At 71.4% G+C, this 41317-nt stretch carries 37 protein-coding genes and 1 pseudogene; 19 read left to right on the top strand and 19 right to left on the bottom strand.

The window, feature by feature from the left end; translation table 11 throughout:
• From ABT063_RS46325 to solA, 5 genes are all read right to left on the bottom strand, one after another.
• On the bottom strand, positions 1 to 713 hold a 713-nt coding region (locus ABT063_RS46325; RefSeq protein ID WP_351067216.1), incomplete at its 3' end, for an ABC transporter permease.
• A 44-nt stretch (positions 714 to 757) separates the two neighbouring features.
• Positions 758 to 1903: an ABC transporter ATP-binding protein gene (locus tag ABT063_RS46320; protein ID WP_351067215.1), complete on the bottom strand. Its 1146-nt coding sequence runs from the start codon at positions 1901 to 1903 to the stop codon at positions 758 to 760.
• Positions 1896 to 2969 (bottom strand): ABC transporter substrate-binding protein, encoded by a 1074-nt coding sequence (locus ABT063_RS46315; protein ID WP_351067213.1) that lies wholly within the window; start codon positions 2967 to 2969, stop codon positions 1896 to 1898. Before ABT063_RS46315 ends, ABT063_RS46320 begins: the two co-directional genes overlap by 8 nt.
• A gap of 137 nt (positions 2970 to 3106) precedes the next feature.
• Positions 3107 to 4096 carry a succinylglutamate desuccinylase/aspartoacylase family protein gene (locus tag ABT063_RS46310; protein WP_351067212.1) on the bottom strand — a complete coding sequence of 330 codons (990 nt, stop codon included), beginning with the start codon at positions 4094 to 4096 and terminating at the stop codon, positions 3107 to 3109.
• 5 nt (positions 4097 to 4101) lie between these two features.
• Positions 4102 to 5238, bottom strand: a complete 1137-nt coding sequence (solA, locus tag ABT063_RS46305) for an N-methyl-L-tryptophan oxidase (RefSeq protein ID WP_351067211.1) — start codon at positions 5236 to 5238, stop codon at positions 4102 to 4104.
• A gap of 282 nt (positions 5239 to 5520) precedes the next feature.
• Here solA and ABT063_RS46300 point away from each other — a divergent pair, with 282 nt between their 5' ends.
• Both ABT063_RS46300 and ABT063_RS46295 read left to right on the top strand, forming a co-directional pair.
• Positions 5521 to 6267 (top strand): IclR family transcriptional regulator, encoded by a 747-nt coding sequence (locus ABT063_RS46300; RefSeq protein ID WP_351067209.1) that lies wholly within the window; start codon positions 5521 to 5523, stop codon positions 6265 to 6267.
• A 372-nt stretch (positions 6268 to 6639) separates the two neighbouring features.
• Positions 6640 to 7383 (top strand): IclR family transcriptional regulator, encoded by a 744-nt coding sequence (locus tag ABT063_RS46295; protein WP_351067221.1) that lies wholly within the window; start codon positions 6640 to 6642, stop codon positions 7381 to 7383.
• A 128-nt stretch (positions 7384 to 7511) separates the two neighbouring features.
• Here ABT063_RS46295 and ABT063_RS46290 read toward each other — a convergent pair whose 3' ends face one another.
• The 5 genes from ABT063_RS46290 to ABT063_RS46270 form a co-directional block, all read right to left on the bottom strand.
• On the bottom strand, positions 7512 to 8315 hold the full coding sequence (locus tag ABT063_RS46290) for an aminotransferase class V-fold PLP-dependent enzyme (RefSeq protein WP_351067220.1): 804 nt from the start codon (positions 8313 to 8315) through the stop codon (positions 7512 to 7514).
• Entirely contained in the window at positions 8216 to 8707 is a 492-nt protein-coding gene (locus tag ABT063_RS46285; protein ID WP_351067222.1) for an aminotransferase class V-fold PLP-dependent enzyme, read from the bottom strand. The genes ABT063_RS46290 and ABT063_RS46285 overlap by 100 nt, the downstream gene beginning before the upstream one ends.
• 122 nt (positions 8708 to 8829) lie before the next feature.
• The gene (locus ABT063_RS46280) at positions 8830 to 10269 is read right to left on the bottom strand and encodes an NAD-dependent succinate-semialdehyde dehydrogenase (protein ID WP_351067208.1); all 1440 of its coding nucleotides are present in this window, start codon (positions 10267 to 10269) and stop codon (positions 8830 to 8832) included.
• Positions 10266 to 13151 (bottom strand): FAD-binding and (Fe-S)-binding domain-containing protein, encoded by a 2886-nt coding sequence (locus ABT063_RS46275; protein WP_351067207.1) that lies wholly within the window; start codon positions 13149 to 13151, stop codon positions 10266 to 10268. The genes ABT063_RS46280 and ABT063_RS46275 overlap by 4 nt, the downstream gene beginning before the upstream one ends.
• Complete coding sequence (locus ABT063_RS46270) at positions 13148 to 14416, bottom strand: aspartate aminotransferase family protein (protein WP_351067205.1); 1269 nt, start codon at positions 14414 to 14416, stop codon at positions 13148 to 13150. The genes ABT063_RS46275 and ABT063_RS46270 overlap by 4 nt, the downstream gene beginning before the upstream one ends.
• Before the next feature lie 226 nt (positions 14417 to 14642).
• Here ABT063_RS46270 and ABT063_RS46265 point away from each other — a divergent pair, with 226 nt between their 5' ends.
• The gene (locus tag ABT063_RS46265; RefSeq protein ID WP_351067204.1) at positions 14643 to 16286 is read left to right on the top strand and encodes a PucR family transcriptional regulator; all 1644 of its coding nucleotides are present in this window, start codon (positions 14643 to 14645) and stop codon (positions 16284 to 16286) included.
• Between the two features lie 42 nt (positions 16287 to 16328).
• Here ABT063_RS46265 and ABT063_RS46260 read toward each other — a convergent pair whose 3' ends face one another.
• Both ABT063_RS46260 and ABT063_RS46255 read right to left on the bottom strand, forming a co-directional pair.
• A complete protein-coding gene (locus ABT063_RS46260; protein ID WP_351067203.1) occupies positions 16329 to 16865 on the bottom strand; it encodes a DUF2269 domain-containing protein in 537 nt (178 codons plus the stop codon).
• A gap of 115 nt (positions 16866 to 16980) precedes the next feature.
• Complete coding sequence (locus tag ABT063_RS46255; protein ID WP_351067202.1) at positions 16981 to 17181, bottom strand: hypothetical protein; 201 nt, start codon at positions 17179 to 17181, stop codon at positions 16981 to 16983.
• 331 nt (positions 17182 to 17512) lie between these two features.
• Here ABT063_RS46255 and ABT063_RS46250 point away from each other — a divergent pair, with 331 nt between their 5' ends.
• Positions 17513 to 17977, top strand: a complete 465-nt coding sequence (locus tag ABT063_RS46250) for an SRPBCC family protein (protein ID WP_351067201.1) — start codon at positions 17513 to 17515, stop codon at positions 17975 to 17977.
• A gap of 27 nt (positions 17978 to 18004) precedes the next feature.
• Here the strand turns inward: ABT063_RS46250 and ABT063_RS46245 are convergent, their stop codons facing one another.
• Positions 18005 to 18604 carry a DM13 domain-containing protein gene (locus tag ABT063_RS46245; RefSeq protein ID WP_351067199.1) on the bottom strand — a complete coding sequence of 200 codons (600 nt, stop codon included), beginning with the start codon at positions 18602 to 18604 and terminating at the stop codon, positions 18005 to 18007.
• Positions 18605 to 18792: 188 nt separating this feature from the next.
• Here ABT063_RS46245 and ABT063_RS46240 point away from each other — a divergent pair, with 188 nt between their 5' ends.
• From ABT063_RS46240 to ABT063_RS46220, 5 genes and pseudogenes are all read left to right on the top strand, one after another.
• The gene (locus ABT063_RS46240) at positions 18793 to 19206 is read left to right on the top strand and encodes a VOC family protein (RefSeq protein ID WP_351067198.1); all 414 of its coding nucleotides are present in this window, start codon (positions 18793 to 18795) and stop codon (positions 19204 to 19206) included.
• Positions 19207 to 19414: 208 nt separating this feature from the next.
• Complete coding sequence (locus ABT063_RS46235) at positions 19415 to 20347, top strand: metal ABC transporter solute-binding protein, Zn/Mn family (RefSeq protein ID WP_351067196.1); 933 nt, start codon at positions 19415 to 19417, stop codon at positions 20345 to 20347.
• Between the two features lie 11 nt (positions 20348 to 20358).
• Positions 20359 to 21186: a metal ABC transporter ATP-binding protein gene (locus ABT063_RS46230; RefSeq protein WP_502991028.1), complete on the top strand. Its 828-nt coding sequence runs from the start codon at positions 20359 to 20361 to the stop codon at positions 21184 to 21186.
• The gene (locus ABT063_RS46225) at positions 21183 to 22064 is read left to right on the top strand and encodes a metal ABC transporter permease (RefSeq protein WP_351067195.1); all 882 of its coding nucleotides are present in this window, start codon (positions 21183 to 21185) and stop codon (positions 22062 to 22064) included. Before ABT063_RS46230 ends, ABT063_RS46225 begins: the two co-directional genes overlap by 4 nt.
• Before the next feature lie 287 nt (positions 22065 to 22351).
• A pseudogene (locus ABT063_RS46220) lies at positions 22352 to 22582 on the top strand (DNA-binding response regulator); the annotation flags it as partial.
• An 8-nt stretch (positions 22583 to 22590) separates the two neighbouring features.
• Here the strand turns inward: ABT063_RS46220 and ABT063_RS46215 are convergent.
• Both ABT063_RS46215 and ABT063_RS46210 read right to left on the bottom strand, forming a co-directional pair.
• A complete protein-coding gene (locus ABT063_RS46215) occupies positions 22591 to 22908 on the bottom strand; it encodes a hypothetical protein (RefSeq protein WP_351067193.1) in 318 nt (105 codons plus the stop codon).
• Positions 22905 to 23324 (bottom strand): hypothetical protein, encoded by a 420-nt coding sequence (locus ABT063_RS46210; RefSeq protein ID WP_351067192.1) that lies wholly within the window; start codon positions 23322 to 23324, stop codon positions 22905 to 22907. Before ABT063_RS46210 ends, ABT063_RS46215 begins: the two co-directional genes overlap by 4 nt.
• A gap of 192 nt (positions 23325 to 23516) precedes the next feature.
• Between ABT063_RS46210 and ABT063_RS46205 the strand changes: the two genes are divergently transcribed.
• Positions 23517 to 24536, top strand: a complete 1020-nt coding sequence (locus ABT063_RS46205) for a LacI family DNA-binding transcriptional regulator (RefSeq protein ID WP_351067191.1) — start codon at positions 23517 to 23519, stop codon at positions 24534 to 24536.
• Positions 24537 to 24539: 3 nt separating this feature from the next.
• Here the strand turns inward: ABT063_RS46205 and ABT063_RS46200 are convergent, their stop codons facing one another.
• On the bottom strand, positions 24540 to 28493 hold the full coding sequence (locus tag ABT063_RS46200; RefSeq protein WP_351067190.1) for a glycosyl hydrolase: 3954 nt from the start codon (positions 28491 to 28493) through the stop codon (positions 24540 to 24542).
• 233 nt (positions 28494 to 28726) lie between these two features.
• On the opposite strand from ABT063_RS46200, the gene ABT063_RS46195 reads away from it, so the two are divergent.
• Together ABT063_RS46195 and ABT063_RS46190 are read left to right on the top strand one after the other, a co-directional pair.
• Complete coding sequence (locus tag ABT063_RS46195; protein WP_351067188.1) at positions 28727 to 30025, top strand: MFS transporter; 1299 nt, start codon at positions 28727 to 28729, stop codon at positions 30023 to 30025.
• Positions 30026 to 30057: 32 nt separating this feature from the next.
• Positions 30058 to 31527 (top strand): L-fucose/L-arabinose isomerase family protein, encoded by a 1470-nt coding sequence (locus ABT063_RS46190; protein WP_351067187.1) that lies wholly within the window; start codon positions 30058 to 30060, stop codon positions 31525 to 31527.
• A gap of 108 nt (positions 31528 to 31635) precedes the next feature.
• On the opposite strand, the gene ABT063_RS46185 is transcribed toward ABT063_RS46190, so the two are convergent.
• Entirely contained in the window at positions 31636 to 32691 is a 1056-nt protein-coding gene (locus tag ABT063_RS46185; RefSeq protein ID WP_351067185.1) for a glycoside hydrolase family 5 protein, read from the bottom strand.
• Positions 32692 to 33109: 418 nt separating this feature from the next.
• Here ABT063_RS46185 and ABT063_RS46180 point away from each other — a divergent pair, with 418 nt between their 5' ends.
• On the top strand, positions 33110 to 34201 hold the full coding sequence (locus ABT063_RS46180) for a LacI family DNA-binding transcriptional regulator (protein WP_502991027.1): 1092 nt from the start codon (positions 33110 to 33112) through the stop codon (positions 34199 to 34201).
• 75 nt (positions 34202 to 34276) lie between these two features.
• Here ABT063_RS46180 and ABT063_RS46175 read toward each other — a convergent pair whose 3' ends face one another.
• Positions 34277 to 35089, bottom strand: coding sequence for an SAM-dependent methyltransferase (locus ABT063_RS46175; RefSeq protein WP_351067184.1), 813 nt, complete (start codon positions 35087 to 35089; stop codon positions 34277 to 34279).
• A 249-nt stretch (positions 35090 to 35338) separates the two neighbouring features.
• Here ABT063_RS46175 and ABT063_RS46170 point away from each other — a divergent pair, with 249 nt between their 5' ends.
• Positions 35339 to 36580, top strand: a complete 1242-nt coding sequence (locus tag ABT063_RS46170; protein ID WP_351067182.1) for a PP2C family protein-serine/threonine phosphatase — start codon at positions 35339 to 35341, stop codon at positions 36578 to 36580.
• A 35-nt stretch (positions 36581 to 36615) separates the two neighbouring features.
• On the opposite strand, the gene ABT063_RS46165 is transcribed toward ABT063_RS46170, so the two are convergent.
• On the bottom strand, positions 36616 to 37056 hold the full coding sequence (locus ABT063_RS46165) for an ATP-binding protein (protein ID WP_351067181.1): 441 nt from the start codon (positions 37054 to 37056) through the stop codon (positions 36616 to 36618).
• Positions 37057 to 37369: 313 nt separating this feature from the next.
• On the opposite strand from ABT063_RS46165, the gene ABT063_RS46160 reads away from it, so the two are divergent.
• The 5 genes from ABT063_RS46160 to ABT063_RS46140 all read left to right on the top strand — a co-directional run bounded on the left by ABT063_RS46160 (position 37370) and on the right by ABT063_RS46140 (position 41213).
• A complete protein-coding gene (locus ABT063_RS46160) occupies positions 37370 to 38245 on the top strand; it encodes a Sco1979 family transcriptional regulator (protein ID WP_351067179.1) in 876 nt (291 codons plus the stop codon).
• A complete protein-coding gene (locus ABT063_RS46155; RefSeq protein ID WP_351067178.1) occupies positions 38242 to 38493 on the top strand; it encodes a DUF397 domain-containing protein in 252 nt (83 codons plus the stop codon). Before ABT063_RS46160 ends, ABT063_RS46155 begins: the two co-directional genes overlap by 4 nt.
• Before the next feature lie 82 nt (positions 38494 to 38575).
• Positions 38576 to 39382, top strand: coding sequence for an SAM-dependent methyltransferase (locus ABT063_RS46150; RefSeq protein WP_351067177.1), 807 nt, complete (start codon positions 38576 to 38578; stop codon positions 39380 to 39382).
• A 52-nt stretch (positions 39383 to 39434) separates the two neighbouring features.
• Positions 39435 to 40559: a CapA family protein gene (locus ABT063_RS46145; RefSeq protein WP_351067176.1), complete on the top strand. Its 1125-nt coding sequence runs from the start codon at positions 39435 to 39437 to the stop codon at positions 40557 to 40559.
• A gap of 93 nt (positions 40560 to 40652) precedes the next feature.
• Positions 40653 to 41213 carry an MBL fold metallo-hydrolase gene (locus ABT063_RS46140; protein ID WP_351067174.1) on the top strand — a complete coding sequence of 187 codons (561 nt, stop codon included), beginning with the start codon at positions 40653 to 40655 and terminating at the stop codon, positions 41211 to 41213.
• The last annotated feature ends 104 nt before the right edge of the window (positions 41214 to 41317 follow it).

The raw sequence follows: 41317 nt of genomic DNA, 5'->3' as shown, positions 1-41317 counted from the left end.
TTCTCGCCGCCCATCAGGGCGGGCGTGAGGTAGTAGCCGAGGCAGAGGATGAAGCACAGCACGCCGGCGTTGACCAGGCCGGGGGCCACCAGGGGGACGTAGACGCGACGGAAAATGGTGATCCGTCCGGCACCCATGCTGGCCGCGGCGGCGAGCAGCCGTCGGTCGATGCCCTTCATCACGGCGTACAGCAGCAGGACGGTGTACGGCAGCATCACGGCGGTGGTGCCGATGACGACGCCGATCTCGTTGTAGAGCAACTGGAAGGGGGTGCCGGGGAAGTGAAGGTCCGTCAGAGCGTTGTTCACTACGCCGTGTTCACCGAGCAGGATGATCCAGCCGTAGGTGCGCACGAGCGCGCTGATGAAGTGCGGGACGACCACCACCAGCATCGCCAGTCCCGCCCACAGCGGCTTGAGCCGGGAGATCGCGGAGGCCAGCGCGAAGCCGACGACCAGGCTGAGCAGGGAGGTCTCGGCGGAGATCCGCAGGGTGGTGAGCAGGATCTCCAGGTTGGCGCCGCGGAAGGCGTCGGCGTACCAGTGGAGGGTGAAGCCGCCGCTCTCGCCCTTGAGGCTCAGCATCAGGGTGCTGAAGATCGGATAGACGAAGAGGATCAGGAGGTAGACGATGACGGGGGTGGCGTTGAGCAGTCCGAAGCGGGTGCGCCGGTCGGACAGCGAAACGCGGTTCCGTCGCTTCTTGTGGGGCACTGGAGCGGCGGAGCTCGGTACCGGAGCAAGTACGGCCACGGTTCTCACCCCCGGTGTTCCGGGTCGGGGAGCACGTCAGGGAAAACACTGACGTTGGCGGGGTCCGCGGTGAGACCGACGCGTTCGCCGAGTGCGGGGGCGCGTCCGGCGGGCAGCTCCAGGCGTACGAGTTCGGCGGCCGCACCGCCGACGGGGCGAACCGTGACGCGTACCAGCGTGCCGACGTAGGTGACGGTCTCGACGGTCCCGGTACAGAACCCGTCGTCGGGCGGACACAACGCGAGCCGGCCGGGCTGGACCGCGGCCCGTACCCGCGCACCGTCCGCCACGGCCTGCGGGCGAGCGGTGAGCAGACCACCCGTGTCGAGCCGCACGAGGGTGTGGTCCGCCGTCTGCTCCTCCAGGCGGCCCGGGAGGAAGTTGGCGGCGCCGAGGAAGTCGGCGACGAACGGGGTACGGGGACGCTCGAAGAGTTCCTGCGGGGTGTCGAACTGGTCGATCAGCCCCTCCCGCATGACCGCGATCCGGTCGGACAGGACGAGGGCCTCCTCCTGATCGTGCGTCACATAGATGACAGTCAGGCCGAGTTCCTGCTGGATGCGCTTGATCTCGGTCTGGAGCTGGTCGCGCAGCTTCTTGTCGAGGGCGCCGAGCGGCTCGTCCATGAGGATGACCGGCGGCCGGTAGACCAATGCCCGGCACAGGGCCACGCGCTGCTGCTGGCCGCCGGACAACTCGCGCGGACGGCGGCGGGCCATGCCGGACAGGCCGGCCATCTCCAGCGTCTCGCCGACCCGGCGGCGCAGCTCCGCCTTCGGTACGCCGCGCAGTTGCAGCGGGAAGGCGACGTTCTCCCACACCGTCATGTGCGGGAAGAGCAGGTACTGCTGGAAGACGAAGCCCAGGCCGCGCTTCTGCGGGGCCAGGCGGGTCACGTCGTTGCCGCCCACGACGATGCTGCCGGAGTCGGGCTCGCAGAACCCGGCGATCATCATCAGGGTGGTGGTCTTGCCGGAGCCGGATGACCCCAGGAAGGTGACGAACTCGCCAGCGGCGATCTCCATGGAGACCTCGTCGACGGCGGTGACGCCGCCGTAGGTCTTGCGAAGCCGCGTCACGGACAAGGGCTTTCCGGTGCCGGTCGCCGGCGCCGGCGCGGTCCGCGAGGGCATCAGGTCGATCTCAGGCATGCGTCCACTCCTGCCAGCGCTTGGACACGGCGTCCTGGTTCTTGATCCACCACTCGACGTCCAGGTCGAAGCCGGACTCCAGGTGCTCGGGGGAGCTGACCAGGTTCCCGGCGACGGTTGGGGAGAGCTTCTTGTAGGCGGCGGGCACGACGGGGGCCATGGGGTAGAGCTCGGCGTAGGCCGCCTGGACGTCGGGCCGCAGCGAGAAGTCGATGAGCTGGTAGGCGGCATCCAGGTTGGAGGTGCCCTTGGGGATGCCCCACCCGTTGCTCTGCCGGCGGGCGCCGTTCCACTGGTAGGCGAGCGGGGCGCCACCCTTGATCAGCGCATCGAGGCGGCCGTGCCACACGCTGGAGGCGACGACCTCCTTACGGCCCAGGAGCACGCCGGGCAGCGCGCCGGTGTCCCAGAACTTCCGGACGGAGCCCTTGATCTCGTCGAGGACCTTGAAGGCCCGGTCCACGTCGAGCGGGTAGAGCTTGTCCAGCGGCACGCCGTCGGCGAGGAGGGCGAACTCCAGCTCCGGGTAGTCGGCGTCCAGCGCCTGGAGGGCACGGTTGCCCTTGAACGATCCGGTGTCCCAGAAGTCGGCCCAGGAGGAAGGTTTCTTCCCCCCAAACGCATCCGTTCGGTACGCCATCACGCTGGCCCAGTAGTTCTTGCCCACCGCGTTGGAGGTCACGAGGCTCTTGGCGATGCCGGAGTTCTTGAAGTTCTTCAGCCGGTCGAAGTCCAGCTCCTCGGTGGCACCCTCCTTCTTGAAGAGGATGTAGTCGGCCATCGAGTCGTCGATCACGTCGAACTGCGGGCGGCCCTGCTTGATCTGGGCGAGCATCTGGGCGTACCCGATGTTCAGCACCTTGACCTGGATGCCGGTCTCCTTGGTGAACGGCTCGTAGATGGCCTTCTGGTTGGCCTCGCCGTAGGTGCCGCCGCTGTCGCGGACGACGAGCGTCTTGGAACTCTTGCCGCCGCTGTCGACGGACCGGCTGCTGCCGGTGCCGCAGGCGGTGAGCGACGTTGCGGCGATGCCTGCCGCGACGCCACCGACTCCGCGAAGGAACACTCTGCGGTCTATCCGGACATCTTTCACCGGGGCCTCCTGGGGATGCGGTACGAGGAGAGAGGGGAGGGGATCTGCGTGGGGGTGCTGGGGTGCGGTATCTCGTTCTTGTCGTGCGGGGGGCTTTGGGGGTTGGGGGCTCAGTGGCCGGGGTCCCGCGGCGCGGGGGCGGCGATGGCGGCCAGTTCGGCGCCGGGGGCGACGGTCAGGCCGCGCATGCCGTAGAAGATCCGCCCGGTGGCCGGGGCGTGGACCTTGTGCTCGGTGCTGTCGGCCGGGTCGATGACGCGGCCGAGGACCTGGCCCTCCGTCACGTCGTCGCCGACGCTGAACTCCGGGTACCACAGGCCGGTCGCCTCGGCGGTGACACCGGCGGCCCAGACCCATGCGCGGACGGCTGTGTCGTGCTGGGGCTTGGTGTCCAGGACGCCGAGCCGACCCAGGACCCCACGCAAACCCTCGACGAGACGACGGGCGGTGGCCGCGTCGCGTTCGCCGAGTTGGCCGGTCTCCACGAGGATCGCCGGGACGCCCTGACGGGCGGCTGCCGCGTGGCTGTTTCCGCCCTCGGCGTTCATTCCGAAGATGACGTCCTCGATGCCGAGGGCACCGGCCATGTCCGCGGTCTTCGCGTCCAGTTCGGGATCGCCGGTGAGGCGGTAGCCGACGAAGTCCTTCAGGACCTCGTCGATGCCGCCGGAGTGCAGGTCGAGGTAGGCGTCGGCACCGGCGAGCAGGTTCTCGAACAGCCAGGCGGCCATCCGCTCGGTGGGGCTGCCGTCCGGATCGCCGGGGAACACCCGGTTGATGTTCACCCCGTCGAGCGGGGAGACACCGAGGCGTCCCTGGTAGACGGCCGGGGGGTTCGCGACGGGGCAGACGACGACCTGCCCGTGCACCTCGCCCGGCTCCAGCAGGGCCGCGAGCCGGGTGGCCGCGTCGATGCCGGTGAACTCGCCGCCGTGCACACCGGCCGTGATGAGAACGCGGGGACCGGGGCGGGTGCCGTTGACGAGGGTGAGCGGGATGTCGACGGTGAGAGTGCCCAGGTCTGCGGGCAGGGTGCCGCGGGTCTTGCTGCCGGGCTCGGCGCTCAGCGTGCCGACGGAGAGGGGGGCGTTCGTGATCATCGTCGTCACGCTTCCGTCCGGTCGAGGGTCGAGACGAAGTCGATGGGCTGGGGCGAGGTGCCGTCGAGCGCCAGGTCGGCCGCTATGTCGCCGAAGGCGGGCGAGAGCTTGAAGCCGTGGCCGGAGAAGCCGGCGAGCAGTACGACGTTGTCGGCGCCCGGCAGCGGGCCGACCAGGGGGCGGCTGCTCTCGGTGTAGCCCTCCATGTAGACGGAGAGCCGGGTCGGGTCGGGGTTCAGGTCCGGCATGTACCTGCCGATCAGCTCGGTGAAGATCTCCAGCTCTTCCGGCGCGACGGTCCGGTCCAGCTGGTTCGGGTCGCCGGCCGGGCGGTGCAGGGCGCGGGAGAGGCCGAGCTTGACGGAGACGCCGTCCGGGGAGGGCAGGCCGTAGCAGTGGGTCGGGGCGGTACGGATGAACGCCGGGCGCTCCTCGCCGAACCAGGCGTCCGTGGTGGGCACGTACCAGGCGCTGATGAGGCGGCGGATGTCCACCTCCCACGGCAGGTCCGGGAGCAGGTCGTTCACCCACGGGCCGGGGGTGACGACGGCGGTGTCGAAGTGCTCGCTGCCCGCGTCGGTGCGGATCTCGACACCGTTCGCAGCGGGCACGATCTCGCGGACCGTGGTGTAGCGGTGGATGCGGGCGCCGAGCTCCTCGGCGCGGCGGGCGGCGGTCTGGATCGTCAGCTCGGGACGGATGAAGCCCGCGCGGCGGTCGAGCACGGCCGCGTCGCCGTCCTCGATGCGGAACTGCGGGAAGCGCTTGGCGAGCGCCTCGGCGTCGAGGACCTCGTGGTCCAGGCCGTGCTCGGCGATCGACTCGAGCACGGTGGCCATCTGGTGGTGCTCGGTCGGCCCCATCAGCAGGCACCCGGTCAGCCGACGCAGCTCGCGGCCGGTGTCCTGCTGGAGCTGCTCCCACAGGGCGTCGGCGTGCTGGAGCAGCGGCACGTACCGGGAGTCCTCGAAGTGCGCGCTGCGGAAGATCCGGGTCTCGCCGCCGGCGGCGCTGCGGTCGTGGCCCGGGGCGAAGCGGTCGTACCCGACCACCTCGGCTCCACGGGCCGCCAGGCGCCAGGCGGCCTGGCTGCCCATCGTTCCGACGCCGACGACGGCGACGCGCTTCCTGGCAGCTGACACAGGGCTTTCCTTTCGTATCGCCGGGGCGCATGCTGGGCCCCGACGCGAGGCTGTTCGATTCGAGAGGGTCTGGGCGGGGGCCTGGGTTCTGGGGGACCCACTGCTCGCATCCGTCCGGGGTCTCGGGGTTCCGGCTCACTTCTTCGTGCTCTTCCGTGGAGCCGTGCCACATTGTGGAATGCTGTGCTAGAATCTGGCACAGAGAATGACAGTGGCACGGAGGGGAGTCAAGAGGGTGTCTGCAGGGAATTCCGAGGATTAACAGGGGGAAATCGGATGGAAATGAAGAGCGTCACGAGATCGCTGCGCATCCTGGAAGCGGTCGCCCAGCATCAGCCGGTGACCGTCGGGGAGCTGACGAAGCTCTTCGGACTGCCCAAGTCGACCGTGCAGCGCACCCTGGTCACGCTCAACCAGGCGGGCTGGCTGCGGGCCAACCGCAGGGACACCACCCGCTGGGAGATCGGCGCGCGCGTCCTGGCCGTACGACCCGCCGCCCTGCAGGGATCCAGCCTGTTCGCCGCCGCCCGCGAGCCCATGGTGCGGCTGAGGGACAAGGTGAACGAGACCATCCACCTGTCGGTGCCGGACGCCCTGCAGTGCATGGTCGTGGTGGACCGCGTCGACTGCGACCACGCCGTACGGACCTTCCACGCCATCGGCGACACCTCCCCCCTGCACGCCACCGCCACCGGGCGCGCCGTTCTCGCCCATCTGCCGAAGCAGGACGTCGAGGAGCTCATCGCGCAGGGCCTGGAGCGCTACAGCGCGACGACACCGGCCGAGCCCGAGGAACTGCGCGCCGAGCTGCACCGGATCCGCACCGACGGCTACGCGGTCAACCGCAACCAGTACCGGCCGGACGTCTGCGCCATCGCCGCACCCGTCCTCGACGAGGACGGCACGCCGCTGGCCACGGTGGCCATCTCCATGCCCGATTCCCGGTACGACGCGGACAAGCTGCCCGCGTGGGGCCGCCTCGTCGCCGACACGGCCGCGGAGATCACGGGGCGCCGCCTGGGCGCCTGAGTACGAAGCGGCGGCCCGAACTCGGCCCCGCATCAGCAAGGGCCGGTTCCCACGCAAGGGAGCCGGCCCTTGGCGCGTTCCACGGCAGGCCCAGCCGGCCCTGTGCCCGGCCGGGGGAGGTACCGGGCACAGGGTGACGCCTCACAGAGCACGGCACGGCGCGTTCAGGGCGCGACCACCGTCAGGCGCTGGCTGCGGGGCATCGGATCCGCACCACTCTTCGACGCCGGCCCGACTGCCGGACCATCAGGGTCGTGCCGCATTGTGGAACGTCATGCTAGAATCCGGCACGACATGAGCATGCCTGCGACTCCGGAAGCGAGTCAGAAGGTGAGCAGGACGAATCCGTGGAAGTGAGGGGGCCCGATGGAGATGAAGAGCGTGACCAGGTCGCTGCGCATCCTGGAGGCTGTGGCGCAGCATCAGCCGGTGACCGTGGGCGAACTGACGAAGATTTTCGGGCTGCCCAAGTCGACCGTGCAGCGCACCCTGGTCACGCTCAACCAGGCGGGCTGGCTGCGGGCCAACCGCAGGGACACCACCCGCTGGGAGATCGGCGCGCGCGTCCTGGCCGTACGACCCGCCGCCCTACAGGGATCCAGCCTGTTCGCCGCCGCCCGCGAGCCCATGGTCCTGCTCCGCGACGCGCTGAACGAGACCATCCACCTGTCGGTGCCGGACGCCCTGCAGTGCATGGTCGTGGTGGACCGCGTCGACTGCGACCACGCCGTACGGACCTTCCACACCATCGGCGACACCTCCCCCCTGCACGCCACCGCCACGGGGCACGCGGTCCTCGCTCATCTGCCGAAGTCCGAGGTCGACGAGTTGGCGGCGGGCACACTCGAGGGCTACGGCGAGGAGACCATCACCGACCCGGTGGAGCTGCGCGCGGAGCTGCGTCGCGTCAGAGACCGCGGATACGCCGTCAACCACAACCAGTACCGCCCGGGTGTCTGCGCCATCGCGGCACCCGTCCTGGACGGCGACGGCATGCCACTTGCCGCCGTGGCAGTCTCCCTGCCCGACTCCCGTTTCGACCCCGTCCGGCTGGCGGAGCTGGGGCGGCTGGTGACCGATACCGCGGCGGGAATCACCGCCCGCCACCTGGGCTGAAGGCTGCCCCGGGCCGGACAACAGCCGCGTTTTCCGCCGGGCAGCGACAGCGCGCCTGCCGGATCCGCAGCCGCCTTCGCCCTACGACCACACTTCCAGGCGGCGGACTGAGCGCAGGACCGAAGAATTCAGCGGCCGGTGGCGCACATTTTTTCGACCACTTCCGCGAGGGCCTCCACAAAGCGGTCGAGCTCGCTCTTGCGCAGGGAGATGTGCGGTGACACCCGAAGCCCGCTCAGATGGCGAACTTCCCGGTACTTCACGTGGACGCGATGGTTCTCCCGGAGCTCGTGTTCCACGGTCCTGGCGTCCAGGCCGTCGATCGAGAAGAGGCTCACCGCGCCCAGGCTCTCGGTGTCCAGCGGCGTGTGCAACCCGGGGATCTCGCAGGCGCGGTCCACCCAGTACCGGGTGAGCTCCCGCAGCCGCGCGTGGACGGCTCGGACGCCGATCTCCCGGTGGAGACGCGCGGCCGGCAGGATGCCCGCCTGCAGGGCCGAGTTGTACGTGCCGGGATTCCAGTGGTCGAACTTGTCGACGCGCAAGGGCGGCGGATCGAAGGGGGCGAGCAGCGGCCACGTACGGTCGATGACTGCCTCCCGGACCACCAGCATGCCGTTGCCCACCGGCGCGCCCATCTTGTGCAGGCTGGTCACGAAGAAGTCGCAGTCCAGGTCACGGAAGCTCACCGGCATCTGCGCGAACGTCTGGGCGCCGTCCAGCACGGTGAGGGTGCCGTTGTCCTTGGCCAGACGGCACAGCCGCTCGGCCGGCAGGACGCGTCCCGTCCAGTGGGACATGTGGGTCAGCTGCAGCACGCGGGTGCGCGGGGTCAGGACCGCCGCGTACGCCTCGAAGATGTCGTCGTCGCTGTCCATGAGGTCGAAGTCGGCGGTGACCACCTCGATGCCCTCGCGTTCCTGGCGCTGCAGCCAGGCGGCGCGGACGCTCGGGTAGTGCAGGCGTCCCAGTGCGAGATCACGACCCGGTCGCCCGCGGTCAGCGGGATGCCGAAGATCGCCGTGCACAGGCCTTCGGTGGAGTTCCGGTTCAGCGCGATCTCACCGGGGTCGCAGTCGATCAGCTCCGCCAGTTCCGCCTTGATCTCGGGCAAGGCCGTATCGAGCTTGCTCCACATGTTGCGGTCGGGGTTCTGGCTGACCAGCCGAAAGGCGTCGATCGCCGCCTGCTCGACGACTCGCGGCGGCGGGCTCACGGCCGCGTTGTTCAGGTTCAGCAGCGGCTGCTGCTCCACGTAGGCCGCGCGGACGCGCTCCCACGCCTCTTCCTCGGCAGGGGTCTCGCCATCGTGTTCTACCTCCAAAGTGTCGGAACTGCACTCCCCGGCCGCGACAACCGTGACCCCGTGCCCGGCCGGGGAAGGCCGGGCACGGGGTCGCCCGCGCGGTGCGCGATGGGGCGTATGTCAGGGCAGGACCGCCGCCGTCATCGCACGGGCACCGCGAGGTACTGATACTCCAGGAACTCGTCGATCCCGACCCGGCCGCCCTCGCGGCCGAGCCCGGACTGCTTGACGCCGCCGAAGGGTGCGGCCGGGTTGGAGACGAGCCCCGTGTTCAGGCCGACCATCCCGACCTCCAACCGTTCGCTGATGCGAAGGGCGCGGTCCAGGCCCTCGGTGAACAGGTAGCCGACCAGGCCCCACGGGGTGTCGTTGGCACGGTGGACGACCTCGTCCTCGTCGTCGAAGGTGAGGATCGCGGCCACGGGTCCGAAGATCTCCGTGTCCATCAGGCGGCTGTCCGGGGCGACGTCGGTGAGCACGGTGGGCGGGTAGAAGCAGCCCGGGCCCTCTGGGGTACGGCCGCCGACGAGCACCCGGGCGCCGCGCTCCACCGCGTCGGCGACCAGTTCCTCGACCTTGGCACGCCCGGCCGCGTCGATCAGCGGGCCGACGTCGACCCCGCCCCGGGTGCCGGGGCCCACGACGAGCGCACCCATCCGCTCGGCGAGCCGCCGCCCGAACTCCTCCGCCACCGACCGGTGGACGAAGAAGCGGTTGGCGGCGGTGCACGCCTCACCCATGTTGCGCATCTTGGCCACCATCGCCCCGTCCACGGCCGTGTCCAGGTCGGCGTCGTCGAAGACGATGAAAGGCGCGTTGCCACCCAGCTCCAGGGAGGTGCGTACGACCGTGTCGGCGCACTGGGCGAGCAGCAGCCGCCCGACCTGCGTGGAGCCGGTGAACGACAGCTTGCGGATCCGGCCGCCGCGCAACAGCGGTTCGCACACCTCCCCCGCCCGGGAGGTGGTCACGACGTTCAGTACGCCGTCCGGCAGCCCGGCCTCCTTCAGGATTCCGGCCAGCGCGAGGCTGGAGAGGGGGGTCTGCGGGGCCGGCTTGAGGATCACCGTGCAGCCCGCCGCGATCGCGGGGCCGATCTTGCGGGTGCCCATGGCCAGCGGGAAGTTCCACGGGGTGATCAGCAGGCAGGGGCCGACCGGGCGGCGGGAGAGCAGCATGCGGTTGCGTCCGTCGGGCAGGGTGCCGTAGCCGCCGTCGATGCGGACGGCCTCCTCGGAGAACCAGCGGAAGAACTCGGCCGCGTACGCCACCTCTCCCCTGGCCTCGGCGAGCGGCTTGCCCATCTCGGACGTCATCAGGTGGGCGAGCTCGTCGGTGCGGTCGAGGATGATCTCGTGCGCGCGGCGCAGGATCTCGCTGCGCGCCCGGGGCGCCGTACGGGCCCACTCCGCCTGCGCCTCGACGGCCGCGTCCTCCGCGAGCCGGGCGTCCTTCGGGCCCGCGTCGGCGACGCGGCAGAGGATCTCGCCGGTCGCGGGGTCGTCGACGGGCATGGTGGCGCCGTCCACGGCGTCCACCCAGGCACCGCCGATGAACAACTGGTTCAGTACCTCGGTCATGATGTCTCTCCTGGTCGATCGGCGGCGGGGTCGAGAAGTTCGGCGAGATGCAGGGCGCGGATGTCCCGGTCACCGGTGAGGTGGTCGATCTGGGTGGCACAGCTGAAGCCGTCGGCCACGACGGCGGTCCGCGCGGTCTCGTCGATGCCTTCGAGGCGGGGTTTGAGGGCCAGGTCGGCGACGGCCATCGAGGTGTCGTAGTGCTGCTCCTCGAATCCGAAGTTCCCGGCGAGTCCGCAGCAGCCCTCGGCCTCGTCGACCTTGCGTACGCCGAGCCGGCGCAGCAGGTCTGCGGGGCGACGGCCCTTGAAGGTGGCGTACTCGTGGCAGTGCGTCTGCAGCACCACGTTCTCGGGCAGCGGCGGCGGGGTCCAGCCCGGTTCGGCGAGGTCGGTCAGGGCCCCGGTGAAGGTGTGGACGCGGGCCGCGACGCGAGCGGCGGCCTCGGTGCCGAGCAGTTCGGGTACGTCGCGTTTGAGGGCGGCGGCGCAGCTGGGCTCGGCCACGATGATCGGCCGGTCGTCGCCGTTGTCGAGGTGGGCGACCGTGCGCGCCATCACGCGGCGGGCGACCGACAGCTGACCGGTGCTGACCCAGGTCAGACCGCAGCACAGCCCGTCCTGCGCGGTGGTGGGGATACCGGCGTCGGCGAGCACGCGGCCGACGGCACCCGCCACCCGGGGGCGGAAGGCGCGGGTGAAACTGTCGACGAAGAACAGCGCCTTCGACGGTTCCCCCGTCTTCGACGCGCGCAGGACCTTGCGCAGGGCGCGCCGGGAGGCGAAGGCCGGGATCGTGCGCTGGGTGGTCACGCCCCCGAGCCGCGCGAGGAGTCTGCCGACCGGTCCGCGCAGCAGCGTGTTCAGCGGGCGGGCGGCGTATCCGGCGAGCGCGGAGGTCAGCGGCAGCCAGCCCAGCGAGTAGTGGGAGCGTGGCCTGATCCTGCCCTTGTAGTGCTGGTGCAGGAACTCCGCCTTGTACGTGGCCATGTCGACGCCGACCGGGCAGTCGCTGGAACACGCCTTGCAGGACAGACACAGGTCGAGCGCGTCACGGACCTCCGTCGAGCGCCAGCCGTCCTGGACGGTGTCGCCGCGCACCATCTCCTGGAGCATGCGGGCCCGGCCCCGGGTCGAGTCGTTCTCCTCCCCCGTGGCCCGGTAACTGGGGCACATCACGCCACCCGCGTCGCTGCGGCAGCGGCCGACGCCCACGCAGCGGCGGGCCGCGCCCGCGAAACCGTCCTCGTCGTGCGGGAAGGTGAACACCGTGTCGAGCGGCTCGATCCGGTGCAGCGCCAGGTCGGTGTCGAGGGCGGCCGGGGCCACGATGACACCGGGGTTGAGCAGCCCTTCGGGATCGAAGATCTCCTTGAAGGCGGCGAACGTCCGGATCATCCGGTGGCTGTACATGACCTCCAGCAGCTCGCTGCGGGCGCGTCCGTCGCCGTGCTCGCCCGACAGCGTGCCGCCGTGCTCGACGACCAGTGAGGCCGCCTCGGTGAGGAAGCGGCGGGCGGCGGCCCGGCCGGCGTCCGTGGCGAAGTCGAAGTCGATGCGCACGTGGACGCACCCCGCGCCGAAGTGCCCGTACATCACGCCCGTCAGCCCGTGGTCGGCCAGGAGCTTGCGGAAGTCCCGCAGGTAGGCGGCCAGATTCTCGGGGGCCACCGCCGAGTCCTCCCAGCCGGGCCAGGACTCCCCGCCGTCCACGAGGCGGGCGGCGAGTCCGGCCCCGTCCTCGCGGACCCGCCACAAAGAGCGCCGTTCGGCCGCGCTCTCGACGACCCGTCCACCGGTCATCCGGCCCTGGGCCTTGAGCGCGTCGAGCAGTTCGGCGGCGCGGGCGGTGACCGATACCTCGTCGTCGCCGTCGAGTTCGACGTAGAGCCAGGCGCGGCCCTCCGGCAGCCCGGTGACGGAGTCGGGGCCGCGGCGGGCGCGCATGGTGGCGACGATCGCCTCGTCCATGCCCTCCACGGCGCTGGGCGACCAGCGCAGGATCTCCGGGACGTCCTCGGCCGCGTCGACGACGTCGTCGTAGCCGAGGGCCAGCAGCGCCGAGGCCGGCGCGGTGGCGATCAGGCGCACCTTCGCAGCTGTCACGACCGCGCACGTGCCCTCGGTGCCGACCAGGGCGCGGGCCACGTCGAAGCCGTGCTCGGGCAGCAGGTGGTGCAGCTGGTAACCGGAGACCTGGCGCGGGATGCGGCCCAGCTCGGTGCGGATCAGCGCCAGGTTGCCGTCGATCAGGCGCCGTACGTCCGCTTCGAGCCGGGCGACGCTCCGCACGGCGTCCGCGTCGCCCGGCTCGGCGGCACGCAGCCCGGAGCGGTCGGCGACGGCCCGCACACCGTCGGCCGTCACGAGCTCCAGGGCCTCGATGTGGCCGCTGGTCCGCCCGTCCCGCACCGACCGGTTCCCGCACGCGTCGTTGCCGATCATGCCGCCGAGGGTGCAGCGGCTGTGCGAGGACGGGTCCGGGCCGAAGGTGAGCCCGTACTCGCCGGCCGCGTCCCGCAGTGCGTCGAGGACCACGCCGGCCTCGACGCGCGCGGTGCGCGCCTCCGCGTCGATGTCCAGGATCCGGTTCATGTACCGGGAGAAGTCCAGGACGACGCCCGGCCCGACCGCGTTGCCCGCCATGCTGGTGCCACCGCCGCGAGCGGTGACCGCGACGCCCGTCTCCTCGCAGGCGCGCAGCACCGCGCACACGTCGTCGGTGGTACGTGGGAAGGCCACGGCCCGCGGTGGGACGCGGTAGTTGGAGGCGTCGTAGGCATACGGGCCGGTGGGGCCCGGGCCGGTCTCCACCCGCAGACCGGGTGCGGTCTCGGCCAGCCGGGCGACCAGCCGGGCCACGGCCGCGGGTGCGTCCGTCATCGCTCCGACGCTCCCGAGGTGCCGGCGTCCACCGCGGCGGCCCACGCCTGGAGGCCCTCGTCCACGCCCGTCTCGTCGATGACGAGCGCCGGGATCATCCGCACGACCTGGTTCCAGGCCCCGCACAGCAGCAGGAGCAGGCCCTGGTCGACGGCGGCCCGCTGCACACGGGCGGCGGTCTCGGGGTCGGGGCCGCCGTCCTCGGTGACGAACTCGGAGGCCAGCATCAGTCCCAGGCCCCGTACGTCCCCGATGGCCGGCGTCCGGTCGGCCACCGCCTCCAGCCCCTGCCGCAGCCGGGCCCCCATCGCGTCGGCGTTCTCGACGAGCTTCTCGTCGCGTACGACGTCGAGCGTGGCGCAGGCCGCGGCGCACGCCACCGCGTTGGCGCCGTAGGTACCGCCCTGCGAGCCGGGCCACGTCTTGCGCATCAACTCCTCGGAGGCGGCGATGCCGGAGATCGGGAACCCGCTGGCCAGCCCCTTGGCGGTGATCAGGATGTCGGGCGTGACGCCGAAGTGGTCGTGCCCCCAGAACCGGCCGGTGCGGCCCACGCCGGTCTGCACCTCGTCCAGGATCAGCAGGAAGCCGTGGCGGTCCGCGCGCTCCCGCAGCCCTTCGAGGAAGGCGCGGGTCGCGGGCACATAGCCGCCCTCGCCGAGCACCGGCTCGACGATGACCGCGGCGGTGTCGGCGGGCGAGGAGATCGTCTGGAGCGTGTAGTCGAGCTCCTTCAGGGCGAAGCGGGTGGCGGTGTCCTCGTCCCAGCCGTACCGGTAGGCCGTCGGGAAGGGGGTGACGACCACGCCGCTCATCAGCGGCGAGAAGCCGGAGCGGAAGCGGGTGCCGGAGGTGGTCATGGAGGCGGCGGCCACGGTCCGGCCGTGGAAGCCGCCGTGGCAGACCAGGACGTTCGGCCGGCCGGTGGCCTGGCGGGCCAGCCGCAGCGCGGCTTCGACGGCCTCGCTGCCGGAGTTGGTGAAGAACAGGCTGTCCAGGCCGGCGGGAAGCACCTCGCCGAGCTTGTCGACCAGGCGCCGCAGCGGCTGGTGCATGACCGTCGTGTACTGGCCGTGGATGAGCGAGCCCACCTGTTCCTGTGCGGCGGCCACGACCTTGGGGTGGCAGTGCCCGGTGCTGGTGACGCCGATCCCGGCGGTGAAGTCCAGGTAGCGGCGGCCGTCCTCACCGTAGAGGTGGACGCCCTCGCCCCGGACCGCCACCACGGGCGTGGCCTGGCGAAGGTGCGGCGACAGTGCGGTCATGTTCGTCTCCCGGCCCATGCGTTGTCGTCTACTCCGGCATCTCGAGCATCCCGGTCCATCGGGTCGGCGACAACGCCTGATCTGTCCAGCTCGGCCGTCGTGTTCGGACGTTGTGTCAACCGTCCCGGGCGCGGCGGCGGGGTCGGGGCCGCGACGGCGGCCCTAAGGTCGCTCTTGCGCAGGTCAACCGCGCTTGTCACAGTGCCCGGGCACGCAGGGAGGCACCATGAGCGAGAACGTCGATGCGTCTGCTCCGCCGGTCACCGACGATCACGAGGCCGCCGCGACCAGCCGCGCGCCCACCGTGGCCGACGTCCTGGCCCTCCCGGTCCTCGCCGCGGGCCGGCCGCAGGTCGTCACCGGCGTCACCCGTCTCGACCGGCCGGTCCGCTGGGTCCACATCACCGAGCTGACGGACCCCGCCTCGTTCCTCAAGGGCGGCGAACTCGTCCTGACCACCGGCATGCCCCTGCCCGAGGACCCGGCGGGTGTCCGCCGCTACGTCGACGAACTCGCGGACGTGGGTGCCGCCGCCCTGGTCATCGAGCTCGTACGGCGCTACCACCGCCCGCCCGACACCCTCGTCCAGGCGTGCCACGCCCGCGGCCTCCCGCTCGTCACCCTGTCCAAGGACGTCAACTTCCTGGAGGTCACCCAGGTCGTCCATGCGCTCATCCTCGGCAACCAGGCGGACGCGATGCGCAGGACCCAGCGGATCCACGAGGCGTTCACCACGCTGACGCTGCGCGGCGCGGGCCCGGAGGACGTGGTGCGTGCCGCGGCGGAGACGAGCGGCCGTACGGTCGTTCTGGAGAACCTGGTCCACCAGGCGCTGATCTGCGAACCCTCGGGCACGACGGTGGAGGAGGCGCTGACCGACTGGGAACGCCGCTCCAGGGCGACCCCGACCGGCGACCACACGGAGGTCCGGGGCCCGGAGAGCTGGCTCGTGGCACCCGTGGAGTACCAGGGCGAACGCTGGGGGCGCGTGGTGATGCTGCCCTCCGTGGCCTTCGGACACGAGGACGTCACCGTCCTGGAGAGGACGGCGATGTCCCTCACCATCGCCCGCCTGATCCACCCCACACCCTGGGAACGCACCGCGCACCGGAGCGCCCTGCGTGATCTCGCCGAGCGGCGGCACCGCTCCCCCGAGGACGCCCGCGCCCGCTTCGCGGCGCTGGGCCTGCCCACGGAGGGCGGCATCTTCCTCGCCGTACTCGTGGAAACCCGCACGGAGGACGGTGACTCCGAGACGGAGGCCCGCCTGTCCCAGGAGCTGCACACCGGGGGCGTCCCGGCACTCGTCGGCCGACTGGCGCCCGGCCGCCTCGGCATCCTGCTGGCCCTGCGCCCCGCGCAGCCCTGGCGGCCCGTGGTGGAGCGGCTGAGCCGCACCGCGCTGGACCTGAGCCCGGAGGTGGTCGTGAGCGTCGGTTCCGAGGTGGCGGACCTCTCCGACGCCGCCCGCTCCTTCCGTCAGGCGGCGCGCGTCATCGAGGCCGTCCTGCCCGGTCAGCCCCTCCCCGAGGGCAGGTCCTTCCACGAACTGACCGACATCGGCCTGCGCCATCTGCTGTACGCGCTCCGCGAGGACACCCGGATCCAGGAGTACGCCGAGCGTCAACTCGGGCCGCTCATCGACCATGACACGCGACACGGCACCGACCTGCTGACGACCCTGCGCCACTACCTGGACGCGGCAGGCAACAAGACGATCGCCGCACGCCGTGGCAACCTGTCCCGGGAGACCGTCTACCAACGCCTGCGCACCATCGAGCGCCTGCTCGACCGCGACCTCGAAGCCGGCGAACAGCGCACCGAACTGCACGTGGCACTCACCTCGCTCGACGTACTGCGGGCCGGCTGAGCGAGGGCCGACAGAACCGGCCCGGCGCAGCCGACCCGCAGCTCAGGCGGTCTGACGGGCGCGTTCGGCAGCCACCGACCCGCGGGCGGACATGCGCAGGTTGCGGCCACGCCGAGTCAGCCCCCAAGGCTTGAGGACGGAGATCACCGTCATGAAGACGTAGGCGGACAGCGAGACGATCGGCCCGAACAGCACCTCGCCGGCGTCGGGCAGCGGAGCGCCCGCGGCGACGGCGGCGACCGCGGAGTTCACCCCGGGGCGCAGTGCGAAGACCGTGGCGGTGGTCGTGGCCAGGGTCAGCCAGAACTTCGTGTAGACCCATCGGTGCCTCGCCAGTCCCCACGGGGTGCCGAGGGACAGCGCCAGGCCGCTGAGGAGGGTGAGGAACGCGACGGGGAGAAGGAGCCAGTCGGCGAAGAGCTTCATGGCGCGGACGGAGGCCTCCACGGTCACCGCGGACCCGGTGGTGGCGGCGGTGGCCCCGAGTGCGAGCAGCCCGAGCGTGAGCCCGAGCCAGCTCGCGGAGGCGGCCACATGGACGACGAGGGAAGCCCGGCGAGCGGGACGGCTTAGTTTCACGTGACTCACCGTGCCGTGCGGGGGCCGGTGAGGACGTCTGACAGCGGGAGTAACCGCGCGTACTGGCGTCGGCGTATCCGGCACGACTCGACGTGCGCCGTGCCCGAGCGCCGTGTCAGGCCTGCCAGTCGCCGATGCCGTCCCATGCCTGCTCGATCGTGCGTTCCAGGTCTGGGCGCTTGTGGGTCTCGCCGACCTCGAAGAGCAGGTCCCGCATTCTGTCCACGCCACTGCGGTCGTGCAGGCGCTGCCCGATGGCACGGATCTCGGGCAGGTTGCCGGCCACGCCCGCGCGGGACGTGACGAGCTTGATCATCCGAGCGGCCATTCGTTCCACATACCGGGTCGATCCGGTGTCCGGCGGAACGTCTCTCGGTGTCTGCCGGCCGCCGAACCAGGTGCGTAGCTTCTCTATCAAGGTGTCCCTCTCCCCGGTTCGCTGTCAGCGGGATCGCTGTTCGCGCGAGCGAGCATAGGGAGACTGCGAGGGGACCCGTCCCGACGCATGAACGCGGCCGGCAGCGCCAGTGGCGGCCCCGCCCCTACCGCGTGCCGCGCGCTCGCCGGCCCTCGCGCGGATCCTGGATACAAACAGGGTGAACCCCGGATCCCCCGCGGACCCGGTACGAGGACAAGGCGGCACCACCGTGACGATCGACGTGTCCGCGCAGCGCGTGATCCCGCTGCCGCCCGAGCAAGTGGCGGAGTATGCCACGGACTGGCGGCACGACGCCGAGTGGACCCAGGGCATCCGTACGGCGGAGCTGACCCGCGAGGCGGACGACGACGGCGGCTTCGGTGTCGGCGCCGAGGTCACCCGGACGGCGTACTTCCTGGGCCGACGCATCGACTACGTCCTGCGCGTGGCCGCGTACGAGCCGACCCGGCTGCTGGACATGGTGTCCGTGGCGGGCCCGATGCCGATGCACGTCACGTATGCCTTCGCCCCGCACCCGGACGGGGCTTTGGTCCGCATCCGGGTCCGGGGCGGCCCGGGTGGCTTCTTCCGGCTGGCGGCGCCGCTCCTGGCCCGCCAGGTCCGCTCGTCCCTCGCGAAGGACCTGCGCGACCTCGAACGCAGACTCACGGAATGCGGGCGGCGACGTCCGTGAGCGGACCGGCCGTGCCACGCACCGGCGTCAGGCCCGGGCGAGCTCGGCGGCGCCGAAGGAGACGTCGAAACGGTCGCACCAGATGCTGACGCTGCTGTAGCGGGCGGGGTCGATGTCGGCGGGCACGGCGTAGTTCTGGCTGCCCTTGTTGCCCTTGAGCTTGCCGAGACTGACGTACTCCCCGTCGTCGAAGACGTGCCAGCCGGCCTGCCCCTCCCTCACCGGCGCGTCGGTGAGCCACACGCGCAGGTCCGGCCCGTTGCTGGTGTCGAGGTTCTCCAGCCGGACGACGTGGGAGCCGTCGGCCAGCCGTACGAGCTTGACCGAGCCCGACGTCGCGTGCTCGTGGCTGATCAGCTCACCGCCGGCCAGCGTCCGCGGCCCGGAGGGCGACGCGGAAGGGCTCGCGGAAGGCGCCGCCTCGGGAGCCGCCTCGGGAGCCGCCTCGGGAGCCGCCTCGGGAGGCTCGGCGGCCTCTACGACGCCGGGCAGGGCCTCGTCCACGGTCTCGTCCTGCCACAGCTTCCACGGCTGGAACCAGTAGAGCCCGAAGCCGACGCCGACGACGGCGACCACCAGCACTCCGATGCCCCACGGTCCGCCCAGCACCTTCCGCATGCGCCCCATTCCCGTCCTGCTTCCTGTGAGTTCCTGTCTCTGCCCTATTCAACGGGGCGGGCGGCCGTCGCGGCCCCCGAAAAAGATGACGGAACCCTGACGTCGCCGGAGCGGGGCCGAAGCGGAAGACAGAACCATCCGCCCTTCGGATAATGATCCGCATAGATCAGAACATTTGCCCCACTCCGGGAGGTCTCATGGCTTCGCGCCTCAACCCCTACCTGAGCTTCGGCGGCGACGCCCGGCAGGCGATGGAGTTCTACAGGGAGGTCTTCGGCGGCACTCTGTCCCTCAACACCTACGCGGAGTTCGGCCAGGCGGACAGCCCGGAGGCCGACAAGATCATGCACGGCATGCTGGAGACCCCGAGCGGCTTCACCCTGATGGGCGCCGACACCCCTCCGGACATGGACCATACGCCCGGCAACAACTTCTCGATCAGCCTCAGCGGCGACGACGACACCGAGCTGCGCGACTACTGGGAGAAGCTGTCCGCCGACGGGTCCGTCTCCGTCCCGCTGGAGCGGCAGATGTGGGGCGACGTGTTCGGTATGTGCACCGACCGCTTCGGCATCCCCTGGATGGTCAACATCAGCCGGCCGCAGAGCTGACCGGAGTGCACGGCGGGCGCAGAGGACGAGCGATGCCGCAGGTGGCGCAATCCATAGCGGGCGTCAAGCGTTGGCAAGGGTTTGGGCATGGTCGGAATCCAGCCATGGTTCTGACATTCGTTTCCATCTAGCGTGATCCGGGCCCGGCCCGCGCCGGGTCCCGCTCTCGGGAACACCCCTGCTCACCCGTCGTAGAGGACCCATGCCCATGCCCACGTCCCCGTCCCGGCGCCTCGCCCTGATCACCGGCGCCTCCCTGGCCCTCCTCGCAGGCTGTGGCAGCTCGTCGGACTCCGGCGACGGGAGCGGTTCGCGAGAGCCGGCCGCCGCGTCCAAGGTCACCGTGGTCGCCTCCACGAACGTCTACGGCGACATCGTCGAGCGGATAGGCGGCGCGAAGGCCGACGTCACCTCGATCATCAGCGACCCCGACCAGGACCCGCATTCCTACGAGGCCGACACCCAGAACCAGCTGGCGCTGTCCAAGGCGAAGGTCGTCGTCGAGAACGGCGGCGGCTACGACGACTTCGTCGACCGGATGCTCAAGAGCGGCGACTCCTCCGCCGAGGTGATCAACGCCGTCAAGGTCTCCGGCAGGACCGCCCCGAAGGGCGGCGAGCTCAACGAGCACGTCTGGTACGACTTCCCCACCGTCGCCAAGATCGCCGACCGCATAGCCGCCGCGCTGGGCAAGGCCGACCCCGACGACGCCGCCACCTTCACCAAGAACGCCGAGGCCTTCAAGACGAAGCTCGAGCCACTGGAGGCGAAGGAGGCCCGGATCAAGAAGGACCACGGCGGCGAGGGAGTGGCCATCACCGAACCCGTGCCGCTGTACATGCTCGACGCCTGCGGCCTGGTGAACAAGACGCCCGAGGAGTTCAGCGAGGCCGTCGAGGAAGGCGACGACGTCTCCCCGAAGACCCTGCAGAGCACCCTCGCGCTGTTCACGGACAAGCAGGTCAAGGCCCTGGTCTACAACGAGCAGACCTCCGGCCCGCAGACCGAGAAGGCCGAGAACGCGGCCAAGGCGGCCGGCGTCCCCGTCGTGCCGGTGACCGAGACCCTGCCCGAGGGCAAGGACTACCTCGGCTGGATGACCGCCAACGTCGACGCGCTCGCGAGCGCGCTGGACAAGTGAGCCGGCCCACCGTGGCATCCGGGACCGGTGCTGTGATCAGTCTGCGCGGGGCCGCCCTGTCGTACGGCGAGCGTGTGGTGTGGCGGGGCCTCGACCTGGAGGTGCGGCCCGGGGAGTTCCTGGCCGTGCTCGGACCGAACGGATCGGGCAAGACCAGCTTCGTACGTGCCCTGCTGGGCCGGCAGCCGCTGTCCGCCGGGACGCTGACGGTCCTCGGCCGGCCCCCGCGCGAGGCGGGCCGGCATCTCGGTTATGTGCCCCAGCAGGCGGAACTGTCCGCGCAGGCGATGCTGCGCGCCCGCGACCTCGTGCGCTTCGGCATCGACGGGCACCGCTTCGGGCCACGCCCGCGCAACCGCGACGTCCGCCGCCGGGTGGACGAGATCCTCGCCTCGGTCGGGGCCTCGGCGTACGCCGATGTCCCGCTGGGCCTGCTGTCCGGTGGCGAGCGGCAGCGCGTGCGCATCGGACAGGCCCTGGCCACCGATCCGCGGATCCTGCTGTGCGACGAGCCGCTGCTCTCCCTCGACCTCCACCACCAGCGGGCCGTCACCGAACTGGTGGACACCAGGCGCCGTTCGCACGGCACGGCGGTGGTCTTCGTGACCCACGAGATCAACCCGGTGCTCGGCCTGGTGGACCGGGTGCTGTACCTGGCGCCCGGCGGCCACCGGGTCGGCACACCGGAGCAGGTCCTGACCTCCGAGTCGCTGTCGCGGCTCTACGGCACACAGGTAGACGTCGTCCGTGTCCGCGGCCGCGTCGTGGTCGTCGGAGCCCCCGACGAGCCGGCCGCGCCACCGCACCACACCCCTGAGACCGAGGAAATACACCGATGACGCTCGCCGACGGGGTCTGGCAGCAGATCTTCAGCTTCGAGAACTACGGCGAACTCCTGGCGCTGGTCCGCAACTCCCTCATCGCCGGTGCCGCGCTCGGCCTGGTCGGCGGTCTGGCCGGGGTCTTCGTCATCATGCGCGATCTGCCCTTCGCGGTGCACGGCATCAGTGAGCTGTCCTTCGCGGGCGCGTCGGCGGCGCTTCTGATGGAGGTGAACATCGTGGCGGGCTCCATCGTCGGCTCGCTCCTCGCGGCCGGCGCGATCGGGGTCCTGGGCGCACGCGCCCGTGACCGCAACTCGGTGATCGGCATCATCATGCCGTTCGGCCTCGGGCTCGGCGTGCTCTTCCTCGCCCTCTACAAGGGCCGGGCGGCCAATAAGTTCGGCCTCCTGACCGGCCAGATCGTCGCCGTCGACACCCCGCAGATGTCCTGGCTGCTCGGCACCTCCGCCGTGGTCCTGCTCGCCCTGGCGGTCATGTGGCGTCCGCTGACCTTCGCCAGCGCCGACCCGGACGTCGCCGCGGCCCGCGGGGTGCCGGTGCGTGCGCTGTCCTTCGCCTTCATGATCGTGCTCGGCCTCGCGGTCGCCCTGTCCGTCCAGATCGTCGGCGCGCTGCTGGTCCTCACCCTGGTCGTCACGCCCGCCGCGGCCGCTGCCCGCGTCACCGCGTCACCGGTGCTGCTGCCGCTGCTCAGCGTCCTGTTCGCGGTCGTCTCCATCGAGGGCGGCATCCTGCTCGCCCTGGGCGGATCCATCCCCATCAGCCCCTACGTCACGACGATCTCGTTCACCCTCTACGCCGCCTGCCGTCTGGTGGGCACCTACCGCACCCGGCGATGGGGAGCCGGAAGACCAGCCACGCGGCCCGCCTAGGGCCCTTCTGATGGATCTCCGTGGGGAACGAGCGGCGTCCGGTGCGTGCTCTCGGCGTGCCGCGCAAAAGCCCTCGATGGGGGTCCCCCCACGCGAGCGAAGCCGAGCGTGGGGGAGGCGCTGCTTGGGCTTTCGCGCGGTGCGGCGAGTGGGGGCACCGCGCACGCCCTTAAGGCAGTGGCAGAGCGTGCCGGGCGTCGCGACGCCAAGGAGATCCATCAGAAGGGCCCTAACGGGACCCGCCCACAGGCTGACCCGGGGAGCGCGCCGTCGTCCTGGGGGCGGACGTCACCCGCTTCCTCGCCACACCCGTGCCCAGCGCACCCTGGCGCCACCGGAGCGCCTGGCCGACCTCACCGCCCGCGAACGCGAGGCTCAGCCCTCTGACGGTGCGCACCCACGTCCACCGTTCCCTCGTCCACCGTTCCCTGACGAAGCTGGACGCCCGCGACCGCGCCCAACTGGTCGTCATCGCCTACCGGACCGGCCTCGTACGGCCCACGCCGCCCGCCCCCTGACTCGGCTCTCAGGGCGATTTCGAGCCGGGCGGCGATTCTTTCCGGCTGCCGGAGGCGACCGCTTCCGGCAGCGCCGCGTTCCTCGTGGTTCCGGCCACCACCGCGGGGGCATCCGGCTCCCCCGCCGCGGTCGGCATCAGCACCCGCACCTCGACGGAACCCGTGGTGAGGCGTTGTCGTGCCCACTCCTCCACCTGGCGGCGGCAGGCGAGGTCGAGGTGGTGCACACCCGTCAGGTCCAGATGCACCTTGCGCTCGCGCTCCCCACCAGGAGAACGATCCAGGCCACGATGCGCGACCGCGCACTCGGAGAGCGCACCGCTCACCCCTCGTCCCCGTCGTCGCCCTGGCCGTCGTCGCCCCCGTCGTCGCCGTTCCCGGGAGGGGTGATGCCGAAGGACGGAGTGTCGTCATCCGTGCTGTGAGGTGGGGGCAACGTACTGACGGGGCGGCCACCGGGCTCGGACGGGAGAGGGGAGGACACGGGCGGGGCCGGCTCCCGCGACGGACGCGCCGGCGCGGCGGGCGTCGGCGTCCGGGGCGGCGGGGCCGGGCGTGAGGTCGGGGTCCTGGACGGTGCGGAGTTCGGGTTCTGCGTGAGGACGACGGACGGCCCCAGTGACGGCGGCTCCTCCTCCCCGGCCCACAGCCGTCCGCCGGCCAGCACCACGACCGCCACGGCAGATCCCACCGCGACCACCACACCCGCCTTTCTGAGCACCACCCGGTCCGTGAGCATCATCCGGCCAGTCTGCCAACCACCGGAAAACAATGATCGATTAGGAGAGGATTCTCATCTGTCGCCCGTGTGCAGGGCCTGGTGCGGTCGCCATGCCAACACGAAAAACGTTCTAGTCGCGGCCGGGGTAGACTTGCGTCGCCCATGAGGACCACGTCGTGCCTGGTCGCACGGCTGTCACAGCGAGGGGGGTGGATGGACGCCATCTCGGCTCGCCCCGCCCGCATCCAGGACGTCGCGGCCGCCGCGGGGGTCTCGGTGTCCACGGTGTCGAACGTCCTGAACCGGCCCGAGCGCGTCAACGCCCGCACCGCCGAGCGGGTCCGGGACGCGGTCGCCGCGCTCGACTACGTTCCCCATCCTGGAGCCGCCGGTCTGCGGACCGGACAGTCGTCCTCGATCGGGCTGGTGCTGCCCGACGTGGCCAACTCGTTCTACTCGCGCATCGCACGGGGTGCCGCGGACGCCGCGTACGACCACGGTTACTCTCTCGTGCTCTGTGACAGCAGGGACGCGCCGGAGCGGGAGCAGGGCTACTTCACCATGCTGGTCGAGCAGCGGGCCGTCGGGACCGTGGTGGTTCCGCTCAGCGCCGATCCCACCCGGCTGGCGCGGCTGCGGGAGCGCGGCATCCCCCTGGTGCTGGCCGACCGTGCGATGCCGGCCCAGGACGGCTGCTCCGTCTCCGTCGACGACATCGCCGGGGGCCGCATCGCCGTGCAGCACCTCCTGGACCGCGGAGCGTGCGACATCCTCGTCGTGAACGGAGAACGCGGGATCCGGCAGTGCGCCGACCGGTACCAGGGTGCCCGGCAGGCCGTGCGCAGCCGGCGTGAGGCGCGGCTGGGCCAGGTCGTCGCCGAGGAGATGACGGTGGCGTACGGCACGGAGATCGCCCTCCGGCTCGACGACGTGCCCGACGGGATCTTCTGTACCAACGACTTCCTCGCCGCCGGGCTGTGCCGCGGTCTGGGCGAGCGGGGCGTGCGGATTCCCGAGGACGTGCAGGTGGTCGGTTACGGCGACCTCGACATCGCGAGCTTCGTGGGGACCCCCCTGACGACGGTCCGGCAGCCGGTCGAGGACCTCGGCAGGGCGGCCGTGGAGATGCTGCTCGACGAGGTGGAGGCCCGCGCGGAACACGCCCACGAGACGCGGGTGTTCGCACCCGGACTCGTCCTGCGGGACTCCACGCGGCCGTCTTCCGGCGCCTGAGCTCTACTGCCCAGCCTCACAGCCGGGGATCCGCAGCGTCACCGGTCCCAGCAGGCCCGAAGTGAGCTGGGACGGGAAGGCCCAGGCGGTCGGCGTCGCTTCGGCGAGATACGGGGCCAGCGTGTTGTGGACGGTCACCTCGACGCGGACGGTACGCCCGGCGGCACCGCGCAGCCGGAAACGGTACGGGGCGCAGAACGCCTCACCGACGGGGTCCCCGTCGAGGAACACCGCGACGCTGCCGCGCACCCGCCCCAGATCCAGCACCGGGTCCGGCCCGGCCGGTACCTCCAGCGCACGCCCATAGGTCACGCCCCCGCTCCAACCGCCCAGCCCCAGCGAGCGCCAGTCCCCCAGCGGCAGCGCCGCCGGTACGGTACGCACCCGCACCGGCCCCCGCCAGGCGGAGCCGCCCCGCAGCACGGCCGTGGGGACGGTGACGACCTCGATCTCCGTGGGTTCCGCCAGCGGTTGATCGAGCGTCAGCTTCCGTCGCTCGTCAAACGGTTGCTCGGTACCGTTGCCGACCCGGACCCGCGCGGGAAGCTCCAGCAGCAGGTCGACCGACACGGTGCCCGGCGGCACGGTGAACCGGAAGCGCTGCGCCCTCTCGTGGACGTCGTCGGTGGACCGCAGGGGCAGTACGGCGGCGCCGAGCGCCGGAGCGCCGGTGAGCCACTCGGCGTCCGGCAACGGGTGCGGCCGTACCGTGGCGTAGCAGTGCTGCAACTCGCCCCAGCGGCCCTCGTGTTCGACGGTGTGTCCGCTCCACTCGCCCGTCTCCGCCTCCCAGCCGGCGCCGCTGACCAGTGCGGTCACGGACGAACCCGCGGACGCCACGAGATCGACGAACACCGCGTCCCCCGCGTGGACACTGTCGGCCACGACCTCGAGTACGTGCTCGCCTGCCCGGAGCGTCAGTTGGTGGCGGAAGAACATCGGCACCGCGCCCCAGTCCGCCTCGTAGTACTCCACCTTCTCCTGCCGCGCCACGGCATCGCCGTCGAGCAGCACGGTGACGCCCGCCGCGGCCCCCACGACGAGCACCGCCTCCGCGTCGTGGCTCGGGAGACGCAGCCGAGCGCGGTAGGTCACGCGGCCGTCCGGTCGTACGTCGTCGGGCAGAGACATGAACTGCGGGCGCGGCGTGAATCCGTCCGGGTGGGACAGGCAGAAGTAGCTGCCCAACGGTGTGCCGGCGGCGCCAGAGATCAGTAACGGACGGTCCTGGGCGTCCGCCAGTTCGTACTCGAGCACATTGCGGGGCCTTTCGACGTCCACCCGGGCGGACGCCAGATAGCCGCCGCTCGTGTCCAGTCTCTCGCCGTTCCACCACACACGCTTGGCCGCCGCCGCGCCGATGTGCAGTTCGGCAGGTCCGTGGTGGTCGGTCTCCACGATCGAGCGGACCCGGGCGACGGTTGCGCCGCCGGGCACCGGGGCGCGCACGAACTCCTCGGCCACCAGCCCCTTGTTGCCGAGCAGCCCGTCGGGATCCGGGATCCCGCGGCTCGACGAGTACAGCGAGACGCGCCAGCCCGCGTCCGGGGGAACGAGGGGCAGCTCTCCGGCCAGGATCCGTTCGACGGAGGCGCTGTCCAGCGGGTCGGGGGCCTTCTCGGAGGGCACGGGAGGCAGGACGCGCACCCGATTGCCGTACGTCACCCGCGTCCGCTCGCCCTGCGCGTCGGTCTCGGTCCACCGCATGGTCCAGATCTGCGGCTCGTCGACGGACGATCCGGGGGGCAGCGCCAGATCACCCCAGGTGTTGTCCATGGTGGGGACCAGGCGGCCCTCCCAGCCGGTCGAGACGTCGATCGTCTCGACCGACACCGGCGGCGGTGTGGCCGTCCGGGGCGCGGGAATGCCTTCGCGCCATACGAGGAGGGCGGCGGGGGCGCCTTCCAGCGGCACCTCGATGGTCGAGACGCCGTCGGAGACGGTGACGTGTCCGGGGCGGCGGGCGCCGGTGGCCGGGTTCCAGACCTCGGCCTCGGCGACCGCCGCGTGCACGGTGACGGAGCGGGTGTCGGCGTAGCGCGCGGGGTCGATGTCATGGTTGCCACTGGGCGGATGCGTACGGGCGTCGGGGAAGGCTCCCGTCACCAGGGCGACCGCCACGTCCTCCTTCCGCCGGACGAGCAACGGCACATCGCCCGTCGCGTATCCGGCGGCGTCGGCCACCGCCGCCGCGCCCGCCTCGGCGTCGCTCGCCCGCTCCAGCCGCGGATGCGCCGCCAGCGCCGCGACGACGGAGTCGTCACCGGCCCGGCCGGCCGCCGCCATGGGCGGACGGCCCACCACCACGACCCGTCCTCCTGCGTCGAGCAGTTCGGTCAGCCGGCGCGCCGTCTCCTCCTCCAGGACGCTCGCCGAGGGCAGCAGAACCGCGGTGTACGCCAGGTCCCCGATGCGCAGGGCGCCGTCGCCGGCCCCGGCCCGCCGCACCGAGGCGTCGTCGATGACGTCGAAGGAGACGCGGTGCCGGTCCAGGGCGCCGATCCGGGGCCTGAGCCAGTTGTTCGTGCCGCACAGGTCCAGGTAGTGCCCCTGCGTCTCGTCGACGTCGGCGTGGCCGTCGCCGAGGCGGTCGTCGCCGAAGTGCTTGACGGGCGCGTCCAGCGGGACGAGGGCCTGCATGGTGGCGGTGGGGTGCAGGACGGCGACGTCGGCGCTGTAGGTGCCCCACGACATGATCGAGCAGATCCGGGCGACGGCCCGGGAGAACGCCGGGTACTGCTGCCAGTAGGGCTGACGCCAGTCGGTGGACGGCGGCGCCCATTCGAACCAGCCGCCCGCGGTGCCGAAGTAACTGGCGTGCGGGTTGTACAGGTTGGCGCCGCTGCGCAGGAACGGCAGGAGCCAGTCGTAGGTGTCCTCCAGGGTGCCGCCCCAGCCGGAGGAGTGGAACGCCTCGATCCAGACGCGCTCGTGGCCGTAGAGGTGGGCCATGGAGGAGTGGACCTTGGCGTCGCCGTGGTGGTCGCTGCCGGCGGCGCTGTACCAGCGGTGGGTGCGGAAGTAGTCCGAGTAGATCTGCGTCGACTGGGCCGGGTAGCCGGAGCGGGCGGGGTGGCTCTGGTCGCAGCCCAGGAGCAGGCCGCGCTCGTCGTGCCAGGCAGCAAGCGGCCTGAACAGGGCCTGTTCGGTGAGTTCGGCGCGGACCGCGTAGTAGTCGGCGCGGATCCTCGGCGCCCGGGCGGTGTCACCGAAGAGGGCCGGCAGGTGGTCGAGCAGGTCGTAGCCGCGTCGGGAGCGGAACTCCTCGGGGAAGCGGTGACTCCAGGAGTTGGTGCCGGGCAGTTCGTCCTGGAAGCTGCCCGCGATGACGTTGCCCAGGTACTCCGGGACGCGACGGTCGTACTCGTGATGGACGGCGTCCAGCAGCAGGCCGACGGCGTGCCGGTCCAGGTAGTCGAATGCCGTGGGAACGGCGACGACGAGCTGCACCTCGGTCCCGTCGGCGACCGCGATCCGGGCCGGGCCGGCGATGTGCAGGCGCGCGCCCGCCACGTCGTACGCGCCCACCAGCGTCTCGGGGCCCTTCAGCGCGACGGTACCCCCCGAGACGACGGCTCGGCGCGAGCGCAGGGCCTGCCCCGCCGCCTCGGGGTGCCGTCGGGTGATGCTTCCTTGGACATTGGCGCCGGAGAACCCGATCTGGTCGTAGAACCACAGGCGCGTGCCCAGATCCCCGGCGATCTCGCAGGCGTCGGTGAAGCGTGCCCACCACTCCTCGCCGAACCACGCCGGCTCGTCGGCCCGGGCGCCGAAACCCGGGCCTGCCGGGGCCAGGTTGATCACGACGAGGTTGTGGATGCCGCCCTCCGCGAACCTGCGCAGCTGCCATGCGAGGCGCTCGCGGGTGACCCTCGCGCCCGACCACCACCACAGCGGAGTGGGACCGAAGTCCCGGGGCGGATCCTCGAACAGCTGCTGCAGTGCGGGAGAGATCACGGATGCGGTCCTTCCGAGTACGGCTCGGGCGCCTCACTGATCTAAAAACGTTTTTATACCCGCCTCACCGTAAGCGACCTGGGGCGTTGGTGCCAGATCCGCAACCTCGAGAGGTGGTGGGCTCTTCTCTCCGCGGATGTGCGCGCGGAGCCTTGTTGGAACGTTTTTCGACTCCTATAGTCACCGTCGATCGAGGACCACCAAGGCCACTCCCCAGCCGACGGAGTCTCATCATGTTCCGAACCTCGACTGCCCAGGATCCCGCGGAACAGCCCATCCCCAAGCGCCTGTGGAAGGTAGCGGCGCTGTCGGGCATGGCCTCGTACCTGGACGCCGCTCTCATCGTCAGTATCGCCGTCAACCTGGCCATCTACCGGGACAGTTACGACATGGGCGTGTGGATGGCGGGCGCGATCAGCGCGATCGTCACCGGCTGCATCGCCGTCGGCTCCCTGGTCGGCGGACGGCTGGCCGACATGTTCGGCCGCCGCCGCGTCTACAACTGGGACATCTTCTGCTTCGCGCTCGGCGCGGTCGTCATCACGCTGGCGCCGAACGACATCGTGCTGTTCGTCGGCGTGCTCGTGGCGGGGCTGGCGGCCGGTGCCGACCTGCCGACGTCCCTGGCCGTGGTCTCGGACGCCGCACCCGCCGACGGCCGGGCGCGTCTGGTGTCCTTCACGCAGGTCATGTGGGTGGCGGGCATCGTCGTCGTCATCTTCCTCGGCTACCTCCTGTCGGACACGGGCATGACCGGGGCGCGGCTCATCACCGGCCATCTGGCCGTCGCCGCGCTGGTCACCTGGCAGCTCCGCTCCCGTCTGGAGCTGGCCGACGAGCCGTCCGACGAGGAGGTGGAGGCCGAGGCGGCCGCGCTGGCCGCCCCGCGCGGCACCGCGCTCAAGAACGTGTGGAACCGTGCCGCGTTGCTGCCGATGGCCGCGACCTTCGTCTATTACGTCACCTGGGGCATCGGCGCCAACACCTTCGGCCAGTTCGGCACCTACCTGCTGGTCACGGTCAGCGGTGCCTCGCAGAGCCTGGCCACCGGGATCAATCTGGCCTTCCTCCCGATCGCGCTGGTGCTGACCCTCGTCTTCGTCCGGATCGCCGACACCCCCTGGCGCGACCGGCTGTTCTACGTGTTCACGGTCGTGCAGATCGTCGCCTTCTGCATCGCCTCTCTCACGGCCGGCGCCCTCGTCGGCATGCTCGTCTTCTTCGTGCTCTACCAGATCTCCAACCCCTTCGCGGGGGAGGCCAGTTACAAGGTGTGGTCGCAGCTCACGCTGCCGCCGGACACCCGCGGCACCACCCAGGGCCTCACCTACGCCCTGTCGCGGGGGGTCTTCGCGGGCGTCGCGTTCGTCACGCCCGCCCTGATGGAGTACAGCGCGTCCGTCCTGCTCTGGTCGATCACCCTCTGCATGGCGGCGTCGGCGGTCGCGGGCGTGTACATCGTCCGTGTCCTCATCCAGCGTTCCCCCGATACCGCTGCCGCCCCCGCGGATCTGGGCGTGGCCCGGGCCTGAACCCGAACCGGACCTCACAAGGAGCACCGACCATGGCAACGACCGACACCCCGACCGTGACCGTGAACCGCGCCGCCGCCCTGCGCGATCTGCTCCCCCCGGTGGCCCGCCGCCGCACCCGCATCGGCCTGGTCGCCGGCGGACTCGGCACGTACTGGCCGCAGTTCCCCGGTCTCCTCCCGCAGTTGAAGGAGTCGGCCGCGTACGTCACCGAGCGCCTGCGGCAGATGGACGCGGAGGTCACCGATGTCGGCTTCATCTCCGACGCCCAGGAAGGCGCGGCCGCCGCCGAGCAGCTCCGCCGTACGGACTGCGACCTGATCGTGCTGTTCCTGACGACGTATCTGACCTCGTCGATGGTGCTGCCGATCGCCCAGCGCTCCCACACACCCGTCCTGGTCATCGACCTCCAGCCGTCGGAGCGGATGGACCACGTCTCCTTCGGCACAGGCGACTGGCTGGCGTACTGCGCGCAGTGCTCGGTGCCCGAGGTCGGCAACGTCTTCCGTCGCGCCGGCATCCCCTTCCGGTCGGTCTCGGGCTGGCTGCGCCAGGAGAACGCCTGGCGCCGCATCGAGCAGTGGGTCCGCGCCGCACACGTCCGCGCCGCCCTGCGGCACGCCCGGCACGGCCTGATGGGCCACCTGTATCCCGGCATGCTCGACGTGTCGACCGATCTGACGCTGCTTCCGGCGACGTTCGGCTCGCACGTCGAGGTACTGGAGTTCGACGACCTGCGGCACCGGGTGGAGAAGGTGACCGAGGCGGAGACCCGGGAGCGCATGGCGCTCGCGAGGCAGATCTTCACCCTGGACGACAGCGTGGTGGACGAGGACTTCGCGTGGGGAGCGACCGTGTCCGTCGCCCTCGACCGGCTCGTCGAGGACTTCGGCCTCGACACCCTCGCGTACTACCACCGCGGTCTCGACGGCGAACTGCACGAGCGGCTCGGCGCCGGCATGATCCTGGGCGCCTCCCTGCTCACCGCCCGGGGCGTGCCCGCCGCCGGCGAGTACGAACTGCGCACCAGCGTCGCCCAACTGGTCTCGCAGAGTGTCGGTGCCGGAGGCTCCTTCACCGAGATCCAGGCCCTCGACTTCGAGGACGACGTCGTGGAGATGGGCCACGACGGGCCCGCCCATCTCGCCGTCAGCGCCCGTGATCCGCTGTTGCGCGGCCTGGGTGTCTACCACGGCAAGCGCGGCTGGGGCGTCAGTGTGGAGTTCGACGTCCGGCACGGCCCCGTCACCCTCCTCGGCGTCGGCCAGGACGCCGACGGCAGCCTGTCGTTCATCACCTCGGAGGGCACCGTCGTCCCCGGCCCGCTGCTGGAGATCGGCAACACCACCAGCCGGGTCGCCTTCGGCCGTGATCCCGGCGAGTGGGTCGACGCGTGGAGCGCCACGGGCGTCGGCCACCACTGGTCCCTCGCGGTCGGCCACCACACCGCCGGCTTCCGGGCCGCCGCGAGTCTGCTCGGCATCGACCACCGGGAAGTGTGACATCGCGCCCGGCCGACGCCACGGAAGCCACCGGCTCACCGTCATGTGCCGCGGCCGGCCGCGATGCGCGAGCACCGCGGCCGGCCGATGGTCGTGCCCAGGGGTGGGTCAGGGGCGTACGGGCTTGCCGCGTCCCCAGCCCCAGGCGAGCCGGTCGGCGCCGGACTGGTTGGTGGTGGCCAGCCAGGGGCGGGCGGGGTCGCCGGTCAGCTTCTGCAGCGAGTACGTGTCGCCGGTGCGCAGGCCGGGCCAGTAGACGGAGCCCATCTTCAGCTCGCGGAAGGTGTCGGTGACGGCCTGCATGAAGTTGACGAAGTTGTTGTCGGGAGCGGGCTTGTTGTAGTCGAACCCGGTGGTCATGTGGGCGCCGAACTCGTCCGCGACGGTCCGGTTCGCGCAGTCGCCTATGCGCACCTTGAGGTCGGCCACCCACTGGTCGTAGGTGGCGTACTCCTTCCAGAACCCGTAGTGGTGCAGCGACAGGTAGGTGCCCTTCAGGCGCGGGTCGGCGCAGACCGAGGTGACGTGGTCGTTGTAGCCGGCGCCGCTGACGAAGATCCGGTTGCGCGGGACCGACGGGTAGGTGTCCAGCCACTTGGCGGCGAGGTCGGCCCACTCGGTGTCGGTGTAGCCGTGGGGCTCGTTCATCGGCTCGAAGTAGACCCGGGAGTTGCCCTTGTAGGCCTTGACCACGGTGTCCCACATGGGCCAGAAGGTGGCCTCGTCGTCGATGAAGCCGTCCTTGCGGGGGCCCGTGCCCTCCCAGTAGGAGAGGATGACCTTGAATCCCTTGGCCGTCGCCGCGTCGATGACCCCGCGGTAGGACTTCCAGTAGGAGCCGTTGACGGTGTACGGGTTGATGGGCAGCCGGACGGTGTTGGCACCGAGGTTCGCGCGGAACGCGGAGATGACCCGGCTCGCCTTGGTGTAGGTCTGGGCGTAGGTGTCGGAGGTCGACAGGCCGGACAGTACGACGGGGTCGTCGGCGAAGTTGTCGCGGGGGTCGGCCCAGTTCACGCCCTTGAACTGGGTGGTGTCGCCGCTCGGCGCGGCGGAGGCGGGACTGCCGGCGAGGGTCGTGCCGCTGAGGGCGGCGATCGCGACCGCCACGAAGGCGGAGCGCAACCGGGGGCTGAAGCGGGTTCTGGTGGGGGTCTTGCGCATCGGCTTGCCCTTTCGGGAGATGGCGGCGCTTGGCATGAGGGGGGACGGGGGAGTTCCGCGGCCGGCTGTCGCCACTGGAGGGTGACCATCTGTTCAGAGATGGCGTAAGGCTCGGTTCGCGGCGGAGCCGGCCTGCGAGACGACGGGCGGGCTTGCGCTGTGCATCCACGCCAGCGGTGCTGGGACCACCGTGCCGCTCCTCCCTGCTCCGCCGACCGCGATGCCGTGTTTACGTAAACATGCGAGGAACAAGGCAGTGCGCCAGGCTGCTCCCGCAGCCGATGTTTACGTAAACTTCAGGGCGTCGGAATCGTGGCACCCGCCCCAGCGATCGTCAAGGTTTCCCACGCGTAACATCCGATGCACCGCGTGGCGGAGTCCCGGCCCCGGGGTCGAGGGAAGCGGGAGTGGTGGAGCGATGGACCTGAACAACCCGGAGAGACTGGTCTCCGCAGCCGCGGGCGGCGCGCAGCGCGGCGGCTCCGGCGTGCCCGGCGGGCGCCGCAAGCAGCGCGTCTCCATGGCCGATGTCGCCAAGCTGGCGGGGGTCTCGTCCCAGACGGTCTCGCGGGTCTCCAACGGCCACCCCGGAGTGATCACCTCGACCCGGGAACAGGTGCTCGCGGCGATGCGGGAACTGGGCTACCGGCCCAACAGCGCCGCACGCGCCCTCAGGTACGGCCAGTTCAACACCATCGGCGTGATCCTCTTCAGCCTGTCCTCGACGGGCAACAGCCGCACCGTGGAGGCGATCGCCACGCACGCCGCGGCCGAGGGATACGCGATCACCCTGATCCCCATCGACGTCCCGACCCAGGACAACGTATTGGGGGCCTTCACCCGGATGGGTGAGCTGGCCGTCGACGCCGTCATCGTCATCATGGAGATCCATCTGCTCGACACCGGCACGGTGCAGCTGCCGCCCGGCGTGCACGTCGTCGTCGTGGACTCCGATGCCGGGGACCGCTACAGCGTGGTCGACACCGACCAGGCCGACGGCGCCCGGAAAGCCGTCCGGCACCTGCTCGACCTGGGCCATCGGACCGTATGGCATGTGACCGGCCCCGAGACGTCCTTCGCCGGCCAGCGCCGGACCCAGGCCTGGCGCGCCGTCCTGGAGGAGGCCGGACGCCCGGTGCCGCCGCCCCTGCGCGGCGACTGGTCGGCCGAGTCCGGCTACGCGGCCGGCCTCGCGCTCGCCGAGGAACCCGACTGCACCGCCGTGTTCGCCTCCAACGACCAGATGGCCCTGGGGCTGCTGCGCGCCTTCCACGAACGCGGCCTGTCCGTCCCCCGGGACGTCAGCGTGGTCGGCTTCGACGACATCCCCGACGCCGCCTTCTTCGTCCCGCCGCTCACCACCGTCCACCAGGACTTCGCCGAGGTGGGCCGCCGCTGCGTCCAGGACGCCCTCCAGCAGATCCGCACCCGCGGCGGCTCCCGGCCCGGGACCGACCTCGTCCCGACCACGCTGGCGATCAGACACAGCACCGCACCGCCACGGAGCTGACCGTGGGCAGAGTCTGCCGGTGACGTGATCACAACCAGCACGTCGGGGGCGGTGAAGTCTCCCCGCGCCGCCCGGTCACCGGTTCTTGCGGCCGACTCCCGCGTACACCCAGTACTCCGACGGGTTGTCGGGGATCCGGTCCTCCGGGTCCGGGCGCCACAGGGGTACGTGGACCAGGCCCGGCTCCGCCAGGTCGAAGCCGGCGAAGAGGTCGAGGATCTCGGCGTGGGAGCGGGCGGTGACCGGTGAGGTGGCCCGGGACCGGTACAGCTGTCCCACCGCGGCGGCCGTGTCCGGGCGGTCCTGGTTCGTGGCATGGCTCATGGCCAGCCAGCTGTCTTCGGGTACGGCGTCCCGGAAGGCGGCCACGATGGCGGCCGGATTCTCCTCGGGCGTGACGAAGTGCAGGATCGTGATCATCAGGACGGCGACGGGCTGCTCGAAGTCGATCAGCTTGCGCACCTGCGGCGAGGACAGGATGTCGGCCGGCCGCCGGATGTCGGCGTCGACGATGTCCGCGTCCGGATTGTCGGCGAGCAGCGACGCGCTGTGGGCGACGGCCACGGGGTCGTTGTCCACGTAGACCACCCGGGCTCCCGGACTGGCCGCCTGGGCCACCTCGTGCACGTTTCCCTGGGTCGGGATGCCGGAACCGAGGTCGATGAACTGCCGCACCCCGGCCTCGACCAGGAAGCGCACGGCCCGTCCGAGGAAGGCGCGGTTGGCCCGGGCCAGGGTGCGCACCTGGGGATCGATGGCCGTGAAGGCCGCCACCGCCTCCCGGTCGATGCCGAAGTTGTGCTGTCCGCCCAGCATGGCGTCGTACATCCGCGCGACGCTCGCCTTGTCGGGATCGGCCCCCGGCGGGAGACCCTCCGTGTCGGACACCACAACTCCCCTCTTTCCCAGGAATCTTGACGCCTCATCATATAGTTTGCCGACGACGCGCGGCGAACAGTTGTCCCCCGCCACGCGCCCGCAGCCCCCACCCCGAAAGGCACCACCCTGCGGAACGAACAGCGCAGCCGCACCGACCACGCACCCGCCGCCGCGCCCTCACCCCGTCGATCGCTCTTCTCCCCCGCGGCCGACGTCATCGGCTCGGAACTCGATCTGCCCCTGACCGGCAGCCATGTCGTGCACGCGCTGACGCCCGGCTTCTGCGACGCGGCGTCGGTCTATCTGCTGGAGCGCTGGCGGCGCGAGGAGAACGCGTACGTCACCGCGGATCCGCCCCAGATCGAGGCGCGCCGACTGGCGTTGCGCGTGGGAACGGACACGCTCGAGGACTGGGAGAGCATGCTGCCGGTCGGTGAGGTGATCGTCTTCCCCCGTGAGACGCCGTACGCCCGCGCGCTCGCCGCCGGGCACGCGCAGGTGCTCGACACGGTCGACCCGCACACGTCCGAGCGGCTCGTCGCCGCGGCCGGCGGCGACGAGCGGATCGACGACCTGCTGCTGCGGGTGGGGTCCTTCCTCGTCGTCCCGCTGCGGCTGCGGGGCGCCGCGGTCGGCTTCGTCACCTGCACGCGCGGACCGGACCGGGCGCCCTTCCTGCCCGCGGACGTGGCGGCCGTGGAGTCGCTGGCCGCGCGGGCCTCCGTCGCCCTGGACAACGCGCGCCGGTACGAGCGCGAGCGCCGCACCGCCCTGGCCATCCGCAACAGTCTGCTGCCCGGCACGGTCCAGGAGTTCGAGGGCTGCCGCATCGCCCACGGCTGCCTGCCCGCCGGGCAGGGCACCGTCATCGGCGGTGACTGGTTCGACGTGCTGAAACGGCCGGGTGACCGGGTGGGCCTGATCGTCGGGGACGCCATGGGGCACGGCCCCGAGTCCGCCGTCGCGATGATCCAGCTGCGCACCGCCGCCCGTACCCTGGCGGGACTCGACATCTCCCCGGCCGACCTCATACGGCGGCTCGACGCGCTCGCCGACGACACTCCGGGCGCCTCCTTCGCGACCTGTATGTACGCCGAGTGGGACGCGCGGCAGTGCACCTGCACCCTCGTGGGCGCGGGCCACCCTCCCCCACTGCTGCGCGGCCCGGACGGACGTACGGCCCCGGTCCCGCTCGTCGGAGCGGGCCTGCCCCTCGGACTGGGCGCGGACACCTACGAGGCCACCGTGCTGACCGTGCCGGAACCGGCCCTCCTCGTCCTCTACAGCGACGGCCTGGTGGAGTGCCGTGACGCCGACATCGATCAGGAGATCACCCGCCTCGCGCACACCCTCGACACGGCCGCCGCCGAGCCCGTGGACGCCGATGGCCGGGACGCACTGCCCGCACTGTGCCAACGGCTCCTGCACGCCCCTTCCGACACGACCGGCGCCGACGACCGCACCGTGCTGCTCGCCGAGCTGACGCCCGCGAGGGGCTGAACCCGGCTGCCGGGCAACAAGGTTGCCGAGCGCGCTCAGACCGTCAGGTTCGCCCACACCGCGTTACCGCCGGTGAGTCTGGACCGGTCGACCCCCCAGGCGTCCGCGAGCCCCTCCACGAGGAGCAGGCCACGGCCGCCCTCGTCGTCCAGGCAGGGCTCGCGTCGAGGCAGACCGCGGCCCGGCCGGCCGTGGTCGTGCACCTCAAGGCGGAGGTACCCCTCCGTGACGAGCCCGATCCCGCACAGGACCCGCGCGCTGAGGGTGTGCCGTACGGCGTTGGTGACCAGCTCGGACACGAGCAGCACGGCGTCCGCGCACACCTCGCCCGGCAGCCGCCACGTGGTCAGCCGCGCGCTCATGGAGCGGCGGGCCACTGAGACGCTGGAGCGGTGTGCGGGGAGTTCGAGCCAGTGCGTTCGGTCGGAGCTCGGGACGTCTAACAGCTGGGGAGAGGACGTCGTGTGGGGGGACACGGTGTTCGCCTTCCGTGGGGGGCGGGCGCAGCCGGGAGTGGGGGAAGGTCGGCGACGGGCCTGCGAGGAAGGGGTGTTCCGGACAGATCCAGTGCCTTGAACGTCGGTGCGCGCCAACTCTCATGTGGGGCATGAGACGTTGACGATGAAGCGGCTCGCGCGTGGCGGGACGATTCACACAAGTAACTATGCTCGCACCTGTGTTCATGCTGCAACCGGCTGCCTGATAATTTCAGCTAGCCGATATCCGTCTGGCGACGTCATCAAGTCGCTGTCAGACTCCTGCCGGTGACTGTCCCTCAGGAGGTAGGGCGTGAACGAAGGCCGTTCGGGCACGGGCAGCACCAGTGCGCCCACCGTTCTCCGCATGATCCTCGGCCGGCGGCTGCAGGAGCGGCGGCAGGGTGCGGGTGCGTCGCTGGAGGACGCGGCCAGGGCCCTGCGGGTGAAGCCCCTGACCATCCGCCGCCTGGAGAAGGCCGAGGTCGGCCTCAAGCCCCTCTACGTGGAGAAGCTGCTGCAGACCTACGGGGCCGACCAGCAGGAGATCGACGAGTTCGTCGACCTGGCCGAGCGGGCCAACGAGCCCGGCTGGTGGCACACGTACCGCGATGTGCTGCCGAACTGGTTCAGCGGCTACGTGAGTCTGGAGACCGGGGCCAAGACCCTGCGGACCTATGAGTCCCACTACGTCACGGGGCTGCTGCAGACCCCCCGGTACGCGCGCGGAGTCCTGCGCGGAGGCTTCCCCAACGACAGCGACGAGGACCTTCAGCGACGCGTGGACCTGCGCCTGCGCCGCCAGAGCCTGCTGCAGAGATCCGACGCCCCCACGCTGTGGGTGGTGATGGAAGAGGCCGTACTGCACCGGGTGGTGGGCGGCCCCGAGGTGATGCGGGGGCAGATCGACCGGCTCCTGGAGGTCTCGGCACTGGAGCACGTCAGCGTCGACATCGTGCCGTTCACCGCCGGCGCCCACGTCGGCGCGTGCGCCCCGTTCACCTACTTCCGGTTCGAGGAGCCCGAGCTGCCCGACATCGTCTACAGCGAGATCCTCTCCGGCGCCATGTACCTGGACCAGCGCTCCGACGTCGCGGCCCATCTGGAGGCCCACAACCGCATGTCCCTGCTGACCTCGGACGCGGACAGCAGGGCGCTCCTTAACCGCATGCGCAAGGAGTACTCATGACCACCATCGACGGTCACGTCTACAACGGGATGCCCGCCTCGGACCTCGGCGAGCACGGCTGGGAGTCTCCGTGGAGCGGTCCCAACGGGGGCCAGTGCGTGCAGACGAAGCAGCTCGCCGACGGCCGTGTGGCCCTGCGGCAGTCGACCGATCCCGCCGGTCCGGCGCTGATCTACACCCCCGAGGAGATCGCCGCGTTCCTCGAGGGAGTCAAGCGGGGCCTCGCGGACCACCTGGCGGCCGGCTGAACCCGACCCAGCGGGAAGGCCCGAGCCCGCCCCGGCCACGACCTGCCCGACACCCCCCACGCACAAAATTGAAAGGGACAGGATGACCAACACGCACGCCGCGCGGGACATCGACACCAGCAGGCCCCACTCTGCCCGGATGTACGACTACTACCTCGGCGGCAAGGACCACTTCGAGGTCGACAAGAAGGCGGCCGAGACCGTCGCGGCGGCCTACCCCGGCATCTTCGTGTGCGCCCGCGAGAACCGCGCCTTCATGCACCGCGCCACCCGCGTGCTCGCGCAGGAGCACGGCATCCGCCAGTGGCTGGACATCGGCACCGGCATCCCCACCGAGCCGAACCTGCACCAGGTGGCCCAGTCCGTGGTTCCCGAGGCGCGCGTGGTCTACGCCGACAACGACCCGCTCGTCCTCAAGTACGCCGAGCGCCTGATGCGCAGCACGCCCCAGGGCCGCACCACGTACATAGAGGCGGACGTCAACGACCCGGGCGCGCTGCTGGGCGCCCCGGAGCTGGGCGAGGTCCTGGACCTGGACCGGCCCGTGGCCCTGTCGCTCAACGCCCTGATGCACTTCGTCACGGACGCGCAGGACCCGTACGGCATAGTGGACCGTCTGCTGTCCGCGCTTCCCTCGGGCAGCGCGCTGGCCCTGAGCCACTGCACGCCCGACTTCGACCCGGCCACCTGGCAGAAGGTCACCGACATCTACACGGGCGCGGGCACACCGGTGCGGTTCCGCTCGCGCGAGGACGTCGCCCGCTTCTTCGACGGGCTCGACCTGCTCGACCCCGGCGTCACCGTCGGCCACCGCTGGCGCCCGGACGGTGTCCCCGCCGCCACGGACGCCGAGGTCAGCCTGTGGACCGGGGTGGGCATCAAGCCGTAGCCGGGGCGGCGGGACGTCGCGCCGCGCGCGCCGCCGCTCGTACCGTTGAGGTATGAGCGGCGGCGAGGTGACGCTGTTCGTGTGCGGCGATGTGATGCTCGGGCGTGGCGTCGACCAGATACTGGCGCGGCCCGGCGATCCGGCGCTGCGGGAGGACTACGTCGCGGACGCCCTGTCGTACGTGCGCCTGGCGGAGTCGGTCAACGGGCCGATCCCGGCCCCCGTCGATCCGTCCTGGCCGTGGGGTGAGGCCCTGCGGGTGCTGGAGGCGGCCGCGCCGGACGTCCGCATCGTCAATCTGGAGACGTCCGTCACGCGCAGTGACGCGTTCGCGCCCGGCAAGGCGGTCCACTACCGCATGCATCCGGCCAACCTGCCCGCCCTCACGGTGGCCCGCCCCGACGTCTGTGTCCTGGCCAACAACCACGTACTGGACTTCGGCCGCGCGGGCCTGGAGGAGACGCTGGACGCCCTGGACCACGCGGGTCTGCGGGTGGCCGGCGCGGGCCGGAACGCCGACGAGGCGCACGCGCCCGCGGCCGTGCCCGTTCCTACCGGTGGCCGGGTGCTCGTCTTCGCCCTCGGAGCGCGGTCCAGCGGCGTCCCGTCCGGCTGGGCGGCGACCGCGGACCTGCCCGGCGTCGCCTACGTTCCCGAGCTGTCCCCCACCGCGGCCGACGCGGTGGTGCGGCAGGTACGGCAGGAGAAGCGGGCGGGCGACATCGCGGTCGTGTCCGTGCACTGGGGATCCAACTGGGGATACCTCGTTCCCCGGGAGCAGCGCCGCTTCGCGCACGCCCTGGTGGACGGCGGCGTCGACGTCGTCCACGGGCACTCCTCGCACCACCCCCGCCCCGTCGAGGTGTACCGGAACCGGCTGATCCTGCACGGCTGCGGCGACTTCATCGACGACTACGAGGGCATCGGCGGCTACGAGGAGTACCGCGACGACCTCCGGATCATGTACCTCGTCACGGTGGCGGCGGACACGGGCGGGCTGACCGGTCTGCGCATGGTGCCCCTGCGCGCCCGGCGCATGCGGCTGGAGCCCGCCCCGCAGGAGGACGCCGCCTGGCTGCACGCGACCGTCGACCGCGTCAGCGCCGGCGTCCGTCTCACTCTGGAGCCCGACGGCACGATCGCGCTGGTGCCGCCCGCGGCGGGTGCCGTGCCATGAACCGGTGGCTGCGGCTGACCCTGCTCGGTGTCGGTGCGATGAACTCGCCCCGGTTCGCGCCGGCCGGTCTGCTGCTGCGGTACGCCGGGCAGCGTGCGGCCTTCGACGGCGGCCCCGGCGCCGAACCGCCGCCCGGACGGCTGGGGGGGCTGGCTGGTCACCGACGAACAGGCGGAGCTGCGGTCCGCGCTGCGCCGGAGCGCGGCCGAGCGGGGCGTGGCGATCCGCGCCGGTGACCTGGACCTGGGCGAGGTACGGGTGGGCTGCCGCCCCGTGGTGCACACGTCGCACCCCGCCTACGGCTATCGCATCGAGGCCGGCGATCTGGTCGTGGTGTGGGCGCCGGAGTTCTGGGAGTTCCCGGCCTGGGCCGCGGGGGCGGACCTGATGTTCGCCGAGGCCGCCGCATGGAACCGGGCGATACGGTTCCGGGGCGGCGTGGGCGGCCACGCCACCGTGCAGGCCGTCGCCGAGGAGGCCGTCCGGCACGGCGTACGGCGACTCGTCTACGCCCACATCGGGCGGCCCAGTCTCCGGGCGATCGACGCCGGCTTGAAGCCGCCGGGGGGTGAATGGGGCGTCGAGGGCCGCACCTACTCCCTGCGGCCGGCCTGGGCCGGCGCGCGGAACCACCGCGGGGCCCCGCGCAGGTGATCCGGGGGCCGCCGGGCAAGGGTACGGCCGGGTGGGCCCACCAGGGCCGGCGGCTGCGCCCCGCCCCCCCCACCCCCCGCCCCGCGGGAGGGCCACAGGGGGGC

This window comes from Streptomyces sp. NPDC002838, from assembly GCF_040295365.1.
Taxonomy (GTDB): Bacteria; Actinomycetota; Actinomycetes; order Streptomycetales; family Streptomycetaceae; genus Streptomyces.
This window is presented reverse-complemented; position numbering and strand designations above follow the sequence as displayed.

Coding starts and splice junctions, on each gene's coding strand:
- ABT063_RS46320 (WP_351067215.1), bottom strand. CDS start 1,903: ATGCCTGAGATCGACCTGATGCCCTCGCGGACCGCGCCGGCGCCGGCG.
- ABT063_RS46310 (WP_351067212.1), bottom strand. CDS start 4,096: ATGATCACGAACGCCCCCCTCTCCGTCGGCACGCTGAGCGCCGAGCCC.
- ABT063_RS46300 (WP_351067209.1), top strand. CDS start 5,521: ATGAAGAGCGTCACGAGATCGCTGCGCATCCTGGAAGCGGTCGCCCAG.
- ABT063_RS46295 (WP_351067221.1), top strand. CDS start 6,640: ATGAAGAGCGTGACCAGGTCGCTGCGCATCCTGGAGGCTGTGGCGCAG.
- ABT063_RS46280 (WP_351067208.1), bottom strand. CDS start 10,269: ATGACCGAGGTACTGAACCAGTTGTTCATCGGCGGTGCCTGGGTGGAC.
- ABT063_RS46275 (WP_351067207.1), bottom strand. CDS start 13,151: ATGACGGACGCACCCGCGGCCGTGGCCCGGCTGGTCGCCCGGCTGGCC.
- ABT063_RS46270 (WP_351067205.1), bottom strand. CDS start 14,416: ATGACCGCACTGTCGCCGCACCTTCGCCAGGCCACGCCCGTGGTGGCG.
- ABT063_RS46265 (WP_351067204.1), top strand. CDS start 14,643: ATGAGCGAGAACGTCGATGCGTCTGCTCCGCCGGTCACCGACGATCAC.
- ABT063_RS46255 (WP_351067202.1), bottom strand. CDS start 17,181: ATGATCAAGCTCGTCACGTCCCGCGCGGGCGTGGCCGGCAACCTGCCC.
- ABT063_RS46245 (WP_351067199.1), bottom strand. CDS start 18,604: ATGGGGCGCATGCGGAAGGTGCTGGGCGGACCGTGGGGCATCGGAGTG.
- ABT063_RS46240 (WP_351067198.1), top strand. CDS start 18,793: ATGGCTTCGCGCCTCAACCCCTACCTGAGCTTCGGCGGCGACGCCCGG.
- ABT063_RS46235 (WP_351067196.1), top strand. CDS start 19,415: ATGCCCACGTCCCCGTCCCGGCGCCTCGCCCTGATCACCGGCGCCTCC.
- ABT063_RS46225 (WP_351067195.1), top strand. CDS start 21,183: ATGACGCTCGCCGACGGGGTCTGGCAGCAGATCTTCAGCTTCGAGAAC.
- ABT063_RS46210 (WP_351067192.1), bottom strand. CDS start 23,324: ATGATGCTCACGGACCGGGTGGTGCTCAGAAAGGCGGGTGTGGTGGTC.
- ABT063_RS46205 (WP_351067191.1), top strand. CDS start 23,517: ATGGACGCCATCTCGGCTCGCCCCGCCCGCATCCAGGACGTCGCGGCC.
- ABT063_RS46195 (WP_351067188.1), top strand. CDS start 28,727: ATGTTCCGAACCTCGACTGCCCAGGATCCCGCGGAACAGCCCATCCCC.
- ABT063_RS46190 (WP_351067187.1), top strand. CDS start 30,058: ATGGCAACGACCGACACCCCGACCGTGACCGTGAACCGCGCCGCCGCC.
- ABT063_RS46185 (WP_351067185.1), bottom strand. CDS start 32,691: ATGCGCAAGACCCCCACCAGAACCCGCTTCAGCCCCCGGTTGCGCTCC.
- ABT063_RS46180 (WP_502991027.1), top strand. CDS start 33,110: ATGGACCTGAACAACCCGGAGAGACTGGTCTCCGCAGCCGCGGGCGGC.
- ABT063_RS46155 (WP_351067178.1), top strand. CDS start 38,242: ATGACCACCATCGACGGTCACGTCTACAACGGGATGCCCGCCTCGGAC.
- ABT063_RS46150 (WP_351067177.1), top strand. CDS start 38,576: ATGACCAACACGCACGCCGCGCGGGACATCGACACCAGCAGGCCCCAC.
- ABT063_RS46145 (WP_351067176.1), top strand. CDS start 39,435: ATGAGCGGCGGCGAGGTGACGCTGTTCGTGTGCGGCGATGTGATGCTC.